Below are 56,062 nucleotides of genomic sequence, written 5' to 3'. Positions count from 1 at the left end.
ACCGTCTCCATAGCCGTCCGCCGTCACCGTCCTCCTCGCGACCGCGTGTACCGGCCAGTCCTCCTCCGGCGCGGACGACGATCCCTCCCGGGCCATCACCCTCACCTTCTGGCACGCCTGGAGCGCCCCCTCCGAGGTCGCGGCCGTGAAGTCGCTGATCGCCGGCTTCGGGAAGGCCCACCCGCACATCGAGGTGGAGGTCGTCGGCAACATGACCGAGGACAAGATCAACCAGGCTCTGCGCGCGGGCGGCGACAACGCCCTGGGCCCCGCCTGGTTCGCCGACCCGGGCTGGTCCGAACCGGCGCTCACGCTGCTCGCCCTGTGAGGCATCGGCGACCTGATGGTCATCTTCATGGCCGCCCTGCCCGACGTGCCGAAGGAGCAGTACGAGGCGACGGCACACTGTGGCCGCTGCTGATCCCGATGGCCTTCGGGGACGCGTTCTCCGTCTTCCTGCTGCGCCAGTTCCTGATGACCATTCCCGACGAGTACCTGGACGCGGCGCGGGTGGACGGCTGCGGGGAACTGCGGACGCTGCTCAGGGTCGTCCTGCCGATGGCCAGACCGGGCGTGGCCGCCGTGGCACTTTTCCAGTTCTTCTACGCGTGGAACGACTACTTCGGCCCGCAGATCTACGCCTCCGAGAACCCGGGCGCCTGGCCCCTGTCCTACGGCCTGGAGTCGTTCAAGGGCGCGCACCACACCGACTGGAACCTCACCATGGCCGCGACCGTGCTGGTCATGGCCCCTGTGATCCTCGTGTTCTTCTTCGCCCAGAAGGCGTTCGTCGAGGGCGTCACGCTCACCGGAGTGAAGGGTTGACTGGACAGATGAAACTCACCGTGGTCGGCGGCGGTTCGACCTACACCCCCGAACTCGTCGACGGCTTCGCCCGCCTGCGGGACACCCTGCCCGTCGAGGAGCTGGTGCTGGTCGACCCCGCGGCCGACCGCCTGGAGCTGGTGGGCGGCCTGGCCCGGCGGATCTTCGCCCGCCAGGGGCACGCCGGCCGGGTGGTCACCACCGCCGACCTGGACGCCGGCGTCGAGGGCGCCGACGCGGTGCTGCTCCAGCTGCGCGTCGGCGGCCAGGCGGCCCGGCAGCAGGACGAGACGTGGCCGCTGGAGTGCGGCTGCGTGGGCCAGGAGACCACCGGCGCGGGCGGCCTGGCGAAGGCGCTGCGCACGGTGCCGGTGGTGCTCGACATCGCCGAGCGGGTACGGCGCACCAGCCCGGACGCCTGGATCATCGACTTCACCAACCCGGTCGGCATCGTCACCCGCGCCCTGCTCCAGGCCGGGCACAAGGCGGTCGGGCTGTGCAACGTGGCGATCGGCCTGCAACGGAAGTTCGCGGCGCTGCTCGGGGCCGCCCCGGCCGACGTCCACCTCGACCACGTGGGCCTCAACCACCTCACCTGGGAGACCGGCGTCCGGCTGGCAGGAGAGGACGTCCTGCCCAAGCTGCTCACCGAGCACGGCGACACGATCGCCGCGGACCTGCGCCTGCCGCGCGAACTGCTGGACCGCCTGGGCGTGTTCCCGTCGTACTACCTGCGCTACTACTACGCGCACGACGAAGTGGTGCGCGAGCAGCGCACCAAGCCGTCCCGGGCCGAGGAAGTCGCCGCCATGGAGCGGGAGCTGCTGCGGATGTACGGCGATCCGGCACTCGACGAGAAGCCGGAGCTGCTGGCCAGGCGGGGCGGCGCCTTCTACTCGGAGGCGGCCGTGGACCTGGCGGCGGCACTGCTGTGCGGCGCCGGGAGCCCGCACCAGGTGGTGAACACGTACAACCGGGGCACGCTGCCCTTCCTGCCGGACGACGCGGTGATCGAGGTGCAGGCCGCGGTGGGCGCGGGCAAGGGCCCGGCGCCGCTGCCGGTGGCCACGGTGGACCCGCTGTACGCGGGACTGATGGCGAGCGTGACGGCGTACGAGGACCTGGCTCTGGACGCGGCGCTGCGCGGCGGCCGGGAGCGGGTCTTCCGGGCGCTCCTCGCGCATCCCCTCGTCGGCCAGTACGAGTACGCCGGCACCCTCACCGACCAGCTGATCGCACACAACCGGGAGCACCTCGCGTGGGCCTGACCGCACGTGTCCTCGCCGTCGACGCGGGCAACAGCAAGACGGACGTCGCGGTGGTGGCGGCCGACGGAAGCGTGCTCGCCACCGCGCGCGGCGGCGGGTTCCGGCCGCCCACCGTGGGGGTCGAGGCGGCCACGGACGTCGTCGCCGAGGCGGTGGAGCGGGTCTTCGCCGCGTCCGGGGTCACCTCCGTCGCGCATGTCTCGGCCTGCCTCGCCAACGCCGACTTCCCCGTGGAGGAGGAGCGTCTGGCGAACGCGCTGCACGCGCGCGCGTGGGGCGCGACCGTCGACGTCCGCAACGACACCTTCGCGATCCTGCGGGCCGGGGTGACCGAGCCGCGCGGCGTCGCGGTGGTGTGCGGCGCGGGCATCAACTGCGTCGGCATGCGGCCCGACGGACGCACCGCGCGGTTCCCGGCGGTCGGACGCATCTCCGGGGACTGGGGCGGGGGCTGGGGACTGGCCCACGACGCGCTGTACCACGCGGCCCGCGCGGAGGACGGGCGCGGCGGGCCGACCGAGCTGGCGCGGACCCTGCCCGCGCACTTCGGCTTCGACTCCATGTACGCGCTGATCGAGGCGCTCCATCTGGAGCAGGTTCCGCTGCTCCGGCGGCACGAACTGACGCCGGTCCTCTTCGCCACCGCAGCCGCCGGCGACCCGGTGGCCCGCGCTCTCGTCGACCGGCAGGCCGAGGAGGTCGTGAGCATGGCGACGGTCGCCCTGTCCCGGCTGGACCTGCTGGACGAGGAGACGCCGGTGCTGCTGGGGGGCAGCGTACTGGCGGCGCGTCATCCACAACTCGACGACCGGGTCCGCGACCTGCTGGCGGAACGGGCTCCGAAGGCGGTCCCCCGGGTGGTGACGGCGAGTCCGGTCCTCGGGGCGGCGCTGCTGGGCCTGGACCGGCTGGGGGTGGTGGCCGCGGAGGTGCGGGAGCGGGTGCGGGCCCACTTCGGGGGCTGAGGGGCGCGAGGGGGCGCGCCAGGGGCACGCACGTCGCCGGGTTCCACGGGAACCGAACCGATTCCACCGGCGTATTCATGGGCGGGGGGTGCTGCGGGACGCGCGAACCACCAAGATCCACGCAAGGCCGGTGCGGATGTCGGTCCCGGCAGCGATACTTGCGGCGACGGATGACCACGGGGGAGGTCAGGAGTGACACAACCGCCGAAGGGCAGCGCGGCGCCACCGGCGCCGGGCGTGCCCACCCAGCCCACCGTGCCACGCCGGCAGCCCTCGCCCGAACTCCCCCCGCCCGGACCGGCGCCGGCCGCCCTCGCCCCACGCCGTACGGCGTTCGCCGAGGGCGTGGAGCGGCTGCGCGCGGCCGCGACCACGGAGCCGGGGCGGCTGCGCATCATCGGCGCCCTCCTCGCCCTGCTGGTCGTGGCGTTCGGCGCCGTGTCCGCCTGGCAGGCCACGGACCGTGCGGCCGCCGCCGACGACGTGCTGAACAACAGCCAGCCCCTCAGCTCCGCCGCGGCCGACATCTACCGCTCCCTGGCCGACGCCAACACGGCCGCCTCCAGCGGCTTCCTGGCCGGCGGACAGGAGACGAAGGCGTCCCGCGAGCGGTACGAGAAGGACATCCGCACCGCGGCCGACAAGCTCGTCCTGGCGGCCGGCAACTCCGACCCGGACTCCCGTGCGGCGGAGACGATCACCAGACTCAACCGGCTCCTGCCCGAGTACAAGGGCCTCATCGAGCGCGCCCGTGCCAACAACCGCCAGGGCTATCCGCTCGGCGGCGCCTACCTGCGGTACGCCAACGACACGATGCAGACCGAGATGCTCCCGGCGGCCGAGGACCTCTACAAGTCGGAGAACGAGCGGCTGCGCGCCGACTACGCGGACGCGACGCCCTACCCCTGGGCGGCGATCGCCCTCGGCCTGCTCGCCCTGGGCGCCCTCGCCTGGGCCCAGCACCGCTCGTTCGTCCGGACGAACCGGGTCCTGAACCACGGCCTGGTCGCCGCCACCGCCACCACGACGGCCGTGCTGCTCTGGCTGGTCGTCGGCCACAGCGTGGCCCGCGCCGGCCTGAACGACTCCTACGACCACGGCGTCCGCTCCCTGAACGTGCTGCACGACGCCCGGATCGCCTCTCTGAAGGCACGCGGCAACGAGAACCTCACACTGGTCAGCCGGGGCGCCGAGACGGTCGAGGTGGGCGGCGAGTTCAAGGACAGGTTCGACGTGGCCTTCCAGGCGTCGATGAAGGACCTCGCCGCGCATCTCGCCGCCGCGAAGGACCTCGCCGACGACCAGGCGGGCCGGCAGCCCGTGCGGACCGCCGCGGGCAGCATGGAGGTCTGGCAGGAGCGGCACCAGCAGGCCCGGGACGCCGACGACGCGGGTGACTACCAAGCGGCGCTGAGCAAGATCATCGGTGCGAAGAGCGAAGAACCGACCGGCGAGTGCTTCGACAGCGTCGACCGCAGCCTGGAGACTGCCCTGGAGCACGAGAAGCTGGAGTTCGAGCAGTCCGCGGGCGCCGGCCGGAACGCGATGACCGGGCTGCCGGCCGGCGCGGCCGTGCTCGCGGTGCTGGGCGCGGCGGGCGCGCTGCTGGGCATCGGCCGCAGGCTTTCGGAGTACCGGTGAAAGGGGGCGTGACGATGCCTGCACGACGTTTGCGGGCCAGCCTGAAGGGCTGGGGCGGCGTGGGCGCCATGGCGGTCGTCTGCGCCCTCGCCGTGGCCTTCGCGCTGCTGCTGCCGCACACACGGCCGCACGGCGACGGCAGCACGGGCGTCGGCGGCCCCGGCGTGGCCGACGGCCGGCAGGCCAAGGCCGAGACGTGCGAGAACCCCCAGGACCGCAGCCTGCCCCCGTCCGGCGCCGAGGGCGACACGATCGCGGCCGTCAAACAGCGCGGCTACGTCTCGGTCGGCGTGGACCAGAACAGCTACCGCTGGGGCTACCGCGACCCCAACTCGGCCGCCCGGGACGTCGGGCTGGAGGGCTTCGACATCGACCTGGCCCGCCGGATCGCGCAGGAGCTGCTCGGCGACCCGGACCGGATCCGCTTCAAGGCCATCCCCACCAACCAGCGCATCCCCGCGATCCGCAGCGGCCAGGTCGACATGGTGGTGCGCACCATGACGATCACCTGCTCCCGGCTGGAGGAGGTCGCCTTCTCCGCGCCGTACTTCCTCACCGGCCAGCAGGTCCTCGCGCCCAACTCCTCACCGGTCACGGGCTACGACGACACGCTCGCCGGCAAGCGGATCTGCTCGGCGGCCGGTTCGACGGCGTACGACAACCTGGCGGCGGACCGCAGGTCCGGCAAGCTGCCCGCCTCCGCCGACATCTCCACCACCGTGCCCAACCAGCTCGACTGCCTGGTCCGGCTCCAACTCGGCGAGGTGGACGCGGTGGTGACGGACGGCGCGCTCGCCGCGAGCCAGGCCGCGCAGGACCCGACGGTGGAGCTGAAGGGCGACCGGTTCACCACGGAGTACTACGGCGTGGCGATGAAGAAGGACGCCGGCGATCTGGTACGCCGGGTCAACCGCATACTGGCGGACTACCGCTCGGACGGCGGCTGGAAGGCCTCGTACGACAAGTGGCTGTCCCCGACGCTGGGTAGGGACTCGGAGTCGGCGACCCCGCCGGCGCCGCGTTACAGGTGACCGTCCGGCAGCGAAGCGGCAGCACGGACCAGCAGACGAGAGGTGATCGATGGGCGGCACGGGAGCCTCCGGTCCTGCGATGGACCGGGACGAGGTGGACCGTGCGCTGGCGCGGCTGGGCGCGGAGCACGAGGCGATCGAGACCTCGCTGTTCGCCCTCCAGGACCACGCGGGCCGCCGCCTCCTCGAAGGCGCCGAGCTGACCGGCACCACCAAGGAGCGCTGGGCGGCCACGGAGGCGTCGATCTCCCTGCTGTGGGCGTACTTCGACGCGTACAGCGACGCGCTGCGCACCGCCCGTGACATCCGCTCCCGCCGCCGCTGGTCCAGCCGCGAGGACCTGGTGGAGCTGACCGACCTGCTGCGCGGCGAGTCCGTCACGGTTCCCGGCGGCGCCGCCGCGACGGCGAACGCGCCGACGCTGCCCGGCTCGCGCAAGCTCAGCGAAAGATTCACCCTGGTCACGCTCGTGGAACGGATGAACGAGCTGTACGCCGGGGCGCTGGACATGGTCGTGGCAGCCGACGCGGTCTGGTCGGCGCTGCCCGCCCGGATCGATCTGCTCGCCGCCGAACTCCAGCGCACCCGCAGGCTCGCGCACTCCGTCGGCGTGCGCCCCGGCGAGCATCCCGCGGGGGACGACCTGGAGCGCATCACCCGCACCCTGACCCGGCTGCGCGAGCAGGTGGTGTCCGACCCGCTGGCCTTCTGGCTGCGTGCCGAGGGAAGTTCGGCACCGGGCGGCGGCAGGCCGGACACCAAGGTGTACGACCGGGAGGCGCGCGCCCTGGAGGAGGTGCGCCGGGAGATCGACGCCGTGCTCGCCGTGCGCAAGGACGCCGAGCAGCGGCTGGTGAAGCTGCGGGACGTGCTCTCGCGTGCGGACCGCACCCTCGCCGAGGCGCGCACCGCGCGCGGGGAGGTGCTCGCGAAGATCGCCGCCACGGAGGTGCCGGTGGTCGGCGGCCCGCCCACCGTGCTGCAGGAGCAGCTGGCGACGGCCGCCGAGTACCGCAGGCAGGCCCAGTGGCACCGCCTGTCCCCGCTCCTGGAGTCCCTGGAGCAGAAGGCGGAGGACGAACTGCTTCGCGCCCGCGAGTCGTTGACGGCGGTCACCGCGCCGCTCGCGGTCCGCGCCGAGCTGCGCGGCCGGCTCGACGCGTACAGGGCGAAGATCGCCCGGCACGGCCTGGCGGAGGACCCGCTGCTGATCGAGCGGTACGACGCGGCCCGCCGGATGCTGTGGAGCGCGCCCTGCGACCTGCGGGTCGCCGAGCAGGCCGTGCTGCGCTACCAGCACGCGGCGGCCGAAGTGCTGGGCACCGCACCGCGGGTGCCGCAGCAGAGCGGTCCGCCCGAGTTCCAGGAGCGCCGGGGGGAGTCGCCGTCATGAGTCAGGCACAGCACAGCTGTCAGCGGCCGGGCTGCGGGGGCGGCTACGAGGACGTCGGCGGCGGTGAGCTGTACTGCGACACCTGCGGCCTGGCCCCGGTGGTGTCCGCCAACGGCATGGTCGGCTCCCCGCCGACCGGTGCCACCGGTGGCGGCAAGGGCTCGGCGGCGAGCGGCAGTTCCCGCTCAGGCTCCCGCGGCAGCTCCCGTACGTCGTCGCAGTCGTCCAAGTCCCGGCGCTCCGTGTCGGGACGCCTCTCCCGCTCGCTGTCGGGCCGGTCCTCGAACCGCTCGGTCTCGGTGCGCAGCTCCGGCTCCACCGCCGGCTCCTCGACCCGCGGGCGGCTGGGCGCGGGCCTGGTGCAGGTGCCGCAGGTGCCGCGGCCCGACCCGCGCTCGATGGTGCTGGACAACCCTGAGGTGCCGGAGCGGAAGCGGTTCTGCTCGCGGTCGGACTGCGGGGCGCCGGTGGGCCGCGGCCGCGGTGACCGCCCCGGGCGCACGGAGGGCTTCTGCACCAAGTGCGGGCACCCCTACTCGTTCGTGCCGAAGCTGACCTCCGGCGACATCGTGCACGGCCAGTACGAGGTGGCGGGCTGCCTCGCGCACGGCGGGCTGGGCTGGATCTACCTCGCCGTCGACCGCGCGGTCTCCGACCGGTGGGTGGTGCTCAAGGGCCTGCTGGACACCGGCGACCAGGACGCGATGGCCGCCGCGATCTCCGAGCGGCGGTTCCTCGCGGAGATCGAGCACGCCAACATCGTGCGGATCTACAACTTCGTCGAGCACCTCGACCAGCGCACCGGCTCCCTCGACGGGTACATCGTCATGGAGTACGTCGGCGGCAAGTCCCTCAAGGAGATCGCCAACGCCCGCCGCACGCCCGGGGGGCGGCGCGACCCGCTGCCGGTGGAGCAGGCGTGCGCGTACGGCATCGAGGCGCTGGAGGCCCTCGGCCACCTGCACAGCCGCAATCTGCTCTACTGCGACTTCAAGGTCGACAACGCCATCCAGACCGAGGACCAGCTCAAGCTGATCGACATGGGCGCGGTGCGCCGCATGGACGACGACGAGTCGGCGATCTACGGCACGGTGGGCTACCAGGCGCCGGAGGTCGCGGAGGCCGGCCCGTCGGTGGCGTCCGACCTCTACACGGTGGGCCGCACGCTCGCCGTCCTGACCTTCGACTTCCAGGGCTACACGAACGTGTTCGCCGACTCCCTGCCCGACCCCGACCACATCGAGGTCTTCCGGCAGTACGAGTCGTTCTACCGGCTCCTGGTCCGCGCCACCGACCCCGACCCGGCCCGGCGGTTCGCCTCCGCGCAGGAGATGTCGGAGCAGCTGACGGGCGTGCTGCGGGAGGTCGTGTCCCTGCAGACGGGGCGGGCGCGGCCCGCGCTCTCGACGTTGTTCGGACCGGAAGTACGGGTGACGGACACGGAGTTGTTCCCGCGCTCGGCGGGCGAGGTGTCGCGGCTCGGTGCACGCGTGGGGACCGCACGCCGGGCCACGCCCGTGACCGGGACCACCGCCGGGGGGCCGCTCCCGGCCGGGGGCGCCCTGCACGCCGTCACCGGCGGGACCGGCGTGGTCAAGCCCGTCGGCACCGGTGCCGCCGCCCTCGCCCTGCCCGTGCCCCGCGTCGACCCGGGCGATCCCAACGCCGGTTTCCTGGCCGGGCTGATGGCCACCGCGGCGGCCGAGCTGCTCGGCGCCCTCGCCGCCGCGCCCGTTCCCTCGGTGGAGACCCGGCTCCGCCAGATCCGGGCGTGGCTGGAGAGCGGCGACTCCGAGGCCGCGCTGGACGCCCTGCGCGCGCTGGAGGAGGAGCAACCCGACGACTGGCGGGTCGTCTGGTACCGCGGGGTGGCCGCGCTGGCCACCGGCGACCACGAGGGCGCCGCCCTCGCCTTCGACGCGATCTACGACGCCTTCCCCGGCGAGACCGCTCCCAAGCTGGCCCTCGCCCTGTGCGCGGAGGTGCTCGGCCAGCTGGACAACGCCGCCGAGTACTACCGCCTGGTGTGGACGACCGACCCCGGCTTCGTGAGCGCCGCGTTCGGGCTGGCCCGCGTCCAGCTCGCCACCGGCGACCGGCACGGCGCCGTGCGTACCCTGGAGTCGGTGCCGGAGTCGTCCATCCACTACACGGCCGCCCGCGTGGCCGCCGTGCGGGCCCGGCTCCGGCAGCGGACGGCCGCCCCCGGCGACGTACCCTTCCTGGAGGATCTGACCGCCGCCGCCGGGCAGGTCGAGGCGCTGGACGCGTACGGTCTGGACCCGACCCGGCGGGAGCAGTTGGCCACGGAGGTGCTCGGCAGTGCCCTGGACTGGATACTCTCCGGTGGCCAGGATTCTGCCCCTCACACCGCCGGGGGGCGGACGCTGCTCGGCAGCGGCCTGGACGAACGCGGGCTGCGCTTCGGCCTGGAGCGTTCGTACCGCACGCTGGCCCGCCTGGCGCGGGGCGGCGAAGAGAGGATCGACCTGGTGGAACGTGCCAACCGTTACCGCCCCCGGACATGGGTGTAGTTGATGTCGCAGATGCCCCAGCTGTCCGCCTGCCCGAGCTGCGAGGAACCGCTCGAGTCGGGTGACCGTTTCTGCGGTGCGTGCGGATACGACCTGTCCGCCGTGCCGCCACGGCCGGACGACAACCCGACCCTCACCATGAACGGCTCGGGGGCCGCACCGGCCGCCCAGGCCTCCGGCCGGCCCGGCGCCGCCGGCCCGGGCAGTTCCGGCCCACCCCCCGCGACGCATCTGCCGGCCGACCTGCCGGGCACGGACCCGGGCGGCTCCCCCCTGCCCCCGGCCGCCCCCGGCCACTCGGCGACAGGCGTGCGGTTCGACCGGCCGGCGGAGCCCGAGGAGTACGCCCTGCAGGCCCCGGACCCGCGTGTCACCGCCGACGCCACGGCGTCCGCCGACCCCGCGACGGTGTGTGTGGCCTGCCGCGCGGGCCGCGTCGACCACGACGGCTACTGCGAGAACTGCGGGCACGCCCAGCCGCGCGAACGCGACCACATGGAGCAGGAGACCGGGCCGCTGGCCGCGGTCAGCGACCGCGGTCTGCGCCACCACCGCAACGAGGACGCCTTCGGCATCGGCCGCACCGCGCTGCCCGACGGCTCCGAGGCGCTGGTCGCCGTCGTGTGCGACGGGGTCTCCTCGGCGACCCGGCCGGACGACGCCTCCCTGGCCGCCTCCCGCGCGGCCAGCGAGTCGCTGCTGGCGGCCCTGCCGCGCGGGACGCACCCCCAGCAGGCCATGCACGACGCCATCGTCGCCGCCTCGCACGCGGTCAACGCGCTGGCTGAGGAACCCGCCACGGCCCGCGAGCACCAGCCGCACCAGAACGCCCCCGCCTGCACCCTGGTCGGCGCCGTGGTCACCGCCGGTCTGCTGGTGGTCGGCTGGGTCGGCGACAGCCGCGTCTACTGGGTCCCGGTGGACCGCGGCGCGCCGGCCGCCCGGCTCACCGAGGACGACTCCTGGGCCGCGCAGATGGTCGCCGCGGGCCTGATGAGCGAGGCCGAGGCCTACGCCGACGAGCGCGCCCACGCCATCACCGGCTGGCTCGGCGCGGACGCCTACGAACTGGAGCCGCACACGGCTTCCTTCAAGCCCGACCGCCCCGGCGTGGTGGTGGTGTGCACGGACGGCCTGTGGAACTACGCGGAGGCGGCCGAGGAGATGGCCGGCGTCCTGCCGCCCGACACGGCGGTCCGGCCGCTGCACGGCGCCCGCGTCCTCGTCGGTCACGCCCTGGGCGGCGGGGGCCACGACAACGTAACAGTGGCCGTCCTGCCGTTCCCCGCACCGTCGCAGGGGGCAGGATCGGCCTGAGGCCGCGCGCGGAGGCCTGGGAAGGCTGGGCGGACCGGAGGGGACCGGTCCGCGATTCCGTCGTCGCCCCACCTCCCGTGGGGTGTTCAAGGGGGATTTGAGTACGTATGGCCAACTTCTCGAAATCGAACGTGCCGCAGTTCTCGGTGGACGTGTACCAGAACGAGTACCTCCCGGAAGGCGGCCGGGAGGTCAACGCGATCGTCACGGTGACCGCGACCGGCGGCGGCACCGTCGGAAGCGCCGTCGCGGCCCCTCACCTGTACTCGCCGGGGCAGGGCCCGTCGGCGGCCGTGGCGATCATGGTCGACTGCTCGGGTTCGATGGACTACCCGCCGACCAAGATGCGCAACGCCCGGGACGCCACCGCCGCCGCCATCGACACACTGCGCGACGGCGTGCACTTCGCGGTGGTCGGCGGTACGCACGTGGCCAAGGAGGTCTACCCGGGCGGCGGCCGGCTCGCCGTCGCCGACGCCACCACCCGCGAGCAGGCCAAAGGGGCACTGCGCAGGCTCGCCGCCGGCGGCGGTACGGCGATCGGAACCTGGCTGCGGCTCGCCGACCGGCTGCTGTCCTCGGCGGACGTGGCGATCCGGCACGGCATCCTGCTCACCGACGGCCGCAACGAGCACGAGTCTGCGCAGGACCTCAGGACCTCGCTGGAGGCAAGTGCCGGGCGCTTCACCTGCGACGCCCGGGGCGTGGGCACCGACTGGGAAGTGAAAGAAGTCACAGGCATCGCCTCCGCCCTGCTCGGCACCGCCGACATCGTCGCCGACCCGGCCGGACTCGCCGCCGACTTCACGCGGCTGATGGAGACCGCGATGGGCAAGGAGGTCGCGGACGTCGCCCTGCGCCTGTGGACCCCGGTCGGCACGGCGATCAGGTTCGTCAAGCAAGTCGCCCCCACCGTGGAGGACTTGACCGGCCGCCGCACCGAGGCGGGCCCACGCGCCGGGGACTACCCCACCGGTTCCTGGGGAGACGAGTCCCGTGACTACCACCTCTGCGTCGAGGTCCCGGCCGCGCACCTCGGCCAGGAGATGCTCGCCGCCCGCGTCTCCCTGGTGGTCCCGCAGCCCGACGGCACCGCCCAGAACCTCGGCGCCCAGGGTCTGGTACGCGCCGTGTGGACCGACGACATGGCCGCCTCGACGTCGATCAACCCTCAGGTCGCCCACTACACCGGCCAGGCCGAACTGGCACAGGTCATCCAGCAAGGGCTGGAGCTGCGCAAAGTGGGAGACTTCGACGGAGCAACGGCCAAACTGGGCCGCGCCGTTCAGCTCGCCGGAGCCTCCGGGAACGCGGACACCGCGAAACTCCTTGCGAAGGTGGTGGACGTGGTCGACGCGGCGACAGGTACTGTGCGACTGAAGGCGAAGGTCGCGGAGGCCGACGAGATGACACTCGAAACCAGGTCGACAAAGACTGTTCGTGTAAAGAAGTGATCTGAAACAAAGCGAGCCCGACCCCCGGGGGTTGGAGAAATCCGGTCAAAACGGCCGGAACAGGAGAGGGGGAAGCGCCGACATGCCGACCTGCCCGAACGGACACCAGTCGGGTTCCGACGACTGGTGCGAGGTCTGCGGTCACCGCATGGCGGGTGCCGTGCCTCCACCCCCTCCGCCGCCCCCGGGCGGCGGCTACGGCTTCCCTCCGCCGCCCGGCCCGTCCGGCGGACCGGACACCGGCCGGCCCGGAGCGCCGCCGGAGCTCTGCCCGCAGTGCCGCACGCCCCGCGAGGGCGGCGCACCGTTCTGCGAGGAGTGCCGGTGGAACTTCCTGACCAACACCGCGACCTCGTACACCCCCGCGGCACCGCGCCCGCCGGCCCCGCAGTTCCAGCGCCCGTCCGGACCGCCACCGTCCTTCGGGGGCGGTGACTCGTACGAGTACCAGAGTTCGCGTCCGTCGCAGATGAACCGTCCGGCCGAGCCGATCCCGCCGGGGCCGCCGTTCGGCGCCGAGACCGGGGGGCCTTCCGGGGCTTTCGGGCCTGGTGGTTTCGGTGGGGAGCGGCCGGGGGCCGGTGGGGCCCCTGGGGCTCCCGATTCCTCCGGTCCGTCCGGTCCGTCCGCCTTCGGTGAGCGGCCCGGCCCCTCCGGCCCGCCCGGATTCGGGGGCGAGCGCCACGGGGGCCCTGGTCCCTCCGGCCCGCCCTCGTTCGGTGAACGCCCCGGGGGTCCCGGCGGTCCCGGTCCTGCCGGCCCGCCCTCGTTCGGTGAACGCCCCGGGGGTCCCGGCCCCTCGGCCTTCGGTGAGCGGCCCGGCCCCTCCGGCCCACCCGGATTCGGGGACGAGCGCCACGGGGCGCCTGGCCCCTCCGGCTTCGGCGGCGACCCGTCACGGCCGGTTCCCCCACCGCCCCGGCCGACCCCGAACGCCGGTCCCGGGGGACCCGGCGGTCCCAACGGTCCCGGTACGCACCCGGGTGCCCCGCAGGCCTTCCACCGGTCCGGCCCGCCCGCCCCGCCCGCGTTCCCGCACGAGACGGGCCGGCCACAGCCCGGCGGCCCGCCCTTCGGCGGCGGTGACGACGACTGGGTGCTCTCCCCGCCGTCCTCCACCGGCCCCGGCGGCCAGGGCGTCCCGGGGCAGCCCGGTGGTCCCGGACAGCCGGGCGGCTACGGCTATCCGCACCCCGGTAACCAGCCCGGACCCCCGCCCGGTCCCGCCGCCCCGCAGCGGCCGGCGACCTGGACGGCGACCATCGGCCCCGACCGTGAGTACTTCATGGCGATGATGCAGCGCTCCGGCCCCGAGGCCGCGGGCCTGAACCTGCCCGCGTACTCCCCGGAGCAGCAGCGCACGCTCACCGGCAACCAGGTCACCATCGGCCGCCGCCGGCACTCCACCGGCGACACCCCCGACATCGATCTGGCGGTGCCGCCGGAGGACCCGGGCGTCTCGCACCAGCACGCGGTGCTCGTGCAGCAGCCGGACGGCAGCTGGGCGGTCGTCGACCAGAACTCGACCAACGGCACCACGGTGAACGGCTCGGAGGACCCGATCCAGCCCTTCGTGCCCGTGCAGCTCCAGGACGGCGACCGCGTGCACGTGGGCGCCTGGACGACGATCACGATCCGCCGCGGCTGACGGGGCGGGCGGGCGACGGTTCAGGCGGGGAGGGGCCAGGCGTACGGCCCCTCCGGCTCGTCCAGCCACGCCCACCCGCGTCCGCCGGCCACGGTGATGCCGTACCGCTCCCGCCCGGGCCGTCCCTCGCGCTCCCACATCGCGTACGCCTCCTGCGGATCGAGGCTGCCGCGGGTGAGGGCGAGCAGGAACCGGAAGAGCTCCTGCTCCCGCCCACGGCGCGGCACCGCACCCAGCCCCGCCGGCTCCTGTCCGGACCGCCCGGTGCCGCGCAGCGGGACGAAGTAGGCGGGCGTGTGCAGGAAGTGCCCCTCGGCGTACCCGGCGTCCCGCACGGTCAGCGCGATCAGCCCGGTGGCGAACGGCGTCAGGATCCGGCCGCCGGGACGGCACTGGGCGAGCCACGCGGGCGGGATCGACGCGAGCGCGCAGGTCGCGATGATCCGGTCGAAGGGAGCGCGTTCGGGCACCCCGCGCGCCCCGTCGCGGGTCACGACCACCGGGCGGTACCCGGCGGCGTCCAGATGCCGGCGGGCCGACTCGGTGATCTCCGGCTCCAGATCGACGGTGGTGACGAGAGCCCCGTCGCCGAGCCGGTGCGCGAGCAGCGCCGCGTTGTAGCCGGTGCCCGCGCCGATCTCCAGCACCCGGTCGCCGTCCTCCACCCGCAACTCGGTGAGCATCATCGCCATCAGCGAAGGCTGGCTGCTGGAAGAGACCAGCTCCCCGTCCCGCAGCCGGGTCGCCAGCGGGGTGTCGTCGTAGGCCCCGCGCACCCAGCGCTCCCGGGCCTCCGGGTCGGGACTCTCGCCCCAGCGCCGCTCGTAGCCGCCGAGGGCGCCCACGTAGTAGTACGGCACGAAGAGGTGCCGGGGCACCGCCGCGAAGGCCTCCCGCCACACCGGGTCCGCGGCCCACGCCCCGCTCGCGTCGATCTCCCGCACCAGCGCGGCCCGCGCCGCGGCGGCGACAGCTTCCAGATCCCTGTCGAGTGCGTGCGCGCCCATACGTCCACTGTGCTGCGCTTCGGAGCGCGAGGCGAGTACCCGGGCCGCGGGGTGGCTGGTCCTAGGCCTTGAGTCCTGGTCCCCCGCGTCTGAGAGCATGGACGGGTGAATGAGATTCCGCGCGGCACGCTTCAGGAGCAGACCTTCTACGAGCAGGTCGGCGGGGAGGAGACCTTCCGCCGCCTGGTCCACCGCTTCTACCAGGGAGTCGCCGAGGACCCGATCCTGCGGCCGATGTACCCCGAGGAGGACCTGGGCCCTGCCGAGGAGCGCCTCACACTGTTCCTGATCCAGTACTGGGGCGGCCCGACGACGTACGGCGAGAACCGTGGCCACCCCCGCCTGCGCATGCGGCACGCGCCCTTCGCCGTCGACCGGGCCGCGCACGACGCCTGGCTGAAGCACATGCGGGACGCCGTCGACGAGCTGGGGCTGTCCGAGGAACACGAGCACACGCTGTGGAAGTACCTGACGTACGCGGCGGCCTCGATGGTGAACACCGCGGGCTGAGAGGGTCCTCACCCGCTCCCGCGGGCGTCAGCGCACGCTGACGCCCAGCATCCCGAGCCCGGCACGCCGCACCGCGATCGACCCGTACGGCGTGCGCAGCCGCAGCCAGGCACCCGAGGAGAACAGCGCCAGCTCCCCGGCCCCGGCCGCGGGCCGCAGGAATCCCAGCGACTGGGCGGCATGCACGGCCCGCACGGGCAGGGGGGTGTTCCCGACGGTCCGGGACCAGATCTCCCGGCCCAGCCGGTCGAGTTCGGCCCGGGTACGGCCTTCCGGTGGCAGTTCCTCCGTACGCGCCCGGAATTCGGTCACCACGGCGGCGACCATCGCCAGCAGGCTCTTCGCCCCCGGCAGACCACGCTCCGGCCGCCAGCCACCACGCGGGGGCAGCACCCCCGCCCACGGTGGCCCGGTCACCGCTGCCGGAACGGCCGCCGTCGCCGCCTTCTCGTCCACGGACTCCAGCAGCTCACCGGCGGACACCGTCACGTCGAGGGTGACGTCCAGCCCGTCCTCGTACGGCTTGGCCAGCCGCACCGCCCGGATCGCCAGCACCTCGAAGGAGGGCGGCCGGCCGAAGACGGCGAGCGCGGTGCCCGCGGCCTGCAGGCGCACCGCCGCCCCACGGTCGTAGTGGAGCAGCCGGGAGAGGAAGGCCGCGAGGTCCGCCGCCTCCCCCTCGTCGGCGAGGTGGAGCACCGTCATGCGGCGACGGCCTCCTCCGCGTCATCCATGTAGCCCTCGAGGAACTCGCGTTCCTCCCCGGTGATCCGGCGCGGCCGCTGCGCCTCGAAGTCGAACGGCACGATCACCGTCGAGGCCCGTACGTAGATCTGCTCGCCGTCCTTCACCTCGTAGGTGAGGGTGAAGGAGGCGGCCCTGATCTCCGTGACCCACAGCTCGACGTCCACCGGGGCGTGCCGGTGGACGAGCTGCCGCTTGTAGTCGATCTCATGGCGCGCCACCACGGACCCCTGCTTGAACTCCTTGTCCGGGCGGAACAGGAAGTCGATACGGGCTTCCTCCAGGTACCGGAGGAACACCACGTTGTTGACGTGGCCGTACGCGTCCATGTCCGCCCAGCGCAGCGGGCAGCGGTAGATGTGCCGCAAGAGATCAGCCCCGGGTCAGCTTCTTGTAGGTGGCGCGGTGCGGACGGGCGGCGTCCGCACCGAGCCTCTCGATCTTGTTCTTCTCGTACGACTCGAAGTTGCCCTCGAACCAGAACCACTTGGACTCACCCTCGTAGGCGAGGATGTGCGTGGCGACACGGTCGAGGAACCACCGGTCGTGGGAGACGACCACGGCGCAGCCGGGGAACTCCAGCAGCGCGTTCTCCAGGCTGGAGAGGGTCTCGACGTCGAGGTCGTTGGTCGGCTCGTCGAGGAGCAGCAGGTTGCCGCCCTGCTTGAGGGTGAGCGCGAGGTTCAGCCGGTTGCGCTCACCGCCGGACAGGACACCGGCCGGCTTCTGCTGGTCCGGACCCTTGAACCCGAACGCGGAGACATACGCCCGCGACGGCATCTCGACCTGCCCGACGTTGATGTAGTCCAGCTCGTCGGAGACGACGGCCCACAGCGTCTTCTTCGGGTCGATGTTCTCGCGGCTCTGGTCGACGTACGAGATCTTGACGGTGTCGCCGACCTTGATCGTGCCGGAGTCGGGTGCCTCCAGGCCCTGGATCATCTTGAAGAGCGTGGTCTTGCCGGCGCCGTTGGGGCCGATGACGCCCACGATGCCGTTGCGCGGCAGGGTGAAGCTGAGGTCGTCGATGAGGACCTTGTCACCGAAGGCCTTGTTGAGGTTGTTGACCTCGACGACGATGTTGCCGAGCCGCGGCCCCGGCGGGATCTGGATCTCCTCGAAGTCCAGCTTCCGCATCTTCTCGGCCTCGGCGGCCATCTCCTCGTACCGGGCCAGACGCGCCTTGGACTTGGCCTGGCGCCCCTTGGCGTTGGAGCGAACCCATTCGAGTTCCTCCTTCAGCCGCTTCGCCCGCTTGGCGTCCTTCTGCCCCTCGACCTTCAGACGGGTCTGCTTGGTCTCCAGGTACGTGGAGTAGTTGCCCTCGTACGGGTAGGCGCGGCCGCGGTCGAGTTCGAGGATCCACTCGGCGACGTTGTCCAGGAAGTACCGGTCGTGGGTGATGGCCACGACGGTGCCCGCGTACTTGGCGAGGTGCTGCTCCAGCCAGTTCACGGACTCGGCGTCGAGGTGGTTGGTGGGCTCGTCGAGGAGCAGCAGGTCGGGCGCTTCCAGCAGCAGCTTGCAGAGCGCGACGCGGCGCTTCTCACCACCGGAGAGGTTGACCACGGGCCAGTCGCCGGGCGGGCAGCCCAGGGCGTCCATGGCCTGCTCGAGCTGGGCGTCGAGGTCCCACGCGTTGGCGTGGTCCAGCTCCTCCTGGAGCTTGCCCATCTCGTCGAGCAACGCGTCCGAGTAGTCGGTCGCCATCTGCTCGGCGATCTCGTTGAACCGGTCGAGCTTGCCCTTGATCTCGGCGACACCCTCCTGGACGTTCTCCAGGACCGTCTTCTCCTCGTTGAGCGTGGGCTCCTGCATCAGGATGCCGACGCTGTAGCCCGGCGACAGGAACGCGTCACCGTTGGAGGGCTGCTCCAGCCCGGCCATGATCTTCAGCACGGTCGACTTACCGGCGCCGTTCGGACCGACGACGCCGATCTTCGCCCCCGGCAGGAAGTTCAGGGTGACATCGTCGAGGATCACCTTGTCGCCGTGCGCTTTGCGCGCCTTGCGCATGGTGTAAATGAACTCAGCCAAGAGAAACCGTCCGGCAGCTTGAATCTGGCAGTGGGCAGATACACCCCATCTTGCCGTACCGCCACCCCTGTGAGGAAACGCGTTAGGCAGAGAGTCTCTGACCTGGGGTTTCTTGGATGGCGGCTTCCACCCGGCTGTCACCTTCGGTCGTCCTTGTCAGCCTCGATCGCCCTCGCCCGGCCAAGCGACGGCCCAGCTGGGCTGGCGAAATGAGTCGCCTTCGTTGTCAGTGCGTGCCGCGGCGCCGTGTGAACGACCCTGCCGGGAACTGCCCGGCGGGTCAGCGCTGCTTCCTCCTGCGGACCAGGGTCAGTGCCGCCCCGCCGATCACCACCAGGCCGATGGCCACGCCCGCGATCGCCGGGGTCGTGTCGGAGCTGCCGGTCGCTGCGAGGTTGACGTCCGCCGAGGTACTGCCGATCGTCGCCGGGCTCGGCTGGGTGAGGATCTGGGTCGATTCGCCGGCATCGGACGCCTCTGCGGCCTGGGTACGGCAGTCGAGGACGCCGGTGAAGCGCTTCTCGTAGTCGCCGGGACCGGTGATGGTGAAGTCGTACGCCTGGTCCTCCTGGAGCGGGACGGTCACCGTGCGGGTCTCACCGGGCGCGATGGAGTACCCGGTGTCCATCACCTCGAAGGTGAACGCCTCGTCACCCTCGTTGACAGCCGTGATGTCCACGCCGCCCGCGGCGCAGTTCTCCGTCGCGGACAGTGCGGGTACCGCGCCTTTCTTCGCCCAGTTCGCACCCGCCGTCGCCGTCACCGTCGACTCGCTGGAACCGGCCAGGATCTGCGTCTGGCTTCTGGTCTCGGAGGCGAAGGCGCGGCCGACCGGCACCGTCGTGGAGGCGTGCACGGTCAGCTCTGCCGAGCCGTCCGCGGTGTCCTCCGGCACCAGGAAGAACAACTCGCTGCCGTCCTTCACCGTCGTGGCGTCCTTGCCGTCCCTGCCGACGATCCGCACACCCCTCGCCGCGGCGTCGGCCGGAGGGGTCACCGTCACGCTCTCCGCGTCGGTGTCCACCGTCACCGGGCCGAGCAGTCCGCCCGGGTGGCCGGAGAGAGCCGGCGGGTCGAGTGTCAGCGACGCCTGGGGTTCCGCCACGTCACGGGCGTTCTTCTCCAGGTAGTCCGCGAGCTTCTCGGCCTCGGGGTCGACGGCCTCCACGTCCACGGCGTCCGAGTACCGCCAGATGGCCACCTGCGTGCCGGCCGCCGCGTCCTGCTCGCTCAGGCCGCCCCGCACGCCCGCCTTCTTCGCCAGCGACGCGAGGTCGTTCACCTGCGGGTAGGAGTGCTGCAGAATCCAGCGGATGCGACCGGAGTCGTCGTTGGCCCCCAACGACGTGCCGCTCCAAGGCGTCTCGTGGTACTTGGCGTCCTTCTGCGTGGGGTTGTGGATGTCCACGCAGTAGGTCTGCAGCATGCCGCCGCCCTCGACGGACATTTCGAACAGACCTGCCGAGATCTCCAGGTCACCCTCGTCGGAGTGCACCACCGCCGCTCCGTACGTCTTCAGGCCGCCTATGGTGGCGGTCGCTCCGCCCTGGGGCTGCGCGGGCGAGGTGCCTGCCGCGGCAGGGCCGACCGCCACGAGGACGGCGCCGGCAGCCAGTCCGGACGCCAGCGTCACAGCGGCGAGGCGGGCTGCGCCTCGCCCGCACACGGACAGTGCGGAGAACGAAGAAAACACAGAATTCCCCTTCGAGCAGGACCCGTTGACGTGGGGGGTACGGTCCCACCAGCAGAATCTCAAGCCACAAGAGCCATGTTCGGCATCCTAGGGATGCGGACACACCAGGCTTCCCAGCGATCCCGTCGGACCGGGGATCCGACTCGCAATCGTTATCGCCGGGACCCGCCACGAACACGGCTTATCGACAAATCCACCGAGGTCGACCCGGTGCCGGTTTGCCGATAAGCCGCAGTTCGGGCAGCCCTACGCCGCGACCTCCGCCTGCCGTTGGGACTCCGCGTCGGCCGTGCCATCCCCGGCCTCCCCTCCAGGAGGTGTCTCCCACACGGGCTCATGCTGCTGCGGAGAACCGCTGACCACCGCCTCGCCCTTGACGCTCCCCCGCCGGAACGCCGAGGTGCCCCGAGCCAGATCGTGGCCGATCGCCACGGCGTCGATGTCGGCCGAGGTCCAGCTCTGCCCCTCGCGCACATCCGTGCGGACCTTCAACCGGCCCTGAACGACGACGGGATCGCCGACGCCCAGGGAGGCCGCCGCGTTGGTGGCGAGCTGCCGATTGGCCCACACGGTGAAGAAGTTGGTGTGCCCGTCCGTCCAGGCGTTCTTCTCCCGGTCCCAGTACCGGGCCGTCACCGCCAGCCGGAACCGTGCCGACGGTCCGGCCGCCAGCTCCCGGTAGACCGGCTGCGTCGCCACGTTCCCCACGGCACACACCATCGTCTCGTTCATGGTCGTCGTATCCCTCCCCCGCCCGGCCACACGCACCGGGCGGACACGCGCACGGGTCCGTCCCGTACGGCTGCGTCTGCCGGCGGCGGCCGCGCTCGTCCGCGTACCGCCACCGCCGTGACGACCCCTTCCTGGCGATCGCCGTGACGACCGCGTCCTCGCGATCGCCGCGAAGCCAGAGTGCCTCCGCCGGGCCGAGCCCGCCGAGCGCTGTGGACGACGCCTGGGCCTGTGGAAAACTCCGCCACCCGTTAGAGGGACACCTGCGAGGAAGGTCCTTCGACAGACGGCCGGACGGCAGACAGGGGACGGCAGACAGCGGACAACGGACAGCAGGGCAACGGGCAGCAGGGCAACGGCGTGCGCCCGGCAAGCCATGATCCGCCGAGCCGGCGTCCTAACCGACCCCCGCCCCCGTCCCCAGAACCCGCGCGTACTGCTCCCGTACCTCCCGGTACCGCAGCAGCTCTGCGGCCACCGGATCGAGCACCCGCGCCCGCCCGCATCCGGCCGCCGCCTCCCGCAGTCGCCGCTCCGCCTCCTGCCCGTAGCGCCGGGACGGCCCCCGCGCCGCGAGTTTGCAGCTCCACTCCACGAGCGGGCCGCCGACGATCCCGGAGAGCATCAGCAGCACCGGCACCCCGAGATTCGGTGCCATGACCCCGGCGATCTGCCCCACCAGCCACAGTCCGCCCACAATCTGAACGAGCGTCATGGCCGCCTGCACCAGCACCGCGGCCGGCCACCAGCCCGGCCGGGGCGGCCGCCCCGGGGGCAGCCCGGCCCGCGCCGCCAGCTCGTCGAGCGCCTCTGGCAAGCCCTGAGACCCGCGCACGGCGGCCTCCCGCACCGCTTGCGCCCAGGGCGCGGGCAGCCCCGCCGACGCCCGGTCGGCCACCGTACGCACCGCCTGCTCCACCCGCTGCCGCGCGGTGGCCTGCTCATCGGCCTGCGCGCGCAACGAAATCCGGCCCGTGGGAAGTTCGCTCCGGTCCTGGAGCCACCGCCACAGCCGCAGCCAAGGCGTCCCGCACGCACGGTTGGCGTTGCGCAGCCAGGCACGTTCGGCCGCCTCGCCGGCGGCGGTGGCCCCCACGGCGTCCGCCAGCCGCGCCGAGAACTCGTCGCGCGCCTGCTCACTGAGCCCCGTGCGCCGCCGGGTGGCGTAGACGGGCCACAGCCGTGCCGCGGCGGCATCGAGGTCGGCGGAGACACGCCGCGCCGCGGCACCCCGCTCCGTCACGAACTGTCCGAGTGTCTCGCGAAGTTCCCCGATGCCCTCGCCGGTGAGCGCGGAGAGCGCGAGCACGGTCGCGCCCGGTTCGCCGAACTCACCCAGGGGGATCCCGTCCTCGTCGAGCAGCCGCCGCAGATCGTCCAGCACCTGGTCGGCCGCCTCCCCGGGGAGCCGGTCGACCTGGTTGAGGACCACGAACATGACCTCCGCGTGCCCGGCCATGGGCCGCAGATAGCGCTCGTGGAGGACGGCGTCGGCGTACTTTTCCGGATCCACCACCCAGATGACGGCGTCCACGAGGTCCAGAAGCCGCTCGGCCTGTTCGCGGTGTTGCACGGCGGCGGAGTCGAGGTCGGGCAGATCCACCAGGACGAGTCCGCGCAGCTGTTCCTCCGCCTCCGGGCTCTGCAACGGGCGCCGGCGCAGCCGGCCCGGGATTCCGAGCCGGTCGATGAGGGTCGCCGCGCCGTCGCTCCAACTGCACGCGATGGGCGCGGCCGTGGTGGGCCGGCGTACACCGGTCTCCGAAATGGCCACCCCCGCGAGGGCGTTGAACAACTGCGACTTGCCGCTGCCGCTCGCGCCCGCGATGGCGACGACGGTGTGCTGCCCGGAGAGCTTGCGCCGCGCCGCGGCCTCGTCCAGCACCCGGCCCGCCTCGGCGAGCGTCTTGCTGTCGAGCCTGGTCCGCGACAGCCCCACCAGTTCGCGCATGGCGTCCAGCCGCGACCGCAACGGACCGTCGTACGCCAGCGGCGCCGCGCTCTGTGGCCCGCTCGGCCGGGTCTCCACCACGGCGGCCTGCTCGCCGCCGGTCGCCTCGGTCACCCGGCGCGCGATCAGCCCGTCGTCCCAGGAGTCCTCGGAATCCCGGCGCCGGGAGGGGACGTCGCGGCGGGGGGTGTCGTTGCGTTGCACGGGACGGACGTGCACGGGGGCGCCGGCAAGGCGCGTGCGGTCGTCGCGGCCCGACGTGCCGGCACGCCCGGTGGTGCTGTCGCGGCGAGCGGTGTCGGTACGACCTGTACCGTCGCGGCGTGCTGTGCCGGCACGACCTGTGCCGTCGTCGCGGCGGGAGGACTTGGCGCGACCCGTGGTGCCTTCGCGGCCGGAGGGGTCGGGGGTGCGACGGGTGGTGCGGTTGCGGCTCGGGGCGTCATCCCGCCCTGGACCGTCCTCGCGACGCGGGCGGTCCTTTCGGCCCTCACGGCGAGGCCCGTCCTCGCGACGCCCCTCGCTGTCCCGGCGGAAACGGTCCCTTACGCGCGCGTGCCCGTCGTCCTCCTCCGCCACGGCACCGCGCTGCTCCCCCGTCGCGGGGTCACCCACCTTGCGCAACGCCTTCCAGGGCCGCCGAAAGGCGCCGCTCGCCCAATCCGTCCTCCAGGACGAGTCCCTTTTGCCGGTGGAGGGGTCCTTTTCCGAGCCGCCGTCCTCCGTGGCACCCTTTGCGTCGTTTCCGGAATCGGCGCTCTCCTCCGAGGGAGCCTTTTCGGAAAGGTCCGCCTCCGGGGAGGTTTTTCCCGAATCCCGCCCAATGGTGCCTTTTTCGGAATCACGCTCCACAGAGTCCGGATCGCCGACGGCCCATCCCTCTGTTGCTGGACTCTTAAGGACGGGGCCCCGAGCGGGACTCTCCGGGGCGGCCGCTACGGGACTCTCGAGACCGGGGCTCTCAGGGGCTGAGCTGTCCCGGGCGAGGCTCTCAGGAGTGGAGCCATCGAGGGTGGGGCGACCGGGGGCGGCTCGATCGGGGGCCGGGCTCTCAGAGGCCGCGTGCTCAGGAGCGGGGCCCGCGAAGCCAGGGACCTCATATGTGCCCCCGTCAAGATCACGCCCGTCGGAGTCGGCGCGCCATGCCCCTTGATCAGCCCCGTGACCAACCACCTGATCAGAACGCTCGAACGACCACTCGTCCGGCCGCCCGTCCTCACTCTCCACCCCGGCGCCGGCCTCGGCGCCCGCGCCCTCCGGCGCCATAGCTCCCTCCGGCCCCTGCGATGCCTCTGACCCCGTCGGCTCCTTGGACACGACCTCTGACCGCGCTGCCCCGTCCCGCAACTCGGGCCTGTCCAACCCCTTCCACCACTCAAGCCTCCCCTGCCCCAAAACCCCCTCTTGCACCTTCCACCTCTCATGCCCCTCCAGGCCCTCTTGGCCCTCTTGGCCCTGGCCCTCCTGCCCCCCTCGCCCCTCTGGCTTCTCCTGACCCTCCAGCATCTCTGCCCTCTCTGACCCCTCCGCCTTCTCCGCCCATTCCATCCGTTCCGGCCTTTCCGGTTGCTCGGGATCGGCGTGCGCCGTGTGGTCCTGGTCAGTGACAGCAGTCACCGGTCACCTCTCCTTCTGCAGTACGGACAACGCGGCGATGAGTTCGGCCTGCGGTTCGGGATGGACGTCGAGGGCGTCGAGCGGCGCGAGACGGCGCTCGCGTTCGTTGTGCAGAACCCGGTCCACGCAGTCGGTGAGCAGCCGACCGCCCCGGTCGCGCAGCCGCAGCGCCCCGTGCGCACCGAGCCGCTCGGCGAGCCCTTCGCCGGCGGAACGGGCCCGTCGGCCACCCAGCAACGCGGTCACGACAAGGGCGGCGATCACCTCGGGATCCGGCGCGACACCGCGGTCGAGGGTGCGGACCTCGTCCTCGGCGTACTCCTCGACCTCGCGCCGCCACCGCCGCACCGCCATCCCGATGCGGTGCTCGGCGTTCTCCGGGGACTCCTCGCGCTCCGCGAGCTCGGGAGCGCGCGCCGCCGGTTCACGCCGCCACGACTCGTCGACGCGTTCGTCGGCGGCGGTCACGGCGCACAGCAGGAGCGCGCTGAGGCTCTCCACGAGCGCGTCGAGAAGCTCACCGGCCTTGCAGTCGAGGGGAAAGGCCCGCCAGCGCTTCAGGGCGTCCCCGGCGAGCACGGCGCCGGACTGCAGACGCCCTCGTACGCGCGCGTGCTCGCTGTCGTAGGCGAGGTCGACGGCGGAGGTGAGCCGGAGGGCGGCGGCGTACTGGGCGGCTGCCGCGCCGGCCAGTTCGGGCATCCGGGACTTGAGCGAGGCAAGGACACCGAAAGCCGTACGGGCCATGGTGTGCCGGCGGGTCGCGGGGTCCTGTGCCTGCTGGACGAGCCAGGTGCGCAGTGGCGCCACGGCGGTGGCCGGGAGCAGGCCGCCGCCCCAGGCGGACTCGGGCAGCTCGGGCACGGTGAAGCGGGGTACGTCGCCGAGGCCGGCCTTGGTCAGCAGGGCCGCGTACTGCCGGGAGACCTCGGAGACCACCTGGTGGGGGACACGGTCGAGAACGGTGACCAGGGTGGCGTCGTACTCCTTGGCCGTGCGCAGCAGATGCCACGGGACCGCGTCGGCGTACCGGGCGGCCGTGGTGACCATGACCCAGATGTCGGCGGCGCAGATCAGCTCGGCGGCGAGGGTGCGGTTGTCGGCGACCAGGGAGTCGATGTCGGGCGCGTCGAGAAGCGCGACGCCACGTGGCAGGGTCTCGGCGGTCTCGATGCGCAACACGCGCGTGGGGTTGTCGCCGGGCAGCATCAGCTCGTCGTCGGCCTCGCGGTGGGGCACCCACACGCGCGCGAGGTCGGGCAGGACGCGCATGCCGCTGAACCAGTGATGGTCCTCCGGATGGCAGACCAGTACCGGGGTCCGGGTGGTGGGCCGCAGAACGCCGGCCTCGCTCACTCTGCGGCCGACGAGTGAGTTGACGAGGGTCGACTTTCCCGCGCCGGTGGAGCCTCCCACGACGGCCAGCAACGGCGCTTCGGGCTCTCTCAGGCGGGGCACCAAATAGTCGTCGAGCTGGGCGAGCAGTTCGTCGCGGTTGGCACGCGCGCGTGGAGCGCCCGCCAGAGGAAGCGGGAAGCGTGCGGCGGCGACGCGGTCGCGCAGCGCGGAGAGTGCGTCGAGCAGCTGAGGCCGTACGTCCAAGGTCACCACATGCGAAGAATGCCCAATTTTACGTGATATCTGAAGCATATGGGCATGTCTGCGCGCCGATGGAACACAAGGGACGGAAGGGGCGACTGGGACACGGACACAGTCCAGGCATAACGAGTGCACAACACCCGGCGCGCGAGGCGTCAAAAGCGATGCACGATTCGTACCTGCCTGCGATTATCAGGACCGCTTCACCGAACCTCCACATCGAGCCACGGAGGCGAAGCAACAGGGTCAAGGATCCGGGAGCCCTATCCTTGTCCCCGGCGACGTCACGGATCGGCCCACACCCGGGCACCCACGACAGAGGCCACACACCCGGCCCCCGTAGCTCAGTGGATAGAGCAGGCGCCTTCTAAGCGCTTGGCCGCAGGTTCGAGTCCTGCCGGGGGCGCCAGTCTCCGCCCTCCCCGCCGGGAGGGCTTTCTGCTGTCCGCAAGGGCTGTCGATGCCCTGACAGGACAAGGTCTGCCGACCCGTAGCACCCCAGGGATGGCCACCGCAAATTCCGGCAGCCATGAACGTTCCTGCAGGTCAGCCGGCACTGCCGCGATCGCTCAGAGCAGTGAATCAACCGAAGACCTGCAAACCTGCATCCACTGAACGCGTTACCCCGGGTACTCATCAGGAGATCATCAGAAGGGGCCACCCGGGTCATGCACCACATCGGGCGCCTCGTCACAGCATTGGCCGCCGCAGGAGCCGTCATCCTTGGCACGACTTCCGCCGCGCACGCCGGGGCGATCGGATCGACTCCCGTGCGCACCTTCCAGTACAGCGTCGGCGGCATGACCATGAAGGTCCCGACCGGCTGCATGTTCACCCACGTCCTCCGCGGCAGCGGCCGGAAGATCACCTACCGGAACGCCGGTGCCGACTGTGCCTTCGTAGCCGCTCTGAACAGTGGTTTCTGCAACTGGCGTATCGACTTCACATACGCCGACACCAGTAACCGCACCTACCGCACAGCGCGCGGCAAGACCCACAGCGAGTGCAAGATCGACCCTCTGCGGACCAACCCTCCGCAGACAGACCCTGCCTCGTTATGGAAAAGCATGCGCCCGCCTCTACGTCAACGGCGTGCGGCGTGTGAGTCAATGCCACCTCATCACGAAGTGAGCCGTTCATGATCGAGCAGGAACAGGGGCAGAGCTCGGGCAAGGCAGGGGAAGCGCGGCGGTGGGTCGGGGGTGCCGTGTTCCTCGTGGGGCTCGTCGGAACTCTCGCGTTCTTCGCCTTCTTCCCAGGGCTGCCGCACGTCATCGACTGGGGAGCCGTTCTCGCCTCCCTCGCCGTGGCCACGGTTGCCCGCTGGTGCTGCCTGAAGTGGGTGCCGAAGAGGGCGGGGAAGAATCCCGGAGGGGCACGAGGGGCATGAGGGGCACGAGGGGCGTGAGGGGCGTGAGGAGCCCTAGGGCCTGAGGAACGCAGCGGGCCTGACGAGCGTCGGCCCGGCGGCCCGCCCCGCCCCGCCCGGCCCCTCAGCCGAAGGCCCCCGCATGGCGCGCCGCCCACCCCGCGAACGAGCCCGCGGGGCGGCCGAGGACGGTCTGGACGTCCGGGCTCACCCGGCGTTCCTCCGGCAGTGGTTCGCCCAGGACGTCGAGCGTGCCCTCCACCACCGCCGGCGCCATGAACCGCACCATCTGCTCGTGTGCCTGTTCGCGCGTCAGTTCCACGAAGTGGACCTCCTCCCCGACCGCGTCCCCGAGCTCCTGAGCCTGCCGGCGTGGCGAGACACCGGCCGGGCCCGTGAGTTCGTAGGTGCGGCCCGTGTGGCCGTCCTCGCGGAGCGCCACTGAGGCCACCCTCCGCGATGTCCGCGGGGTCCACCACCGGCAGTGCCACGTCCCCGAAGGGAGCGATCACCGTGCGGGTGGCCCGGACCGTCCCGGCCCAGGCGAAGGCGTTCGAGGCGAAACCCGCCGGGCGCAGGATCGTCCACTCGCGGCCCCGGGCGCGCACCGCCTCCTCGAACTCCCGCAGCCGGGCGTGCGAGACGGCCTCCGGGCGGGTGCCCGTCACCTGGGAGGAGAGGAGGACCACCCGCCCCGTACACCGGCCGATTCCGTTGTCCTCAGCAGGTCCTCGGCGGCCGGGCCGCCCGTGAGAAGGCTTCCGGTCACCAGGAGGAAGAGCGCATCCGCCCCTCCAGAGCCGGGCGCAGGCTCGACGGATCCGCAAGGTCCGCGCGTTGATGGACGGCGCCGGGCGGGAGGGCGTACGGCAGCGGGCTCCGTGTGACGGCGGTCGCGCCGCTGCCCGCCGCCGCGAGAGCGTCGACCAGTGGGCGGCCGACCCTGAATGCCCTCAGCATCCCAGTGACCACCCCGGAGGGAACCATGGGAGGCGTCGCCCGTGAGGCCGGGCAGCGGAGCGGACCGGAGCTCGCCTGCCCCATTTCCCCCGTGCTGGACATCGTCTTCAGCCGGTGGACCACACCGATCCTCTGGACCCTCAACGAGTACGGCCGTCAGCGCTTCGTCGAGCTCCAGCGCACCGTCGGCACCATCACACCGAAGGTCCTCACCCAGCGCCTGCGTCAGATGGAGCGTGACGGGCTGGTGATCCGCACGTATCACCCGGAGGTACCGCCCCGGGTGGAGTACGAGATCAGCGCACTCGGCCGCACCCTCGCCCCCGTCTTCGCCGCGCTCTCCCGCTGGTCCGCCGAGAACCTGGCCGAGGTGGAGCGGGCCCGGCGACAGTTCGACGGTGAAGTGCCTGTTCAAAAAGGGTGATCCGTAGATGATCACCGTTACCCTGCCCGGCCCGCCGCGTTGAACGGGGAGTCGGCGGCACGTCCTGCTGCCGCGCTCACCGAGTCAATAAGGAGAACGTGATGTCGCGCATCGCGAAGGCAGCCGGAGTGGCCCTCGGCACGGGTGCCATGGTCCTCGGCGGGGCCGGTCTGGCCATGGCGGACGCGGGTGCCGAGGGTGCGGCCGTCGGCTCGCCCGGCGTGCTGTCGGGCAACGTCGTCCAGATTCCGATCCACGTTCCGATCAACGTCTGCGGGAACACCGTCAACGTGATCGGGCTGCTGAACCCGGCCTTCGGCAACACCTGCGAGAACAACGGCGGCGAGAACGGCGCCAAGGACAAGGCCGCCCCCGCCTACGGCAGCTGAGACAGCCGCACGCCTCGGGGGCACTGACCAGCACCTCACCCGGGTACAGGCCAGTGCTCCACGAGGCATCGAGCAGTGCCCCGAGGTGCCACGCGTACCTCACGAGCCCCGGCACCCCCGAGCGCCGGGGCTCGCCCGTGTCCGGCCCTGCTCAGCCGTACCGGTAGATCCGCCCGTGGTCCTGAAGCTGATCCGGTGTCACATTCCAGGGCGGCAGGGCCTGGTGTCGCGCCACCACGCGCCCGCGCTGCGGGTCGCCCGGGCCGAGCGGACCGGCGGGCAGGTACCCGTGCACCCGGTGCCGCGCCTGCCAGCGTGACCACAGCAGGTCGACGTAGGCGTGGTGGAGCCAGAAGACCGGGTCGTTGACCGAGGCCCCGCCGACCATCGCCCCACCGACCCACCGGTGCACCCGGTTGTGGTTCCGCCAGGAGACGCTGCCCCGCCCGGTGCCCCACCCCTCCAGCTTGTTGCGGAATCCCTTGCCGGCCGTCGAGTCCCAGGGCGGGGCGTCGTAGACCGGGTCCTTCAGCGCCCACTCCACGTCGCTCTTCGTCGGCAGCGCGATCGGGTCCCGGGACCTGCCGAGGTCCCGGGTCAGGAACCGCACGTCCGTGACGTTCTCGGTGATCCTCCAGCGGCCCTCCGCGTACGCGAACGGACCGGTCGTCACCTGCCGGTCCGAACGCCGTCCGGTGCCGCCCAGCAGGTCGTTCGTCCAGGGCGTCGAGGTCGCCGCACGGTCGCGGGTCCAGTCCCAGTACGGCACCGTCACCGAGGGGTCAAGCCGTTGCAGCGCCCGCTCAAGCTCCAGCAGGAACTGGCGGTGCCAGGGCAGGAAGGACGGCGCCATGTGGGCCGTACGCAGGCCGTTCTCGCCGTCGGAGACGTAGTACGCGATGTGCATCCGCACGAACTCGTCGTACTCGCCGCGGCGTTTGAGCTCCAGCAGCGCGTTGACGAACCGCCGCCTCTCACCCCCCGTCAGCGTGCTGACGTCCTTACGCGTGTACACCATGGTGGTCCCCCTCCGTCAGCGGCAACCGCCCCTTGGGACCCAGCTCGTCGACGGCCGCGCGGGCCGCTTCGAGGGGGGTGGGGTACGAGCAGTAGTGGTCGATCATGCTCAGCCAGGTCCCGTCGGCCCGGCGCATCAGATGCAGCGGCCGGCCGTCCACGGTGATCCGGCTCCCGCTGACCCGGATCCGCCGGCCGCGGTACATCTCGTCCGGCGCCGCGCCGGCGAGGCCGCCGGGGTCACACGCGGGGACCGCCAGGACGGCGGCCGACGCCAGCAGCCCTCGTACGACGGCCCGCCGCGTGCCCCACCCGAGGTCCTGCCGTGCTCCCCGTACGGGGGCCGACCCCGCTCTCGCGGTCGTGCCGCTGCCCTCCACACCCACAGCCACTGCGCCGCCGACCATCCTGTGCTCCTCCTCCGGTTCGGTTGTCGTACCGGAGTAACCGCGCAGCACCCCAGGCGGTCACCGTCGCGCCCCGGACGGCCCAGGGCCCGGACTCCGCCGCCCGGCCCCGGGGACGCCCCGGCAGGCCGCTACAGGCCGGGACCCATGACCAGTTCGGCGCCCGGCATGGTCTGCACCACGGGTGCCAGCACGCCGACCTCGGGCAGCTTCGGCTCGGGCATGCCGAAGTGGTCCCGGCTGGGCCCGGTGAGCGGGGCGTCCACGTCCAGGCCCGGGGACAGGGTGCGCAGGTCGGAGGCGGGCGCGGCGACGCCCAGATGGTCGTAGTCGTCACCGAGGAGCCGCGGCAGCGGCGCGCGCACGTCGGCGCCGGGCAGCGCGCTGTTGACCGGCAGCTGCGGCAGCGTCCGCTCGGGAAGGAGGCGGCCCTCGACATATCGCGGCCCGTCGGGCACACCCGGCCTCGGCGTCGGAAGCTGGAAGCCGATCTGAGGCAGTTCCATGCCGAGTGCGGTTTCCGCACCCTCCAGCGGCACGGGGACGGGCACCGCCGCGGCGGGGGACGCGGTGGCGGCACCGGTCGCGGCGGCCGCCACACACGTGAGCACTACGGCGAGGGTTCCTCGGGTGGTCGACTTCATCTCGGATGCGGTCCCTTTCGGAATTCGGCTAGCTGTGCGTGCGTACCGAGTAACGAGCCGGGAAACAGCACCAGCGCACATTTCGCCCGACTGCCGGAATAGTACGAGGGTCAGCTCGTCCAGAAGTCCCACCATCGCGTCAGAATCAGCATTCCGACAATTCCCAGGTGCAGCAGCACCAGCAGCCAGGTGAACTCGTCGAAGAACGTCCGCAACCAGCGCGGGGCGGGCAGGAATTCCTCGCGCACGTTGTACGACGTCACGTACCAGAACAGCGGAACGGTCGCCGCCCATGCCAGCGCGCACCACAGGCACAGTGCGTTGATCCGGTACAGCGACTCGAACTGGAGCCAGGTCACGAACCCCACGCCGAACAGGCAGCCCGCTCCGAAGGCCAGCCAGTACCAGCGGGGGAAGGCCGCGCCGGCCAGCAGGCTCACCCCGACACAGATCACGATGCCGTAGGCGACCAGGCCGAGCATCGGGTTGGGGAACCCGAAGGCCGCGGCCTGGTCGCTCTCCATGACGTCGCCGCAGGAGACCACGGGGTTCAGGCTGCAGCCCGGCGTGAAGCCGGGGTCCTCCAGGAGCTTGAACTTGTCCAGGGTGATGACCCACGAGGCCAGCAGTCCCGCCGCTCCCGTGACCACCAGCAGCAGGGCGAACGCCCGGCCCGCGCCGGTGGCACCGGCCCGCCGCGCGTGCTGCCCGGCGCGCGCCATCACTGGCGCAGACTGCGCGCCGGCAGAAGCAGATGCACGGAGGCCTGCGCGGTCTCCTCGGCCATGACGAACTCGCGCAGCGCGTCCGGGGTGACTGCCTTGCCGACCCGGGCCTCGGCCCAGGGGCGGGCGGTGAACAGCAGGTAGGCGTAGCCGCGCTCGGCCACGGCCTCCAGCCACTCGGGCGGCACCAGGCACTGGGCCTTCAGGCGCGGCATCGTGACGACGGCCTGGCCCGCCACGACCAGCAGGCTGACCGGGAGGCCCGGCCGGGTGCCGCCGTCGATGACGTCGGCACCGAGGGTCAGGCCGGCGTCGTTCAGCAGCCGCTCGACGGCGGCGCTCGCGGCCCCGGGACCGTCGGGGGCGTCCCCTCTGGAACAGGCGAGGAGGTAGGGCAGGTCCTTGCCGTCCTGGGGCTTTCCGGTCCACGGCATGATGACGAGCGTGCCCAGGTCCGCGGGGTGGAGGGGGCGGGTTTCGCTGGGGGTTGTGGTCACCGCGCGACCTTATCCACGCGCCGGAACCGGGCTGACGGGTTCTCACCCGTGCGGACCAGAGCCCCCGCGGCGTCCACCCGAACGAGGGACGGGCACGCCGGGACGACACGAAGGGCCGATTCCGGCGGTGAGCGGAATCGGCCCTTTCGACGAGACATGGCGCAGTGCCTTCCCGGGAGCGCGAATCCGGCGGCGTCCCGGCGAACCCGGCGGACGTCAGCGCCGCGGCGGCAGACCACCCAGCAGCCCGTTCTTGTTCAGCGTGGTGGTCGTGTCCTTCACCGAGCTGAGCACCGAGTCCTTGTTCTCGGTGTTGAGCGCGTCCGACTGGTGCTTCAGCGGCATGACGTCGATGGGGCCCTTGGTGATGGTGTTCACGGCGCCGTTGAGGCTGGTGGGCGTGAGGTCGGCGGGATTGTGGGCGGCGAACGCGGGCACGGCGGCACTCGCGGCGACCAGGGACCCGGCAACGACAGCGGCAGCCTTCAGGGACTTCATCGTGTTCCTTTCGTCGGCAACTCGCATTGCCGAGGGGCATTCTGACGCCGTGCCCAACGATTCCCACAGGGAGCGGAAACGGCGTTCCGCTTCCTCATATAACAGCCGTTATGGCTGCCGAAATCACGGCCTGTGCAACGGTGTTGTCAGGAGGCGGCCGCTTCTGCCGGGACCGCCGGGACGGTCAGTCCGGCGCCCAGCAGCATCGCGGTGAGGGCGTCGACGAGGCGGGCCAGGACGCTCGTGGCCGCCTGGACCACCTCGGTCACCGTGCCGGAGGTGGCCGATTCGAGCAGCTCGTCGATCAGCTTCTCCAGCTCGGTGACCGACTCCTCGTCGATGTCGGCGGACGGCATGCCGACGTCGGCGGACGGCATGTCGACGTCGTCGGTGAGGGCCGGAAGGGTCGTCGCCGGAACGCTCGTGGCCGGCAGGTTCGTCACCGGATCGGCGGGGGCCGAGGGCGCCGCGGGGGCCGACGGGACGGCGGGAGACGACGGGACGGCGGGAGACGACGGCGCGGCGGGGGCCGAGGGCGCCGCGGGGGCCGACGGGGCGGCGGGCGTGGCGGGAGCCGCCGGAGCGCTGGGGGCCGGCGGCAACTCGGCGGACGGCGTGGGCGAGGCCGTCGACGGCGGCAGTACCGGCATCCCGGCCAGGAACTCCGCGATCGCCTCCTGTACCGAAGCGTCCAGTTCGGCCGCCTGGCTCTCCGGCAGCTGACCGCCCTGGGCCGTCAGGACGGTGCCGAGCAGCTCGGCCACCGGGGTGAACACGGTGTCGAGGCCGGCCAGGTACTCGATCTGGGGCAGCAGTTCGTCCGCGCCGGGGACCGGGGTGGAGGCGTGCGAGCGGGCCGGGTCGTGGTCCGCCGCCACGGCGGCGGGGGCGGCGATGCCGAGGACGAGGGCGGCGCTGAGGGCGGAGGACGCGAGACGCCGTGCGGGCAGACCACGCATGAGCGTTCCTTTCGATGGTGCATCGGGGTCTCATCCACCGTGCGAGTGACCCTTACGCCCCGCAACCGTTCGGACACCCTGGGCGACCCTCGCGCGCCCGGTATCCCCGCTGGTGAACGGCACATCGAGCGCTCCGCGCCGGCCGCCGGGGACCTGCCCCCATTTGAGGCAGGACATGGAGGGCGGGGCCGAGCACGGCACGACATGACGAACCGGCCGCCCTCCGCACGGGAGAGCGGCCGGCCGGGGATGCGCGGCGACGTCAGTCGTTCTCGCACACGTTGCCGAACGCCGGGTTCAGCAGTCCGATGACGTCGACCGTGTTGCCGCAGACGTTGACCGGGACGTGGATGGGAGCCTGGAGGACGTTGCCCGACAGCACGCCCGGGGAGTGGGCGGCGGCGGCCTGGGCGCCGCTGTCGGCGGCGGCCACGCCGGCGGTGCCGGCCACCGTGGCGGCGGCGACGGAGGTCAGGACCAGGCCCTTCGCGATACGCGACATGGAGAGGTGCTCCTTGGGGTTGACACAAACATCCGGGCGGGTGCCCGGCGCTGTGTCAACGCGCGGCACGCGCGGGAGTTGTGCCGCCAAAAAGGTGATAGCGCCCGGAAGCCGTGTGCACGAATCCGACACACATGTCTGATTTCAGATAGTCCGTCACGTTACCGACTAGAGTGACGGACCGTCCGACGCACCCCAGTAGCCCGCCTTTCGAAAGGGCACCGCCGGCCATGCGCAATTCCCCGGGTTCGCTGCCGCGCCGTGCGACGGTGTGCGTCCTCACCCTGGCCGTGACCCGGGCACCGGGCAGCGCCCGGACCGCCGCCCCGCGCCGTGCCCACGGCGCATTCGGCCCGCCCCCCGTCAACCTCGCGAGCATCGGGCCGGTCACCCGCAACGGTGACCGCGGTCATACCGGTGATGCGCTCACGGCGTCCGGGACCGCGTCCTCCGATGCCGCCGACGTCGCCGATGACGTGCTGAATTCAACGATCAGCGGCGCGGCAGGCGCGCGAGTGCCGTCGTACGCGAACACGGTCGGACAGGACCCGGACGCGTTCGATCTCCCGACGGGTTTCCGATCAAACGATAACCAGTCGGCCTTCCGCCTCGTTTCCCAGCGGGACGCGGCCAGGGCCGGTGTGCTCTTCGTCGCCGCCGACATCCGGCCGTGAGGCGCGTACCCGCCCGTCCAGCGTCATCCGTGAGCGAGGAAGCCGCGTCATGCACCAGCCAGCCACCGACCCCCGGCCACGGGTCCTCCATGTCACACAGCCCGTCGACGGCGGCGTCGCCCGTGTGGTCGCGGACCTGACACGGGCCCAGCTCGCGGCCGGCCTGAGGATCTCGGTCGCCTGCCCGGACAGCGGGCTGAGCGAGAGTCTCCGGCGGCTGGGGGCCGACGTACGGTCCTGGCACGCGACGCGCGCGCCCGGGGCGTCGCTCGCCGGCGAGGTGAGCCGGCTGGCGCGGCTGGTCGGCGAGGTGCGGCCCGACCTGGTGCACGCGCACAGCGCGAAGGCCGGGCTGGCCGGGCGGATCGCGGTACGGGGACGGATCCCCACGGTGTTCCAGCCGCACGCCTGGTCGTTCGAGGCGGTGGGCGGGGCGACGGCCGCGCTGGCGCTGAGGTGGGAGCGGTTCGGGACGCGATGGGCGCACCGGACGGTGTGCGTGAGCGAGGCGGAGCGCCGCACCGGGCTCCGGGTTGGGATCGGCGCCCGGTGGGCGGTGGTGCCGAACGGGATCGACACCGGGCGTTTCCGTCCGGCCGCCCACACCGTACGGACCCCGCCGGGTACGGACGCCGGTCCGCGGGCCCCGCTGGTGGTCTGCGTCGGGCGGCTGTGCCGGCAGAAGGGCCAGGACGTCCTGCTCGCCGCGTGGCCGTCGGTGGTCCGCCGGGTGCCGGGGGCACGGCTGGTGCTGGTCGGCGACGGGCCTGACCGGGAACGGCTGCGCGCGCCGGAGCGGGTGCGCTTCGCGGGGGCGGTCGCCGATCCCGTGCCCTGGTACCAGGCGGCCGACCTGGTCGTGCTGCCGTCCCGCTGGGAGGGCATGGCGCTGGCCCCGCTGGAGGCGATGGCCTGCGGCCGGCCCGTGGTGACCACGGACGTGGCCGGCGCCCGGGAGAGCCTGCCGCCGGCGCTCGTACCGCACTGCCTGGTGCCGCCGGAGGACCCGCCCGCGCTGGCCGACGCGGTCACCGCGCTGCTGCTCGACCCCCCGCTCGGCGAGTCGCTCGGCGAGCGGGGCCGCCGGCACGTACTGGCCGGACACGACGTACAGCATGCCGCCGAGGCGATGGCGGACGTGTACCGCGCGCTCCTCGGCAGCGGGACGGCGGCGCCCGCCGCGTCCACCGAGTACAGGGAGTCCATCCACTCGTGACTGCGGAAAGCACTGCGGAAAGCACGGTCCCCTCCCCCGGCACCCAGACACGGGACCACGGATTCCCGGCCGTCCCGGTCGTGCCCGCGCCCGGCAGGGGCGACGCCGGGTTCCCCCTCCGGGCCCCGCGGCTCGCGGCCCGGCCCGCCTCGCCGGTGCCGCTGCTGCTCGCCGATCTCGGCGCGGCCACGCTGGCGGCGCTGACGCTGAACCGGCCGGTCCTGGCGGGCCTGCTGGTCGCCGCGGCACTGCTGCTGCGTCCGCACCGGCCGCCCCGGCGCGGGCAGGGCGTGCTGGACGAACTGCCGACCGTGTGCGGCCGGATCGCGGTGGCCTGGCTGGCGCTCGCCGCGCTGGTCGCCGCCGCCGCCCCGCAGCAGGCGCTGCAGGCGGGCACGCTGGCCCTCGGCATCGCCGCGCACACCACCGCGGGCTGCGCGGGACGTGCGCTGGTGCACTGGCGGCGGCGGCTGGCGCTGCTGCGGCAGCCGCGCGCCGCGCTGGTCGTCGGGCCTGTCGACACCGCGCAGCGGGTCGCCTCCGCCGTACTGCGGCACCCCCGGTGCGGGGTGCGGCCGGTGGGGATCGTCGCCGATCACGCGGACGGCACCGAGGGGCTGCCGGTGCTGACGACCGGCGAGGAGGTCCAGCGGGCGCTCATCCAGAACGGCGTCCGGGATGTGCTGGTCGTCCCCCCCACCGCGCGGACCGAGCACGGGCCGCTGCTGCGGTGGCTCGCCGGGTGGGGGTGCGCGGTGTGGGAGCTGGACGCGGACTCGCCGTCGTACGAGGCCCGGGAGCAGCTCGCCGGGTACGCCTGCCGGCGGCTGGAGCTGGGCCCCGGGCGGCGCGCCGACGCCGGCAAGCGGACGCTGGACGTGCTGGTGTCCGGGTCGCTGCTGCTGGTGGTCAGCCCGCTGCTGCTGGCCTGCGCGCTGGCGTTGCGGATGGGCGGGGGACCGGGCGTGGTGTTCCGGCAGGAGCGGATCGGCCAGGACGGCCGGCCCTTCACGCTGCTGAAGCTGCGCACCCACCGCCCGGTCGACGAGCACGAGTCGGCGACCCGGTGGAGCGTCGCCAACGAGCACGACATGCCGTGGTTCTGCCGGTTCCTGCGCCGTACCTCCCTGGACGAGCTGCTCCAGTTGTGGAACGTCTTCCGCGGCGACATGAGCCTGGTCGGGCCGCGCCCCGAACGCCCCTACTTCGTCGCCCAGTTCAGCCAGGCCTATCCCGGCTACGCGGCCCGCCACCGGATGCCTGCCGGGATCACCGGGCTCGCGCAGGTCAACGGCTTGCGCGGGGACACCTCGATCGAGGACCGGGCCCGGTTCGACAACGCGTACATCGACAACTGGTCGCTGTGGCAGGACATCTGCATCCTGCTGCGCACGGCGGCCGCGCTCGTCCGTGCGACGGGGAGCTGAGCGCCGATGAGTCCCGCTCCGCCCGCCGTGCGGTCCCGGGCGCTCTCCCCCGTCCTGCCCCTCGTGGCCCTCGTCGCCCTGGTCGGGCTGCCGGTCGCGCCGGGCGGCGACGGGGGCGCCACCCCGGCCGACGCGCTCTCCGCGCTGGTGGTCGGCTTCTGTGCCGTACGGCTGCTGCGGCAGCGGCGGCGCCCCCTGTCCCGTACCGCCGCCGTGGTCCTCGGAGCGCCCGTCGTGGGGCTCGCGGTGGCGGCGACGGGGGCGGTCTCACCGGGGGCCGGGATCAGCGGGATGGGCCGCTACCTCCAGGTGTTCGTGCTGGTGCCCGCCGCCGTGCTGCTGCTGGTCCGCGACCGGGCGGACTTCCGGCTGCTGGCCTGGTCGCTCGTGGCCCTCGCCGGGTGGCAGGGGGCGGTCGGCGTGCACCAGTACGTGACCGGAACGGGCGCCTCGTACCAGGGACAGCCGATCCGGGCCGTCGGCACCTTCGGGCCGCAGGACATCATGGGCATGGCGAGCGTGGTGTCGTTCGGGGTGGTGTGCGCGGTCGGGCTGGCGCTCGGCACGGCGTCCCTACGGCAGCGGCTGATCGCCGTCGGATGCGCGCTGGCGCTGCTGGTGCCGCTCGCGCTGTCCTTCAGCCGGGGCGCGTGGATCGCGACCGCCGTGACGTGCGCGGCGCAGCTGGCGCTGACCGGGATGCGGCAGGCGCTGCGGGCGGGCGCCGTGACGGTGGCGGCCGCGGTGGTCCTGGTCGGCGGCTTCGGGGTCGGTACGGCGCTGCTCCAGGAGCGGATCACGAGCATCACGCAGGTCACCGCCGCGCCCGACCAGTCGGTCACCGACCGGTACAGCATGTGGGCGGCGGCCACCGGCATGTGGCGTGAACAGCCGCTGACCGGTGTGGGGCTGAAGGGCTTCCCCGAGTACCGCGACGCCCATGCCTCGGTGGCGCTGTCCGCGGCCAGCGACACGGAGGGCGCGGGCGCGGCCTTCCGCAGGCAGCCGCTGCTGTCCCCGCACAACATGTATCTGCTGGTCCTCAGCGAGCAGGGGCTGATCGGACTGCTGGCGCTGGCCGGGAGCTGGCTCGCGCTGCTGGTGTGCGCGGTGCGGGGGCTCGTGCGGGCGAAGGCGCGGTCGGGCAGGCGCGTGCCCGACTGCGCGCTGGTGGCGTGCGGGCTGCTGATCTGGCAGTTGACCGACTTCGTCTACGCCGACATCGGCGGCCCCTCGACCGTGCTGACGGCTCTCTGCTTCGGACTTGCGGCCTGGTGGGCGCTTGCCGGAGGGCGCACCGAGGAGACGCCGGCGCAGGACGTGGTGGACGGGTGGGCCGTCCGGCGCCCGGAGGGGGCACCGGCGCGATGAACATGACGCCCCCTCGGACCCCGGGGGCCGCGCGGCCCACCGTGCCCGGCGCGCGCAACGCGCCGCACGCCGGCGCCGGCCGCGGACAGGCCCCGGAGGGGCGCGGCTTCCTCGCCAGGGCGGCCCTGCTCACCGCGGTGCTCTCCGTCGCGGGGTCACTGCTGGGGCTCGGGCGGGACCAGGCGCTGGCCCGGCTGTTCGGGGCGGGCAGCGAGACGGACGCCTTCCTGGTCGCCTGGACGGTCCCGGAGTTCGCGGCCACCCTGCTCATCGAGGACGGGCTGGCCCTCGTCCTGATCCCGGCGTTCAGCCTGGCGCTGTCCCGGCGTGCGCAGGGCGCGCCCGGCGACCCCGTGAGGTCCCTGGTCGCGGCCACTCTGCCCCGGCTCTCCCTGGCCCTGATCACCGCCGGAGGGCTGATCGTCGTCGGTGCCCCCTTCCTGGTCGGCGCCCTCGCCCCCGGCCTGCCCGACCCCGCGCTCGCCGTCGACTGCACCCGGATCACGGCGACCTGCGTGGTCAGCTTCGGGCTCGCCGGGTACTGCAGTGCCGCGCTGCGGGCGCACCGCCGCTTCCTGGCACCGGCGGCGATCTACGTCGCCTACAACACCGGCATCATCACGGCGATGCTCGTACTCGGCGGGCACTGGGGGGTGCGCTCGGCGGCGGCCGGGGTCGCGGCGGGCGGCTGCCTGATGGTGGCGGTCCAGCTTCCCGCGCTGTTGCGGCAGTTGCGTACGAAGAGCGCCGGCGGCCCGGCGGAGGCCGGTGAACCGCAGCGCCCGGTGGGGCTCGCGCTGGTCTGCGCGGTGCTGCTGTTCGCGCTGTGCCGTCAGTCACAGGTCCTGATCGAGCGGTTCATCGCCTCGCACCTCGACCCCGGGGCCATCTCGCATCTGAACTACGCCCAGAAAGTGGCGCAGATCCCGATGACGCTGTCCCTGATGCTCTGCACGGTCACCTTCCCGGTGGTCGCGAGGGCCCTGGCCGACGGCGACGGCGAGCGGGCCCGCGACCGGGTCGAGCGGGATCTGGCGCTGGCCGCGTGCATCGTGCTGCTCGGCGCCGCCACGGTCATCGCCTGCGCCCCGCAGATCGTCGAGCTCCTCTTCCAGCGGGGCGCGTTCACGGCGCGGGACACGGCGGCGACGGCGGAGGTGATGCGTGTGTACGCGCTCGGGCTGCTCGGCCAGACCCTGGTCGGCGCCCTGGTCCGCACCTACTTCTCGGACGGCCGCCCGAGCTGGTACCCGCTGGCCGCGATGACGGCGGGCATCGCCGCGACGGCCGCCGCCGGGGCGGGCACGGTCGGGCTGTGGGGCGTCAGCGGCATCGCCGCGGCGAACGCGGCGGGCATCACGCTGACGGCGGCGCTGCTGCTCGGCGGGGCGCGGGCGCGGAGCGTGCGCCCCGGCGCGGACGGCCGCACGACCCGTGCCGCCCGGGGCGTCGTCCCCCTCCGCCTCCGTCACGTCCTCGCGGACCTCGCCCGGCCGCTCGGCGCCGCCTTCGCCGCGACCGTCACCGGTGCCGTCGTCGCGAGCCGGTTCGAGGCGCCGCTGCCCGGGCTGGTCCTCGGCTGGCTCACCGTGGCCGTCGTCTTCGTCCTGCTCGGCCGGGCGCTGGGCGAGCGGGGAGTCGTGTCCGCACTGCGTTCCGTACGTTCCGCGACCCGGAGGCTTCCGTATGTCCGTTCCCGTTGACACCGGCACGCGTGCCGTGCGCTCCCCGGCCCCGGTCCCCTGGGTGGCGATGTACCACTCCGTGGGCAACTGCGCCGACGATCCCTACCGCATCACCGTCACCCCGGACCGCCTGGACCGGCAGCTCGGCTGGCTGCGGCGGCGGGGCCTGCGCGGCGTGTCCGTGGCCGAACTGCTCGCCGCCCGCGCCCGGGGCGACGACCGGGGCCTGGTCGGGCTGACGTTCGACGACGGGTACGCCGACTTCGTCGACGCGGCCCTTCCGGTGCTGCGCCGGCACGGCTGCGGCGCCACCCTGTTCGTCCTGCCGGGCCGGCTCGGCGGGGACAACGCCTGGGACCCGCTGGGCCCGCGCAAGCCGCTGCTGACCGCCGACGGCATCCGGTCCGCCGCCGAACAGGGCGTGGAGATCGGCTCGCACGGGCTGACGCACGTCGATCTGACGAAGGCCGACGACGTGACGCTGACCGTGGAGACGGTCGAAAGCAGGGTGGCACTCGCGGAGTTGACCGGTGCTCCGGTCGCCGGCTTCTGCTACCCGTACGGCTCGGTCGACCGGCGAGCCGCCGGGGCCGTACGGGACGCCGGGTACGCGTACGCCTGCGCGATCGACCCCGGCCCGCTCTCCGGCCGGTACGCCCTGCCCCGGCTGCACATCGGGCAGGACGACACCGCCGTACGCCTGCTGCTGAAGTACCGGCTGCACGGGCTGCGCCGGCGCGCGGTGGAGGGCGTGTGATGAAGGTCCTGCACGTCATCACCGGCCTCGGCGTCGGCGGCGCGGAGCAGCAACTGCGGCTGCTGCTGCGGCATCTGCCCGCCGCGTGCGACGTCGTGACGCTCACCAACCCGGGCCCGGTCGCCGACGGCCTGATCGCCGACGGCGTCCGCGTCACCCACCTCGGCATGGGCGGCAACCGCGACCTCGGCGCCCTGCCGCGCCTCACCCGCCTCGTCCGCTCCGGCGGCTACGACCTGGTGCACACGCACCTCTACCGCGCCTGCGTCTACGGCCGCCTCGCCGCGCGCCTCGCCGGGGTCAGGGCCATCGTCGCGACGGAGCACTCCCTGGGCGACTCCCAGATGGAGGGCCGCCCCCTGACCGCCGGCGTGCGCGGGCTCTATCTCGCCAGTGAGCGCCTCGGCCGTACCACGGTCGCCGTCTCCCCCACGGTCGCCGCCCGGCTGAAGCGCTGGGGTGTCCCGGCCGCCCGCATCGAGGTCGTGCCGAACGGCATCGACCTGGCCGGGTTCCGCTTCGACCCGGTGCGACGGCAGCGCACCCGCCAGAGGTTCGGCCTGCCCGAGACCGCGTTCCTGATCGGCGCCGTCGGACGGCTCACCGCCGGCAAGCGCTTCGGCCTCGCCGTGCAGGCCCTGGCCCAGCTCCCCGAGGACTGCTGGCTGTTGCTGGTCGGCGGCGGCCCCGAGGAGAGTGTGCTGCGCCGTACCGCGCGCGAGGCGGGCGTCGCCGGCCGCGTCCTGTTCACCGGCGAACGCCCCAACGTCCCGGACGGCTCGCCCGGACCCGACCTGCCCTCCCTCACCGCGGCGATGGACCTGCTGGTCTCGCCGTCCGCGGAGGAGGCGTTCGGGCTCGCGGTGGTGGAGGCGCTGGCGGCGGGCCTGCCCGTCGTCCACGCCTCCTGCCCGGCGATCGAGGACCTGCCCCCGCACACCGCGCCCCACGCCCGCCGGGTGACCGGCGGTGCCGCGGAGTTCGCCCGTGCCGTCGCCGAGGCCCGTGCGGCCGGACCGCACAGCCGCACGGCCGCCGAGGCCGCCCGCCACTACAGCGTCACCCGCAGCGCGGCCCGGCTCATGGATGTCTACGCGACCGCGCTCGCCGCCCCGCGTGAGGCGGCGCCCTCGTCACCCTCACCCCAGGGAGTCAGTTCGTGATGACCGAGAACCCCGATGGACAGCACCGCCCGGCCGGCCCGCCGGCCCGCTTCAGGACGCTCCCGCCCTGGAGCCTGATCGCGGCCGGCGTGGTCGCCGGGGGGCTGCTCGGCGGTGGCTACGGCGTGCTGAAGGCCCCCACGTACACGGCCACCAGCTACGTCGTCGCCGTCCCGGCCGAGAACTCGGACCCGGCCTCCGCGCTGGGCTTCGCACAGGCGTACGGCCGGGTCGCCACGCAGGTCGCGGTGGTCGGGGACGCGCAGATGTGGGCGGGCGTACCGGTGCGGACGCTGAAGGACAGCGTGCGGACGGCGACCTCGCCGGACGCGCCGATGGTCGCGATCACCGCCACCTCCTCCCGGCCCGGTCTCTCCGCCGACATGGCCAACGCCGTGGCCCGCGCCCTGACCCGGCACGCCGACGACACCGCGGACGCCACCAAGGTGGAACTCCGGCAGTTCGCCCGCGCCACCAAGCCGACCGAGCCGTCCTCGCCCTCCGCCACGGTGACCGGTCTGGTCGGCGCGAGCGCGGGCGGACTGCTCGGCGGGCTCGCCCTGCTGGTACGGCCCCGCCGTGGCGCGGGCGACCCGGCGCGGGCCGCCTCCGTGCCGGGCCCGTCCGTCGCCGTCGACGCGCATGGGGCGCTGTGAAGCCGTCGTACCGCACGGAGGTCGTCACCGAGGAGCCCGCCTTCGCCGCGCTCGCCCCCGTCTGGGGCAGGCTGCACGGCAGGTCGCCGGCCGCGACACCGTTCCAGAGCCATGCCTGGCTGCACTCCTGGTGGCTGTCCTACGGCAGGCCCGGGCGGCTGCGGCTGGTGCTGGTGCGCGCGGGCGGTGAACTCGTCGCGGCGGCCCCCCTGATGCGGGTGACACGCCCGCTGCCGTCGCTGGTGCTGCTGGGCGGGGCGATCTCCGACTACGGGGACGTGCTGCTGGACGGCGAGCACGGGGAGGGGGCTCTGGCCGCGCTCACCGAGGGGCTCGCGAGGGCCGCCCGCACCGCGCTGATCGACCTGCGGGAGGTCCGGCCGGGCGGGGCGGCCGAGCGGGTGTACGAGCGGTGGCACGGGCCACGGCACCGGGTGAGCGACTCGCTGTGCCTGGAGCTGCCCGCCGTGCCGATGGCGGACCTCGTCGCCCGGCTGCCGTCCAAGTCCCAGCAGCGGGCCCGCGCCAAGCTCCGCAGGCTGCGTGCGATGGGCGTCGAACGGAGTGTCGTCAAGCCGGACGAGGTGGAGCGGGCACTGGGGCGGCTGCTGGAGCTGCACCGGTTGCAGTGGCAGGGGCGGAAGGTGACGTCGGAGCATCTGCGGCCGCGGTTCCGCGACCATCTGGTGCGGGCGGTGGCGGGGATGGTGCGCACCGGGGACGCGGTGGTCACCGAGTTCCGCCTGGACGGCGAGGTGGTGACCGTCGATCTGACGCTGACGTCACGGTGGCTGAGCGGCGGCTATCTGTACGGCGCCCACCCGGCGCTGCGGGAACACAAGGCGGACGTGGCGGCGATGCTGCTGGAGGCCTGCGCCGAGCAGACCCGCGCGGAAGGGCTCAGCACGCTGAGCCTGCTGCGCGGGGACGAGCCGTACAAGCATCACTGGCGTCCCGAGACCGTCGTCAACCAGCGGCTGCTGCTCGCCCGGCGGCGCACCGCCCCGCTGCTGGCGGCGGCGGTGTGCGATTCCGGAGCGCGCCGCCGGGGCAAGCAGGTGCTGCGCCGGCGGAAGGAGCGCGACGGTGGCGGCAGGTCCTGAACGGGCCTGCCGCCACCGGCGGCGCACCGGGTCACCGCAGGCGCGACCACCAGTCGAGCCGCATGCACAGCCTTCCGCCGAGCCATTGCTCCACCCAGTCCCCGAGGTGCAGCGGCGAGCAGCTGGCCGGGGGTGTGGCGGGCGGCGTGGCCGGAGCAGGCTGCGTGGGCTGCGGCGTCGGCTGCGGGGCCGGTGCGTCGGTGCGGCCGGTGAGCATCGCCCGGTACACCGCGGCGGACCTCGGGTTGTCGTCGCACTGCCAGACGCCGTGCGGGCAGTAGTCGGTCAGGGTGTTGTAGAGCGGCTTGTGCTTGTCCATCCAGGCGAGCATGCGGCGCATGTACTCCGGGTTGTCACCGTTGCGGAACAGGCCCCATTCGGGATAAGAGATCTCCTTGCGGTGTGCCTTCGCGAATTCCACGTGCTCCTGGAGTCCGTAGGGCTCTTTCACCTGTTCGTCGAAGGACAGTCCGGCCGGCTGGTCGTACGCGTCCATTCCCACGATGTCGACCGTGTCGTCTCCCGGATAGCACCGGGGCCAGGGAATGGCGTCACGACCGCGCGTCGGGGTGAAGTCGAACCGGAATTTCTGGCCCGGCACCGCACGCATGGTGGTGACGATGTTGTTCCAGTACTGCTTCCAGGCCTGCGGATCGGGCCCGCAGCGATGGGTGTACGTGATGCCGTTCATCTCCCAGCCGAGCACGATCACCGTGTCCGGCACCTTCAGCTCCACGAGCCGCTCGGCGAGCCTGCGGAAGTGGTGATCGAAGTGACCGGCCGCACCGCGCCGCAGCAGTGCCCTGACCTCGTGGTCGGGGACTCCCTCCTCGTTGCGCTCCAGCATGGGGACGTTCAGGACGAACATCCGGTCGTCCTCGGCGTTGCGCCAGTCGGCCCACGACTCCAGGAAGTCGGGCGCGCCCTCGATGTTGCTCCACCGGTCACCCGGCAGATAGGTGTGCCCGACGCGCAGGTCGGCGCCGCCCAGCCAGCGGCTGAGCTCGGCGATCCGGGCCACGCCGCGCTCGGCGTAGTGGAGATAGGCACCGAAGGCGGGGAACTCCCGCACGGGCGGCCTGGCCGGTCCGGCCGGCGGTGCAGCCGGCGACTGGGAGGCGGCCGGGACGGGCGGAGCCGTCGTCGCCGGGGCGGTGCCGGATCCGGGGCCGGGTGTCGTGGCCGCCGTCGGTGTCGCGGGTCGCGTGGGTGTCGTGGGGGCGGGAGCCGGCGGGTCGCCGACCGCCGTCACCCCTAGGCCCAGGGCGAATCCGGGACCGGCGGCCAGGACGGCCGACGCGACGACCGTCGCCGCGAGGCACGCCAGCCGCCGGGGCCGGCCCCGGCGCTGCTCTGCGGCCATGACCGCTCCTCTCTCCACTCTCGTGTGCTGTCCCTCGGCTGACGTTCTTCGCGGTGGACTGTGACGGTGACGTCTTTTCCGATGGATTTCTGTCCCAGTCACTGACACTCAGTCATATCAGTGTGAATTCCGCCAGTGCGCGTGGGGCGTGCGAGTGCCCCGCTCGCCCGCACGGGTCAACAATCGAAGGAATAACCGCCGTGTCGCTGTTCGACACCCGCGTCCCCGCTGTTCTGCTGCGGATCGACCGGAACCCCTTTCACCACGGAACCCTGGGCGCCGTACGCTCGCTCGGCCGGGCGGGGGTGGACGTGCACGTGGTCGCCGACTGCGCGGGAAGCCCGGTCCGTACGTCCCGTTTCGTACGGCAACTGCATCCGCCACCGGGACCGGACGCCTCCCTCGACGACATCGCCGCGGCGCTGCTCCGGGTCGCCGCGGGAATCGCTCGGCCGGCCGTGCTGATCCCGATGGACGACGCCGGCGCCATCGCGGTGGGGCGGCTGGACGAGGCCCTCGCACCCGCCTACCTGCTCCCCGCGCCGCCCGCCGGACTGCCCGAACGCGTCGCCGACAAGGCCGAACTGGCGGCCGTCTGTGCGGCGCTCGGCCTGCCGCACCCCCGCACGACGGTGCCCGACAGCGCCGAGCAGGCGGCCGCGGCCGCCTGGCGGCTCGGGCTGCCGGTGGTGGCGAAGTGGAGCCGGCCGTGGCTGCTGCCCACCGGAACCGGCCTGCGCAGCACGGCGCTGGTGCGCTCCACGCAGGAGGCACGGGAGTTGTACGAGCGTTCCGGGGAAGCGGGCAGCCGGCTGCTGCTGCAGGAGTTCCTGCCGCCGGGCCCCGACCGCGACTGGTTCTTCCACGGGTACGCGGACCGCTCCGGCGCCGTCCGCGCGGGCGGTCCCGGCCGCAAGCTGCACTCCTGGCCACGCGCCGCGGGCCTGACGGCCGTCGGCGCGTGGACACCCAACCCCGAGGTGCGGGCGCTCGCCGAGCGCCTCGTCGGCGAGCTCGGCTACCGCGGCATCCTGGACCTCGACTTCCGCCGCTGCGGCGCCACCGGGCGCTACCACCTGCTCGACTTCAACCCACGTCCCGGCGCCCAGTTCCGGCTCTTCGCCGACAGCGCGGGACTGGACGTCGTACGCGCCGCGCACCTGGACCTGACCCACCGCCCGCTGCCGGACGGGGCGCCGCGGCCGGGCCGGGCGTTCGTGGTCGAGAACTACGCCCCGCTCACCGCGCTCCGCCCGGCGGCCGCCGGCCGCGAACTGGCCTGGCACGCCCGCGACGACCTCGCCCCAGGTCTCGCGATGAGCGCCCTGTGGTCCCGGCACGTGCTGCGCCGGCTGCGGGGGCGCCTGCGGCGCCGGGCCACGGCGGTGACCCCGCCGCGGGTCCCGCTGGTCCGTCAGGCGCCCCCGGTGGAGCCCGGTCCGGTCGAGGTGCCGGGTCCCCTCGGAGCCCCGGGGCTCCCCGGCGACGAGAAGGACGAGAAGGCGGGCAGCCTCTGAGGGCGCCCCGGTCGTGCGGGCGCCCCGGGCGACGGTGGTTCGTCGCCCGGGGCGCCCGCATTCCGTGGACCTGGCGGCCGGGGTCTCCGGCACCAGGGGTTCTACCTGCGGTGTCCGGCTCGGCCCCGCCGGAAGAGCAGCGCACCGCCCAGGATCAACGCGGCGCCGGCACCCGAGGCGGCCAGTACGGCCTCGGTTCCGGTTTCGGGCAGGGACGGCGGGGGCTCCGGATTCTCACCGTCGGTGGGGGGTGTGCCCGTGGGCGCCGGCGGCTCGCTCGGGGACGGCGGGGGCGGGGGCGGTGTGCTGGCCGGAGGCCGGCTCGGGGTCGGCGTCGACGGAGGCGGCGTCGACGGGGGCGGCGTCGTGGCCGGAGGCGGCGGCGTCGTGGGGGTGTCGCCGTAGCCGCCTTCCTCGCCGTAGCCGTAGCCGTAGCCGGCACCGTCTCCGTAAGCGGCACCGTCGCCGTGGCCGTAACCGCCGGCGTCACCGTAGCCGTAGCCACCGGCGTCGCCGTAGCCGTAACCGCTGAGCAGGTCGTCGGTGAGGCTGCTGCCCAGGCCTGCTGCGGAACCGTCGGACGTCCCGTCGGCGCCCGGCGCCCCCGGCATGTCCTCGGACGCGTCGTCGGCCGTGCTCCCCGGCGCCCCGGTCGCCGTGCTCCCGGACGGCCCGGCTGCCGTACTCCCGGACGCTTCCGTGGCCGTGCTCCCGTACGTCCCGGCGGCCATGTCCTCCGCCGTGTCGGGAGCCGTGCTCGCCGGCATGTCCGTGGCCGTGTCGTCCAGCGTGTCGGGAGCCTTGCTCGCCGGCATGTCCGTGGCCGTGTCGTCCGCCGTGTCGGGAGCCTTGCTCCCCGACTCCGCGGTGGCCGTGTCCTGCGCCACGTCGAGGGCCGTGCTCCCGGACGTGTCGGTGGCGCTTGCGGAGGTCGAGCCGGTGCCCTGCCCGGTCCCGGCCTCCTCGGCCACCTCGGCCACGGTGCTGTCCATGGCGCGGTTCTCGGCGGGAGCGGCGTCCGCGTAGACGTCCTGCTTCAGGTCCTCGGAGAACTTCTCGTGATCGAACGCTCCGGCCGTCCCGGACGAGTCCGCTGCCTCGTCGCAGGAACTGCCGAAGGCCGGGTTCAGACCGGCGGCCCCGTCGGCGGCGTCACCGCAGGCGTTGACCGGTAGGCCGACCGGGGCCTCGAGGCTGCTGCCCGAGGCCACACCCGGCGAACTCTTGGCCGCCCCGCCCGCCGTCGAGTCGGCGAGGGCGGCGCTGCCGCACAGGGACAGCATGCTCGTCGCGGCGGCCGCCGCGACCACTCCCTTACCCAGGCTCTTTCGCAATCTCGTTGTCTTCCTGCTCGGAGGAGAGGGAAAGGCCGGCCTTGGCGAAGAGTGAGGTCGTCCAAGGCCGGCCGTGGCGCAGCCGAGCGGCTGGTGCGTTACGCCGTCAGTCGTTCTGGCAGTAGTTGCCGAACGCCGGGTTCAGCGCCGCGATCACGTTGATGGTGTTGCCGCACACGTTGACCGGAACGTGCACGGGAACCTGGACCACGTTGCCGGACAGCACACCCGGGGAACCGACGGCAGCACCCTCGGCGCCGGAGTCGGCGAAGGCCGGGGCGGCCATCCCGAGAGCCATGATCGCGCCCGCGACAAGAGCAGCGCTCTTCTTCATGAACTTTCCCTTCTCTGCGGTCATGCCTTTTGGACGGCCGAGACCGAGCGAGCACAGCTTGTACGGCTCGCACCATGACCTGCAGCCTGCAAACGAGAAATTGACAGCCGAAGAAACTATGGAACGGGTAACACCACTGAATTCACCCGATTGCTCGGTAAATAACTTCTTTCCAGTACGCCGCCGGGCGGTCCGCTGGGGGAATCAGCGGACCGCCCGGGCTGCGCGAGGGACGCCTTAGTCGCCGTTCGCCGACAGGACCGACAGGTCCTCGAGGATGTGGCTCAGCGCGGCGTCACGCTTGGTGTTCGTGGAGTTGTCCGCGCACTGCTGCTGCGTGTGGTCGGACAGGACCGGGATGTCCTGGACCACCAGACCGACGGCGGCCGCGACGCCGACGGGGACGTCCTGCACGGCGAGGCAGGGCTTGTTGAGCGACCCGTCGACCAGCGAGAGCTGGGGGCTCATGTCGCCCTTGGTCGCCGAGTTGCCGAACGACGACGACGCGCCGTTTCCGTTGGCCACGGACGGCCCGGAGTCGTCCCCGACGGCAAGCGCGTGGGGAGCGGCCGCAACCGACATACCGATGACGGAAGCGGCGGCCGCCGCGGCGACCATTGCCTTCTTGAGCACTTCGCGTTCCTTTCCTCGTAGCGACGCATGTCCTACGGCCTCATCAACCCGGGCCCGGATGATTGGTTGCGGCTGTTCACCCGGTTGGCCCGGCCGATCCGTCCAAACGCCTGATAATCACCGGGAACGACGAACACACAAAGAGCTCAGGTGTCGACCGAGAGGGTGATCGGGGGAAACCGCGCAGGGCGAGCACAGTTGTCCAGAACGCTCCGGGGACGGGGTTTCCTAAGAAAGGACTGGCCATGATCAAGAAGGTTCTTGCCACCGCTGCGATCGCCGCTTCCGTCATGGGCGCCTCCGCCGGCGCGGCACCGCAGGCGCTTGCGGTCGGTGACGACAGCGGCCCGACCGCCGCGAACGGCAACGCCGCACTGCAGAGCTTCGGCAACTCGGCCACGCACGGGAACATGAGCCCGCAGATGGCGCTGATCCAGGGCTCCTTCAACAAGCCCTGCCTCGCCGTGAACGACCTGCCCGTCGGCGTAGGCGCCCTGGGCGCCGTCCCGATCCAGGACATCCCGATCCTGTCGGACCACACGCAGCAGCAGTGTGCGGAGAACTCCACCAACGCCAAGCGCGACGGCGCGCTGGCGCACCTGCTGGAGGACGTGTCGATCCTGTCGGCCAACGGCGGGTGACATCGTCCTGAGGGCGGGCCGCCGAGCACCTCGGCGGCCCGCCCTTTCATGTGTCCGCGCCCGTGTGCGGGGTTGTCAGCCGCCGGTCGTGTACAGCGCCTCGATCTCCTTCGCGTACGCGGTCGTCACGGCGTGCCGTCTGACCTTCAGGGAGGGGGTCAGCATGCCGTTCTCCTCGGTGAACTCGCCCTCGACCAGGGTGAAGGCGCGGATCGACTCGGCGCGGGAGACGGCCTCGTTGGCGTGGTCGACGGCTCGCTGGACGGCGGCGCGCAGGCGCGGGTCCTGGCGGATCGCGGACAGGGGGGTGTCCGGGGGCATCTTGTGCATGGCCAGCCAGTGGGCGACGGCGTCGGGGTCGAGGGTGATCAAAGCGCCGACGTAGGGGCGGTTGTCGCCGACGACCAGGCACTGGCCGATCGGTGAGCGGCTGCGCAGGCGGTCCTCCAGGACCGACGGGGAGACGTTCTTGCCGCCGGAGGTGACGAGGATGTCCTTCTTGCGGCCCGTGATGGTGAGACAGCCGTCCTGGTCGAGGGCGCCGAGATCGCCGGTGGCGAACCAGCCGCCGCTGAGGACCGCGTCGGTGGCCCGCGGGTTGTTCCAGTAGGCCTCGAAGACGATGCCGCCCCTGATCAGCACCTCGCCGTCGGCCGCGATCCGGACGGCGGTGCCGGGGACCGGCGTGCCTACGGTGCCGGGGCGGGGTTCGAGGGGCGGGACGATGGTCGCGGCGGCGGTGGTCTCGGTCAGGCCGTAGCCCTCGTAGACGACGATTCCGGCGGCGTGGAAGAAGAGGGTGAGGTTGCGGTCGAGGGGGGAGCCGCCGCTGATGGCGTAGCGCAGCCGGCCGCCGAGTTCCTTGCGGATACGGCGGTAGACCAGCAGGTCGTACAGCGCCCAGGCGGCGTAGAGGCCCGGGCCGGGGCCCTTGCCGGTGCCGAGGAACTTCCTCAGGTGCGCCTGAGCGAAGCGGACGGCCGTGCGGTCCGCGCGGTCGAAGGAGGCCCCGCGGCCGATCTTCTCGGCGGTGGCGCGGCCGGTGTCGTGGATCTTCTCGAACAGGTATGGGACGCCGACCAGGAAAGTGGGCCGGAACTCCTTGAGCAGCGGGCGGAGTTCGTCCGGTTTCACGCTCGGGCAGTGGCCGATCTCGATCCGGGCCAGCAGGCAGGCGATCTGCAGGGTGCGGCCGAGTATGTGGGCGAGCGGGAGGAAGAGGAGCGTCGAGGCGGTCCGGCGGGTGACCGCCTTGAAGACCGGGTGGAGCAGTTCGACGGTGTTCGCGGCCTCCGCGTGCAGGTTGGCGTGGGTGAGGACGCAGCCCTTCGGCCTGCCGGTGGTGCCCGAGGTGTAGCAGATCGTCGCGGCAGTGCCGGGGGTGAGGGCGTCACGGCGCTTGGTGACCTCCTCGTCGGGGAGGTTCTCGCCGAGGGTGATGAGGTCGGTGAGGGCGTCGGCGTCGAGCTGCCAGACGCGGGGCGGGTGGGTGTGATCCGCCGTGCCGGAGATGACGGTGGCGGCGTTCCCGGCCGTCTCGGTGACGACGTGCCGGGCGCCCGAGTCACGGATGATCCAGTCGACCTGCGGCGCGGAGGAGGTGGGGTAGACCGGGACGGTCCGGCCGCCGGCCGCCCACACGGCGAAGTCCAGGACCGTCCACTCGTACCGGGTGCGGGACATCACGGCGACCCGGCCGCCGGGTTCGAGGCCGGCGGCGATCAGGCCCTTGGCGACCGCGGTGACCTCCTGGGCGAATGCGGCGGCGGTGACCGGGGCCCAGTCGCCGTTCTCGGTCCTGCGCCGCAGCACCACCGCGCCGGGGGCCTCGGCCGCGTTCGTGTACGGGATGTCGGCGATGCTGCCGGTGGTGAGGGGGGCGGCCATCGGCGGGGTGTGCGCCTGACGCACGGTGCCGCTGTCGTCCCTGGTCAGCTCGACCTCGGCGCGGGCCGCCAGGTCGGTGCGCTGCTTGGCCCGCTTCAGATCCCTGCGTACGCCCATGGCGGCTCCCGCGTTGCCGTGCCCGGTGTTGACGCAAGGTCAACTTACCCGGAAGTAAGGAAAGGTCAATGGGCCGCGCGCCAACTCGCCGGGCGGCCGGTGTCAGTGCGCGATGCCCGAGGCCTGGTCGATGGCCGACGCCAGCTCCCGTACCGCCTCGTCCTCGGTCCGCCGCGCCAGATCGTCCGCCTGCCGGGCGAGTTCGCGGATGCCCGGTGCGCCGGGCAGCGGGGCGTAGCGGGTGTCCTCGCGGCGCAGGGCGTCGGCGAAGTAGGCGGCCACCGCCGTGACCTGGAAGCGGGGGGAGGCGCCGCGCACGGAGTCGTCCAGGGCCGCCGTCTCGAGCCGGCCCGACTCCTCGTGCGGGGCGCGGGTGGCGGGGTCGAGCCAGCGGACGGTGGCCGTGGCGAGGTGGCCTTCGGCGCCCGGCCTGGTGCGGACCGCGTACAGGGCGGTGACCGTGTGGCCGGGGCCGACCTCGCCGCCGTCGACGCGGTCGTCGCGGAAGTCCTCGTCGGCGACCTCGCGGTTCTCGTAACCGATCAGGCGGAACCGGGCGACGGTCGCCGGGTCGAAGGCGACCTGTGCCTTGGCGTCGCGGGCGGTGAGGTCGACGTGCTGCGGGAGTTCCTCGCAGAAGACCTCACGGGCCTCCTCGGCGGTCGAGACGTAGGTCGTGTGGCCGTCGCCCCGGTCGGCGAGGCGTTCCATGAGTTCGTCGCCGTAGTCGCTGCCCACGCCCACGCCGAAGAGGGTGATGCCGTGCTCGCGACGGGCACCGCCGATGTTCGCGAGGATCGTGTCGGCCTCGGTGTCGCCGGTGTTGGCGAGGGCGTCGGAGACGAGGACGACCCGGTTGGTCGCGCCCTCGCGCAGGCCCTCGACGGCGGTCGCGTACCCGGTCTCGACCCCCGCGCCGAGGTTGGTGGACTGCTGGACCTCCAGGCCGGAGACGGCGTCGTGGACCCTGCCGCGGTTGCCGCCGAGCCGGGTCATCGGCAGGACGGTCTCGGCCTCGTCGCTGAAGGTGACCAGCGCGACGGAGTCGTCGTCGCGCAGCCGGTCGGTCATCACGCCGAGGGACTCCTTGGCGAGGTCCAGCCGGCCGGGCTCGGACATCGAGCCGGAGACGTCGAGGACGAAGGTGAGGGCGGCGGGCGGGCGTTCGCCGTCGTCGCCGGCCGGGCGCGTGGCCAGGCCGACGCGGACCAGGGACCAGTCCCGCGCGCCGGTACGGGCGCCGTCGACGGTCACCGAGAAGCCGTTGCCGTCAGGGCGTTCGTAGTCCTGGCGGAAGCTGTTGACGAACTCCTCGGGGCGGATCGTCGACGGGTGCGGCCGGCCGCCCTCGGCGAGGGTGCGCCGGGCGTAGCCGTACGAGGCGGTGTCGACGTCGAGGGCGAAGGTGGAGAGGTAGTCGGGTTCCGGTGCGAACTCGCCGTCCCTGCCGTCCTGCCGCTGCTCGCCGCTCGCCTCCCCCGAGTCGGGGGCGGGCGGGGCCGGGGCCGGGAAGCCGTCGGCCCCTTCCGCGCTGTCCGCGCGGCTGCCCTCGCCGGTGCCGCTCCCGGAGCATCCGGTCAGGAGCAGGCCGCCCGCCGTGGTGAGCGCCAGCAGCGCCCCGGCGAGGCGTCGTGTCCGGTTCCGCTTCATCTCGCGTACCCCCTGTGTCCGTTGACCGCCGTCGGGCGCCTACGTCAGTGACTGTGACGGCGCGGGGGGCCGGATCGTGCGTGACGAAGCGTTGCGCTTACGTCTCGAAGGGGCTACGGAGCGGGGCCGCCGAGACCGGTGGGTGATCTTCCGGAGACCTAGGACACCACGTCCTTGCGGGCGAAACCGCGGAAGGCCAGCGCGAACAGCACCAGGGCGTACGTCACGGAGATCGCGGTGCCCTGGATCATGCCGGACCACTGCGGCTCGGGCTGTACGGCGTCCGCCCAGGCGAACTGCCAGTGCGCGGGCAGGAAGTGGCGCCAGTCGCCGAGGGCGGTGACGGCGTCGAGGACGTTGCCGACGATGGTCAGGCCCACCGCGCCGCCGACCGCGCCGAGCGGCGCGTCCGTGCGGGTGGACAGCCAGAACGCAAGTCCCGCGGTGACCAGCTGGGACACGAAGATGTACGCCACGACCACCACCAGCCGTTGCGCGGCCGTGCCCGCGTCGAGCGCGCCGCCGGTGGGGATCTGCAACGGGCCCCAGCCGTAGGCGGCGACGCCGACGGCCAGCGCGACGACGGGCAGCAGGACCATGGCGGCCAGGCTCAGGCCGAGCCCGACGACGAGCTTGGACCACAGCAGCCTCGCCCGTGGCACGGGAGCGGCGAGCAGATAGCGCAGCGAGGACCAGCCGGCCTCCGAGGCGACGGTGTCCCCGCAGAACAGGGCGACCGGGATGACCAGCAGGAAGCCCGCCGACACGAACAGGTTCACGGCGGCGAAGTTGGCCGCCGAGGCGGTGGCCGTGTCCATCAGCGTGATGCGGTCGCCGCCGCCGTCCGGCTCGCCGCCGATCGCGAAGGCGACGACCAGCACGAAGGGCAGGACGGCGAGGATGCCGTACATGACCAGCGTGCGGCGCCGCTTGAACTGGCGGAGCAGTTCCACCCGCAGGGGCAGGGTGCGGCCCGCCCGGTAGCCCGACGCGACGTCGGTGAGAGCGGGGGTGCTCATGCGGAACCTCCGATCAGGGTGAGGAACGCGTCCTCCAGGCGTCGGTGCGGGCCAACCGAGGCGACCGGCACCTCCAGCCGGACCAGTTCGGCCACCAGCCGCGAGGCGCTGCCGCCGGTGTCCAGCCTGACCAGCAGCCCGTCACCGGTGACCACGGCCGAGGCGACGCCCGGCAGCGCGGCGACCTTCTCGGCGACCGGGTCCTCCACGGGGGTGCCCGTGCCGACGAGGAGGGTGTCGCCGGAGCCGACGATCTCGCCGACGGGGCCCGCCTGCACGAGCCGGCCCCGGTCCATCACCACGAGATGCGTGCAGGACTGCTCGACCTCCGACAGGAGGTGGCTGGAGACGATCACCGTGCGGCCGGCGGCCGCGTATCGGATCATCACCTCGCGCATCTCGCGGATCTGGGGCGGATCGAGGCCGTTGGTCGGCTCGTCCAGGATGAGCAGGTCCGGCAGGCCCAGCATGGCCTGCGCGATGGCGAGCCGCTGGCGCATGCCCTGCGAGTAGGTGCGCACCGCGCGGGCGAGCGCGTCGCCGAGGCCGGCGATCTCCAGGGCCTCGTCGAGGTGGGCGTCCTCGGTGGGGCGGCCGGTCGCCCGCCAGTACAGCTCGAGGTTCTCCCGGCCGGACAGGTGCGGCAGGAAGCCCGCGCCCTCCACGAAGGCGCCGACCCGCGACAGCACGGGCGCGCCGGGGCGGATGGCGTGGCCGAAGACGCGGATCTCGCCGCCGTCCGGCCGGATCAGTCCCATCAGCATGCGCAGGGTGGTGGTCTTGCCCGCGCCGTTGGGGCCGAGCAGGCCGAGCACCTGGCCCTTCTCCACGCGGAAGGAGAGGTCCCTGACCGCGTACCGGTCCGCCGACTTCGCGTACCGCTTGCTCAGATCCGTGATCACGAGCGGGACCTCGGAGAGCGAAGCGTCCGGTGCGGGTGTGGCGGTGCGGCGGCGGGCCGAGAGCAGCAGCGCGAGCGCGATCAGGGCACTGGCCGGCGGCAGCCACCACACCCAGGCGGGCAGCGGCGCGGCCGCCGCCGTCACACCGGGGGCCGTGGGCACCGACAGGTCGCCCTTGAGGGCGACGGTGTACGTCGCCGGGGCGGCCGGGGAGGCGTACGCCAGGTCGGTGGAGGCGAGGACCAGGCGCAGCCGG

Annotated in this window: 49 protein-coding genes, 1 tRNA gene and 4 pseudogenes (2 of these 54 only partly in view); 29 read left to right on the top strand and 25 right to left on the bottom strand. The window is 73.0% G+C overall.

The genetic code is table 11. From position 1 onward, the window contains the following. The 12 genes and pseudogenes from ACGF8A_RS07110 to ACGF8A_RS07055 all read left to right on the top strand — a co-directional run. A pseudogene (locus tag ACGF8A_RS07110) lies at positions 1-262 on the top strand (ABC transporter substrate-binding protein) (its annotated part extends 36 nt beyond the left edge of the window); the annotation flags it as partial. A 6-nt stretch (positions 263-268) separates the two neighbouring features. Then, a pseudogene (locus ACGF8A_RS07105) lies at positions 269-397 on the top strand (sugar ABC transporter permease); the annotation flags it as partial. A 2-nt stretch (positions 398-399) separates the two neighbouring features. Then, positions 400-825, top strand: a pseudogene (locus tag ACGF8A_RS07100) (carbohydrate ABC transporter permease); the annotation flags it as partial. Between the two features lie 8 nt (positions 826-833). Continuing rightward, positions 834-2,093 carry a 6-phospho-beta-glucosidase gene (locus tag ACGF8A_RS07095; protein WP_393105077.1) on the top strand — a complete coding sequence of 420 codons (1,260 nt, stop codon included), beginning with the start codon at positions 834-836 and terminating at the stop codon, positions 2,091-2,093. Beyond that, complete coding sequence (locus tag ACGF8A_RS07090; RefSeq protein ID WP_393105075.1) at positions 2,084-3,058, top strand: N-acetylglucosamine kinase; 975 nt, start codon at positions 2,084-2,086, stop codon at positions 3,056-3,058. The genes ACGF8A_RS07095 and ACGF8A_RS07090 overlap by 10 nt, the downstream gene beginning before the upstream one ends. Before the next feature lie 192 nt (positions 3,059-3,250). Further along, entirely contained in the window at positions 3,251-4,699 is a 1,449-nt protein-coding gene (locus tag ACGF8A_RS07085; RefSeq protein ID WP_393105073.1) for a hypothetical protein, read from the top strand. 14 nt (positions 4,700-4,713) lie between these two features. Further along, the gene (locus ACGF8A_RS07080; RefSeq protein WP_393105071.1) at positions 4,714-5,730 is read left to right on the top strand and encodes a glutamate ABC transporter substrate-binding protein; all 1,017 of its coding nucleotides are present in this window, start codon (positions 4,714-4,716) and stop codon (positions 5,728-5,730) included. Between the two features lie 49 nt (positions 5,731-5,779). Further along, positions 5,780-7,123: a hypothetical protein gene (locus ACGF8A_RS07075; RefSeq protein ID WP_393105069.1), complete on the top strand. Its 1,344-nt coding sequence runs from the start codon at positions 5,780-5,782 to the stop codon at positions 7,121-7,123. Then, positions 7,120-9,657, top strand: a complete 2,538-nt coding sequence (locus ACGF8A_RS07070; protein ID WP_393105067.1) for a tetratricopeptide repeat protein — start codon at positions 7,120-7,122, stop codon at positions 9,655-9,657. The genes ACGF8A_RS07075 and ACGF8A_RS07070 overlap by 4 nt, the downstream gene beginning before the upstream one ends. A gap of 3 nt (positions 9,658-9,660) precedes the next feature. Continuing rightward, positions 9,661-10,974 carry a protein phosphatase 2C domain-containing protein gene (locus ACGF8A_RS07065; RefSeq protein ID WP_393105065.1) on the top strand — a complete coding sequence of 438 codons (1,314 nt, stop codon included), beginning with the start codon at positions 9,661-9,663 and terminating at the stop codon, positions 10,972-10,974. A gap of 107 nt (positions 10,975-11,081) precedes the next feature. Next, positions 11,082-12,428, top strand: coding sequence for a VWA domain-containing protein (locus ACGF8A_RS07060; protein WP_393105063.1), 1,347 nt, complete (start codon positions 11,082-11,084; stop codon positions 12,426-12,428). Positions 12,429-12,510: 82 nt separating this feature from the next. After that, complete coding sequence (locus ACGF8A_RS07055) at positions 12,511-14,076, top strand: FHA domain-containing protein (protein ID WP_393105061.1); 1,566 nt, start codon at positions 12,511-12,513, stop codon at positions 14,074-14,076. A 20-nt stretch (positions 14,077-14,096) separates the two neighbouring features. On the opposite strand, the gene ACGF8A_RS07050 is transcribed toward ACGF8A_RS07055, so the two are convergent. Next, on the bottom strand, positions 14,097-15,083 hold the full coding sequence (locus tag ACGF8A_RS07050) for a methyltransferase domain-containing protein (protein WP_393105059.1): 987 nt from the start codon (positions 15,081-15,083) through the stop codon (positions 14,097-14,099). Positions 15,084-15,188: 105 nt separating this feature from the next. Between ACGF8A_RS07050 and ACGF8A_RS07045 the strand changes: the two genes are divergently transcribed. Then, on the top strand, positions 15,189-15,593 hold the full coding sequence (locus ACGF8A_RS07045; RefSeq protein WP_393105057.1) for a globin: 405 nt from the start codon (positions 15,189-15,191) through the stop codon (positions 15,591-15,593). 27 nt (positions 15,594-15,620) lie between these two features. Here the strand turns inward: ACGF8A_RS07045 and ACGF8A_RS07040 are convergent, their stop codons facing one another. The 7 genes from ACGF8A_RS07040 to ACGF8A_RS07010 all read right to left on the bottom strand — a co-directional run bounded on the left by ACGF8A_RS07040 (position 15,621) and on the right by ACGF8A_RS07010 (position 25,978). Continuing rightward, positions 15,621-16,298 carry a hypothetical protein gene (locus ACGF8A_RS07040; protein ID WP_393105055.1) on the bottom strand — a complete coding sequence of 226 codons (678 nt, stop codon included), beginning with the start codon at positions 16,296-16,298 and terminating at the stop codon, positions 15,621-15,623. After that, the gene (locus tag ACGF8A_RS07035; RefSeq protein ID WP_393105053.1) at positions 16,295-16,705 is read right to left on the bottom strand and encodes an acyl-CoA thioesterase; all 411 of its coding nucleotides are present in this window, start codon (positions 16,703-16,705) and stop codon (positions 16,295-16,297) included. Before ACGF8A_RS07035 ends, ACGF8A_RS07040 begins: the two co-directional genes overlap by 4 nt. 4 nt (positions 16,706-16,709) lie before the next feature. Next, a complete protein-coding gene (ettA, locus tag ACGF8A_RS07030) occupies positions 16,710-18,374 on the bottom strand; it encodes an energy-dependent translational throttle protein EttA (RefSeq protein ID WP_393105051.1) in 1,665 nt (554 codons plus the stop codon). A 280-nt stretch (positions 18,375-18,654) separates the two neighbouring features. Beyond that, positions 18,655-20,067: a Cys-Gln thioester bond-forming surface protein gene (locus ACGF8A_RS07025; RefSeq protein WP_393105049.1), complete on the bottom strand. Its 1,413-nt coding sequence runs from the start codon at positions 20,065-20,067 to the stop codon at positions 18,655-18,657. 246 nt (positions 20,068-20,313) lie between these two features. Continuing rightward, complete coding sequence (locus ACGF8A_RS07020; RefSeq protein WP_393105047.1) at positions 20,314-20,799, bottom strand: single-stranded DNA-binding protein; 486 nt, start codon at positions 20,797-20,799, stop codon at positions 20,314-20,316. Positions 20,800-21,196: 397 nt separating this feature from the next. After that, complete coding sequence (locus tag ACGF8A_RS07015; RefSeq protein WP_393105045.1) at positions 21,197-22,954, bottom strand: GTPase; 1,758 nt, start codon at positions 22,952-22,954, stop codon at positions 21,197-21,199. Positions 22,955-24,370: 1,416 nt separating this feature from the next. Beyond that, the gene (locus tag ACGF8A_RS07010; protein WP_393105043.1) at positions 24,371-25,978 is read right to left on the bottom strand and encodes a dynamin family protein; all 1,608 of its coding nucleotides are present in this window, start codon (positions 25,976-25,978) and stop codon (positions 24,371-24,373) included. A 321-nt stretch (positions 25,979-26,299) separates the two neighbouring features. Between ACGF8A_RS07010 and ACGF8A_RS07005 the strand changes: the two genes are divergently transcribed. From ACGF8A_RS07005 to ACGF8A_RS06995, 3 genes are all read left to right on the top strand, one after another. Continuing rightward, positions 26,300-26,375, top strand: a tRNA-Arg gene (locus ACGF8A_RS07005). A 259-nt stretch (positions 26,376-26,634) separates the two neighbouring features. Then, positions 26,635-27,108 (top strand): hypothetical protein, encoded by a 474-nt coding sequence (locus ACGF8A_RS07000; protein WP_393105041.1) that lies wholly within the window; start codon positions 26,635-26,637, stop codon positions 27,106-27,108. Next, a complete protein-coding gene (locus tag ACGF8A_RS06995; RefSeq protein ID WP_393105039.1) occupies positions 27,105-27,356 on the top strand; it encodes a hypothetical protein in 252 nt (83 codons plus the stop codon). The genes ACGF8A_RS07000 and ACGF8A_RS06995 overlap by 4 nt, the downstream gene beginning before the upstream one ends. A 103-nt stretch (positions 27,357-27,459) precedes the next feature. On the opposite strand, the pseudogene ACGF8A_RS06990 reads toward ACGF8A_RS06995, so the two are convergent. Beyond that, a pseudogene (locus ACGF8A_RS06990) lies at positions 27,460-28,322 on the bottom strand (SDR family oxidoreductase). Between ACGF8A_RS06990 and ACGF8A_RS06985 the strand changes: the two are divergent. Then, positions 28,321-28,719, top strand: a complete 399-nt coding sequence (locus tag ACGF8A_RS06985; protein WP_393105037.1) for a winged helix-turn-helix transcriptional regulator — start codon at positions 28,321-28,323, stop codon at positions 28,717-28,719. The pseudogene ACGF8A_RS06990 and the gene ACGF8A_RS06985 overlap by 2 nt on opposite strands. A gap of 101 nt (positions 28,720-28,820) precedes the next feature. Continuing rightward, positions 28,821-29,108 carry a chaplin gene (locus ACGF8A_RS06980; RefSeq protein WP_393105035.1) on the top strand — a complete coding sequence of 96 codons (288 nt, stop codon included), beginning with the start codon at positions 28,821-28,823 and terminating at the stop codon, positions 29,106-29,108. 151 nt (positions 29,109-29,259) lie between these two features. Here ACGF8A_RS06980 and ACGF8A_RS06975 read toward each other — a convergent pair whose 3' ends face one another. The 8 genes from ACGF8A_RS06975 to chpG form a co-directional block, all read right to left on the bottom strand. Then, entirely contained in the window at positions 29,260-30,126 is an 867-nt protein-coding gene (locus ACGF8A_RS06975) for a tyrosinase family protein (protein WP_393105033.1), read from the bottom strand. After that, positions 30,110-30,532 (bottom strand): tyrosinase family oxidase copper chaperone, encoded by a 423-nt coding sequence (locus ACGF8A_RS06970; protein WP_393105031.1) that lies wholly within the window; start codon positions 30,530-30,532, stop codon positions 30,110-30,112. The genes ACGF8A_RS06975 and ACGF8A_RS06970 overlap by 17 nt, the downstream gene beginning before the upstream one ends. 131 nt (positions 30,533-30,663) lie before the next feature. Further along, the gene (locus tag ACGF8A_RS06965) at positions 30,664-31,176 is read right to left on the bottom strand and encodes a hypothetical protein (RefSeq protein WP_393105029.1); all 513 of its coding nucleotides are present in this window, start codon (positions 31,174-31,176) and stop codon (positions 30,664-30,666) included. 110 nt (positions 31,177-31,286) lie between these two features. Next, complete coding sequence (locus ACGF8A_RS06960) at positions 31,287-31,898, bottom strand: vitamin K epoxide reductase family protein (RefSeq protein WP_393105150.1); 612 nt, start codon at positions 31,896-31,898, stop codon at positions 31,287-31,289. Then, complete coding sequence (locus tag ACGF8A_RS06955) at positions 31,898-32,398, bottom strand: DUF5949 family protein (RefSeq protein ID WP_393105027.1); 501 nt, start codon at positions 32,396-32,398, stop codon at positions 31,898-31,900. The genes ACGF8A_RS06960 and ACGF8A_RS06955 overlap by 1 nt, the downstream gene beginning before the upstream one ends. Positions 32,399-32,614: 216 nt before the next feature. Continuing rightward, positions 32,615-32,896, bottom strand: coding sequence for a hypothetical protein (locus tag ACGF8A_RS06950; RefSeq protein WP_393105025.1), 282 nt, complete (start codon positions 32,894-32,896; stop codon positions 32,615-32,617). A 146-nt stretch (positions 32,897-33,042) separates the two neighbouring features. After that, a complete protein-coding gene (locus ACGF8A_RS06945; RefSeq protein ID WP_393105023.1) occupies positions 33,043-33,855 on the bottom strand; it encodes a hypothetical protein in 813 nt (270 codons plus the stop codon). Positions 33,856-34,117: 262 nt separating this feature from the next. Continuing rightward, positions 34,118-34,357 carry a chaplin ChpG gene (gene chpG / locus ACGF8A_RS06940; RefSeq protein ID WP_393105021.1) on the bottom strand — a complete coding sequence of 80 codons (240 nt, stop codon included), beginning with the start codon at positions 34,355-34,357 and terminating at the stop codon, positions 34,118-34,120. Between the two features lie 230 nt (positions 34,358-34,587). On the opposite strand from chpG, the gene ACGF8A_RS06935 reads away from it, so the two are divergent. From ACGF8A_RS06935 to ACGF8A_RS06895, 9 genes are read left to right on the top strand one after another with little or no spacing between them, the layout of a single operon-like run. After that, positions 34,588-35,031: a hypothetical protein gene (locus tag ACGF8A_RS06935; protein WP_393105019.1), complete on the top strand. Its 444-nt coding sequence runs from the start codon at positions 34,588-34,590 to the stop codon at positions 35,029-35,031. 49 nt (positions 35,032-35,080) lie between these two features. After that, complete coding sequence (locus ACGF8A_RS06930) at positions 35,081-36,247, top strand: glycosyltransferase family 4 protein (RefSeq protein WP_393105016.1); 1,167 nt, start codon at positions 35,081-35,083, stop codon at positions 36,245-36,247. Further along, a complete protein-coding gene (locus ACGF8A_RS06925; RefSeq protein WP_393105014.1) occupies positions 36,244-37,674 on the top strand; it encodes an exopolysaccharide biosynthesis polyprenyl glycosylphosphotransferase in 1,431 nt (476 codons plus the stop codon). The genes ACGF8A_RS06930 and ACGF8A_RS06925 overlap by 4 nt, the downstream gene beginning before the upstream one ends. Before the next feature lie 6 nt (positions 37,675-37,680). Further along, positions 37,681-39,045 carry an O-antigen ligase family protein gene (locus tag ACGF8A_RS06920; protein ID WP_393105012.1) on the top strand — a complete coding sequence of 455 codons (1,365 nt, stop codon included), beginning with the start codon at positions 37,681-37,683 and terminating at the stop codon, positions 39,043-39,045. Further along, complete coding sequence (murJ, locus tag ACGF8A_RS06915; RefSeq protein ID WP_393105010.1) at positions 39,042-40,748, top strand: murein biosynthesis integral membrane protein MurJ; 1,707 nt, start codon at positions 39,042-39,044, stop codon at positions 40,746-40,748. Before ACGF8A_RS06920 ends, murJ begins: the two co-directional genes overlap by 4 nt. Further along, positions 40,732-41,487 (top strand): polysaccharide deacetylase family protein, encoded by a 756-nt coding sequence (locus ACGF8A_RS06910; protein WP_393105008.1) that lies wholly within the window; start codon positions 40,732-40,734, stop codon positions 41,485-41,487. Before murJ ends, ACGF8A_RS06910 begins: the two co-directional genes overlap by 17 nt. Next, a complete protein-coding gene (locus ACGF8A_RS06905) occupies positions 41,487-42,650 on the top strand; it encodes a glycosyltransferase (protein ID WP_393105006.1) in 1,164 nt (387 codons plus the stop codon). The genes ACGF8A_RS06910 and ACGF8A_RS06905 overlap by 1 nt, the downstream gene beginning before the upstream one ends. After that, on the top strand, positions 42,650-43,306 hold the full coding sequence (locus ACGF8A_RS06900) for a lipopolysaccharide biosynthesis protein (RefSeq protein WP_393105004.1): 657 nt from the start codon (positions 42,650-42,652) through the stop codon (positions 43,304-43,306). The genes ACGF8A_RS06905 and ACGF8A_RS06900 overlap by 1 nt, the downstream gene beginning before the upstream one ends. Continuing rightward, a complete protein-coding gene (locus ACGF8A_RS06895; RefSeq protein ID WP_393105002.1) occupies positions 43,303-44,409 on the top strand; it encodes a GNAT family N-acetyltransferase in 1,107 nt (368 codons plus the stop codon). The genes ACGF8A_RS06900 and ACGF8A_RS06895 overlap by 4 nt, the downstream gene beginning before the upstream one ends. 31 nt (positions 44,410-44,440) lie before the next feature. On the opposite strand, the gene ACGF8A_RS06890 is transcribed toward ACGF8A_RS06895, so the two are convergent. Then, on the bottom strand, positions 44,441-45,772 hold the full coding sequence (locus ACGF8A_RS06890) for a glycoside hydrolase family 26 protein (RefSeq protein ID WP_393105000.1): 1,332 nt from the start codon (positions 45,770-45,772) through the stop codon (positions 44,441-44,443). 200 nt (positions 45,773-45,972) lie between these two features. On the opposite strand from ACGF8A_RS06890, the gene ACGF8A_RS06885 reads away from it, so the two are divergent. After that, a complete protein-coding gene (locus ACGF8A_RS06885; RefSeq protein ID WP_393104998.1) occupies positions 45,973-47,289 on the top strand; it encodes an ATP-grasp domain-containing protein in 1,317 nt (438 codons plus the stop codon). Positions 47,290-47,390: 101 nt separating this feature from the next. On the opposite strand, the gene ACGF8A_RS06880 is transcribed toward ACGF8A_RS06885, so the two are convergent. The 3 genes from ACGF8A_RS06880 to ACGF8A_RS06870 all read right to left on the bottom strand — a co-directional run bounded on the left by ACGF8A_RS06880 (position 47,391) and on the right by ACGF8A_RS06870 (position 49,590). Further along, positions 47,391-48,623, bottom strand: coding sequence for a chaplin family protein (locus ACGF8A_RS06880; protein ID WP_393104996.1), 1,233 nt, complete (start codon positions 48,621-48,623; stop codon positions 47,391-47,393). 106 nt (positions 48,624-48,729) lie between these two features. Next, positions 48,730-48,957, bottom strand: a complete 228-nt coding sequence (gene chpD, locus ACGF8A_RS06875) for a chaplin ChpD (RefSeq protein ID WP_393104994.1) — start codon at positions 48,955-48,957, stop codon at positions 48,730-48,732. Between the two features lie 237 nt (positions 48,958-49,194). Continuing rightward, entirely contained in the window at positions 49,195-49,590 is a 396-nt protein-coding gene (locus ACGF8A_RS06870) for a rodlin (protein ID WP_393104992.1), read from the bottom strand. Positions 49,591-49,835: 245 nt separating this feature from the next. Here ACGF8A_RS06870 and ACGF8A_RS06865 point away from each other — a divergent pair, with 245 nt between their 5' ends. Further along, positions 49,836-50,231 (top strand): rodlin, encoded by a 396-nt coding sequence (locus ACGF8A_RS06865; RefSeq protein WP_393104989.1) that lies wholly within the window; start codon positions 49,836-49,838, stop codon positions 50,229-50,231. Between the two features lie 75 nt (positions 50,232-50,306). Here ACGF8A_RS06865 and ACGF8A_RS06860 read toward each other — a convergent pair whose 3' ends face one another. The 4 genes from ACGF8A_RS06860 to ACGF8A_RS06845 all read right to left on the bottom strand — a co-directional run. Further along, positions 50,307-52,235 carry an AMP-dependent synthetase/ligase gene (locus ACGF8A_RS06860; protein ID WP_393104987.1) on the bottom strand — a complete coding sequence of 643 codons (1,929 nt, stop codon included), beginning with the start codon at positions 52,233-52,235 and terminating at the stop codon, positions 50,307-50,309. A 102-nt stretch (positions 52,236-52,337) separates the two neighbouring features. Next, entirely contained in the window at positions 52,338-53,885 is a 1,548-nt protein-coding gene (locus tag ACGF8A_RS06855) for a von Willebrand factor type A domain-containing protein (protein WP_393104985.1), read from the bottom strand. Positions 53,886-54,043: 158 nt separating this feature from the next. Then, entirely contained in the window at positions 54,044-54,904 is an 861-nt protein-coding gene (locus ACGF8A_RS06850) for an ABC transporter permease (protein ID WP_393104983.1), read from the bottom strand. Next, positions 54,901-56,062: the final stretch of an alpha/beta fold hydrolase gene (locus tag ACGF8A_RS06845; RefSeq protein ID WP_393104981.1), read on the bottom strand. Its footprint extends 1,490 nt past the window's final position; only the last 1,162 of its 2,652 coding nucleotides appear in the window; the start codon falls outside the window, past its right edge — the gene reads right to left on this strand; the stop codon is at positions 54,901-54,903. Before ACGF8A_RS06845 ends, ACGF8A_RS06850 begins: the two co-directional genes overlap by 4 nt.

Origin of the sequence: Streptomyces sp. NPDC047706 (assembly GCF_043204795.1) — a bacterium.
In the GTDB taxonomy this organism is placed as follows: domain Bacteria; phylum Actinomycetota; class Actinomycetes; order Streptomycetales; family Streptomycetaceae; genus Streptomyces.
Note: the sequence above shows the minus strand (reverse complement) of the source record. Positions and strands in the feature narration are given on the sequence as shown.

Bases quoted from the DNA above. Each gene is read 5' to 3' on its own strand.
- ACGF8A_RS06945 (WP_393105023.1), bottom strand. From the start codon at position 33,855: ATGCGTGGTCTGCCCGCACGGCGTCTCGCGTCCTCCGCCCTCAGCGCC.
- ACGF8A_RS06855 (WP_393104985.1), bottom strand. From the start codon at position 53,885: ATGAAGCGGAACCGGACACGACGCCTCGCCGGGGCGCTGCTGGCGCTC.
- ACGF8A_RS06860 (WP_393104987.1), bottom strand. From the start codon at position 52,235: ATGGGCGTACGCAGGGATCTGAAGCGGGCCAAGCAGCGCACCGACCTG.
- chpG (WP_393105021.1), bottom strand. From the start codon at position 34,357: ATGTCGCGTATCGCGAAGGGCCTGGTCCTGACCTCCGTCGCCGCCGCC.
- ACGF8A_RS06935 (WP_393105019.1), top strand. From the start codon at position 34,588: ATGCGCAATTCCCCGGGTTCGCTGCCGCGCCGTGCGACGGTGTGCGTC.
- ACGF8A_RS06910 (WP_393105008.1), top strand. From the start codon at position 40,732: ATGTCCGTTCCCGTTGACACCGGCACGCGTGCCGTGCGCTCCCCGGCC.
- ACGF8A_RS07020 (WP_393105047.1), bottom strand. From the start codon at position 20,799: ATGAACGAGACGATGGTGTGTGCCGTGGGGAACGTGGCGACGCAGCCG.
- chpD (WP_393104994.1), bottom strand. From the start codon at position 48,957: ATGAAGAAGAGCGCTGCTCTTGTCGCGGGCGCGATCATGGCTCTCGGG.
- ACGF8A_RS07075 (WP_393105069.1), top strand. From the start codon at position 5,780: ATGGGCGGCACGGGAGCCTCCGGTCCTGCGATGGACCGGGACGAGGTG.
- ACGF8A_RS06905 (WP_393105006.1), top strand. From the start codon at position 41,487: ATGAAGGTCCTGCACGTCATCACCGGCCTCGGCGTCGGCGGCGCGGAG.
- ACGF8A_RS06970 (WP_393105031.1), bottom strand. From the start codon at position 30,532: ATGGTCGGCGGCGCAGTGGCTGTGGGTGTGGAGGGCAGCGGCACGACC.
- ACGF8A_RS07065 (WP_393105065.1), top strand. From the start codon at position 9,661: ATGTCGCAGATGCCCCAGCTGTCCGCCTGCCCGAGCTGCGAGGAACCG.
- ACGF8A_RS07080 (WP_393105071.1), top strand. From the start codon at position 4,714: ATGCCTGCACGACGTTTGCGGGCCAGCCTGAAGGGCTGGGGCGGCGTG.
- ACGF8A_RS06865 (WP_393104989.1), top strand. From the start codon at position 49,836: ATGATCAAGAAGGTTCTTGCCACCGCTGCGATCGCCGCTTCCGTCATG.
- ACGF8A_RS06960 (WP_393105150.1), bottom strand. From the start codon at position 31,898: ATGGCGCGCGCCGGGCAGCACGCGCGGCGGGCCGGTGCCACCGGCGCG.
- ACGF8A_RS06975 (WP_393105033.1), bottom strand. From the start codon at position 30,126: ATGGTGTACACGCGTAAGGACGTCAGCACGCTGACGGGGGGTGAGAGG.
- ACGF8A_RS07060 (WP_393105063.1), top strand. From the start codon at position 11,082: ATGGCCAACTTCTCGAAATCGAACGTGCCGCAGTTCTCGGTGGACGTG.
- ACGF8A_RS06850 (WP_393104983.1), bottom strand. From the start codon at position 54,904: ATGAGCACCCCCGCTCTCACCGACGTCGCGTCGGGCTACCGGGCGGGC.
- ACGF8A_RS06980 (WP_393105035.1), top strand. From the start codon at position 28,821: ATGTCGCGCATCGCGAAGGCAGCCGGAGTGGCCCTCGGCACGGGTGCC.
- ACGF8A_RS07040 (WP_393105055.1), bottom strand. From the start codon at position 16,298: ATGACGGTGCTCCACCTCGCCGACGAGGGGGAGGCGGCGGACCTCGCG.
- ACGF8A_RS06995 (WP_393105039.1), top strand. From the start codon at position 27,105: ATGATCGAGCAGGAACAGGGGCAGAGCTCGGGCAAGGCAGGGGAAGCG.
- ACGF8A_RS06985 (WP_393105037.1), top strand. From the start codon at position 28,321: ATGGGAGGCGTCGCCCGTGAGGCCGGGCAGCGGAGCGGACCGGAGCTC.
- ACGF8A_RS07050 (WP_393105059.1), bottom strand. From the start codon at position 15,083: ATGGGCGCGCACGCACTCGACAGGGATCTGGAAGCTGTCGCCGCCGCG.
- murJ (WP_393105010.1), top strand. From the start codon at position 39,042: ATGAACATGACGCCCCCTCGGACCCCGGGGGCCGCGCGGCCCACCGTG.
- ACGF8A_RS06920 (WP_393105012.1), top strand. From the start codon at position 37,681: ATGAGTCCCGCTCCGCCCGCCGTGCGGTCCCGGGCGCTCTCCCCCGTC.
- ACGF8A_RS06930 (WP_393105016.1), top strand. From the start codon at position 35,081: ATGCACCAGCCAGCCACCGACCCCCGGCCACGGGTCCTCCATGTCACA.
- ACGF8A_RS06965 (WP_393105029.1), bottom strand. From the start codon at position 31,176: ATGAAGTCGACCACCCGAGGAACCCTCGCCGTAGTGCTCACGTGTGTG.
- ACGF8A_RS07000 (WP_393105041.1), top strand. From the start codon at position 26,635: ATGCACCACATCGGGCGCCTCGTCACAGCATTGGCCGCCGCAGGAGCC.
- ACGF8A_RS07070 (WP_393105067.1), top strand. From the start codon at position 7,120: ATGAGTCAGGCACAGCACAGCTGTCAGCGGCCGGGCTGCGGGGGCGGC.
- ACGF8A_RS06950 (WP_393105025.1), bottom strand. From the start codon at position 32,896: ATGAAGTCCCTGAAGGCTGCCGCTGTCGTTGCCGGGTCCCTGGTCGCC.
- ACGF8A_RS06900 (WP_393105004.1), top strand. From the start codon at position 42,650: ATGACCGAGAACCCCGATGGACAGCACCGCCCGGCCGGCCCGCCGGCC.
- ACGF8A_RS07055 (WP_393105061.1), top strand. From the start codon at position 12,511: ATGCCGACCTGCCCGAACGGACACCAGTCGGGTTCCGACGACTGGTGC.
- ACGF8A_RS06890 (WP_393105000.1), bottom strand. From the start codon at position 45,772: ATGGCCGCAGAGCAGCGCCGGGGCCGGCCCCGGCGGCTGGCGTGCCTC.
- ACGF8A_RS07095 (WP_393105077.1), top strand. From the start codon at position 834: ATGAAACTCACCGTGGTCGGCGGCGGTTCGACCTACACCCCCGAACTC.